Annotated in this window: 47 protein-coding genes and 5 pseudogenes (1 of these 52 cut by a window edge); 28 read left to right on the top strand and 24 right to left on the bottom strand. The window is 56.7% G+C overall.

What is annotated here, in order from left to right:
* Positions 1–344: 344 nt before the first annotated feature.
* Entirely contained in the window at positions 345–662 is a 318-nt protein-coding gene (locus tag WD430_RS20715; protein ID WP_339106013.1) for a hypothetical protein, read from the top strand.
* A gap of 147 nt (positions 663–809) precedes the next feature.
* On the opposite strand, the pseudogene WD430_RS20710 reads toward WD430_RS20715, so the two are convergent.
* Positions 810–1,183 (bottom strand): annotated as a pseudogene (locus tag WD430_RS20710) (NAD(P)/FAD-dependent oxidoreductase); the annotation flags it as partial.
* A 53-nt stretch (positions 1,184–1,236) separates the two neighbouring features.
* Between WD430_RS20710 and WD430_RS20705 the strand changes: the two are divergent.
* Positions 1,237–1,698 (top strand): helix-turn-helix domain-containing protein, encoded by a 462-nt coding sequence (locus tag WD430_RS20705; protein WP_339106012.1) that lies wholly within the window; start codon positions 1,237–1,239, stop codon positions 1,696–1,698.
* Positions 1,699–1,723: 25 nt separating this feature from the next.
* Here WD430_RS20705 and WD430_RS20700 read toward each other — a convergent pair whose 3' ends face one another.
* Together WD430_RS20700 and WD430_RS20690 are read right to left on the bottom strand one after the other, a co-directional pair.
* Entirely contained in the window at positions 1,724–2,545 is an 822-nt protein-coding gene (locus WD430_RS20700) for a DUF6159 family protein (RefSeq protein ID WP_339106011.1), read from the bottom strand.
* Positions 2,546–2,955: 410 nt separating this feature from the next.
* Positions 2,956–4,455: an MATE family efflux transporter gene (locus WD430_RS20690; RefSeq protein WP_339106010.1), complete on the bottom strand. Its 1,500-nt coding sequence runs from the start codon at positions 4,453–4,455 to the stop codon at positions 2,956–2,958.
* 300 nt (positions 4,456–4,755) lie between these two features.
* Here WD430_RS20690 and WD430_RS20685 point away from each other — a divergent pair, with 300 nt between their 5' ends.
* Together WD430_RS20685 and WD430_RS22595 are read left to right on the top strand one after the other, a co-directional pair.
* Positions 4,756–5,361 (top strand): TetR/AcrR family transcriptional regulator, encoded by a 606-nt coding sequence (locus WD430_RS20685; RefSeq protein WP_339106009.1) that lies wholly within the window; start codon positions 4,756–4,758, stop codon positions 5,359–5,361.
* Positions 5,362–5,436: 75 nt separating this feature from the next.
* A pseudogene (locus WD430_RS22595) lies at positions 5,437–5,523 on the top strand (transcription factor TFIIB); the annotation flags it as partial.
* A gap of 87 nt (positions 5,524–5,610) precedes the next feature.
* Here the strand turns inward: WD430_RS22595 and WD430_RS20680 are convergent.
* Complete coding sequence (locus tag WD430_RS20680) at positions 5,611–6,219, bottom strand: DUF4399 domain-containing protein (protein ID WP_339106008.1); 609 nt, start codon at positions 6,217–6,219, stop codon at positions 5,611–5,613.
* Positions 6,220–6,512: 293 nt separating this feature from the next.
* The gene (locus WD430_RS20675; RefSeq protein WP_339106006.1) at positions 6,513–6,815 is read right to left on the bottom strand and encodes a hypothetical protein; all 303 of its coding nucleotides are present in this window, start codon (positions 6,813–6,815) and stop codon (positions 6,513–6,515) included.
* A gap of 1,661 nt (positions 6,816–8,476) precedes the next feature.
* Between WD430_RS20675 and WD430_RS20670 the strand changes: the two genes are divergently transcribed.
* The 3 genes from WD430_RS20670 to WD430_RS20660 all read left to right on the top strand — a co-directional run bounded on the left by WD430_RS20670 (position 8,477) and on the right by WD430_RS20660 (position 10,693).
* Positions 8,477–8,824, top strand: a complete 348-nt coding sequence (locus WD430_RS20670; protein ID WP_339106005.1) for a hypothetical protein — start codon at positions 8,477–8,479, stop codon at positions 8,822–8,824.
* Positions 8,825–9,500: 676 nt separating this feature from the next.
* A complete protein-coding gene (locus tag WD430_RS20665) occupies positions 9,501–9,929 on the top strand; it encodes a universal stress protein (RefSeq protein ID WP_339105967.1) in 429 nt (142 codons plus the stop codon).
* A gap of 437 nt (positions 9,930–10,366) precedes the next feature.
* The gene (locus WD430_RS20660) at positions 10,367–10,693 is read left to right on the top strand and encodes a hypothetical protein (RefSeq protein ID WP_339106004.1); all 327 of its coding nucleotides are present in this window, start codon (positions 10,367–10,369) and stop codon (positions 10,691–10,693) included.
* A 489-nt stretch (positions 10,694–11,182) separates the two neighbouring features.
* Here the strand turns inward: WD430_RS20660 and WD430_RS22650 are convergent, their stop codons facing one another.
* Positions 11,183–11,551 carry a plastocyanin/azurin family copper-binding protein gene (locus WD430_RS22650; RefSeq protein ID WP_407067152.1) on the bottom strand — a complete coding sequence of 123 codons (369 nt, stop codon included), beginning with the start codon at positions 11,549–11,551 and terminating at the stop codon, positions 11,183–11,185.
* Positions 11,552–12,763: 1,212 nt separating this feature from the next.
* Entirely contained in the window at positions 12,764–14,176 is a 1,413-nt protein-coding gene (locus WD430_RS20655; protein WP_339106003.1) for a gluconate:H+ symporter, read from the bottom strand.
* Positions 14,177–14,607: 431 nt separating this feature from the next.
* Here WD430_RS20655 and WD430_RS20650 point away from each other — a divergent pair.
* The 3 genes and pseudogenes from WD430_RS20650 to WD430_RS20640 all read left to right on the top strand — a co-directional run.
* Positions 14,608–14,748, top strand: a pseudogene (locus WD430_RS20650) (universal stress protein); the annotation flags it as partial.
* A gap of 488 nt (positions 14,749–15,236) precedes the next feature.
* Positions 15,237–15,539 (top strand): hypothetical protein, encoded by a 303-nt coding sequence (locus WD430_RS20645; protein WP_092933786.1) that lies wholly within the window; start codon positions 15,237–15,239, stop codon positions 15,537–15,539.
* Complete coding sequence (locus WD430_RS20640; protein ID WP_339106002.1) at positions 15,540–16,052, top strand: hypothetical protein; 513 nt, start codon at positions 15,540–15,542, stop codon at positions 16,050–16,052.
* A gap of 255 nt (positions 16,053–16,307) precedes the next feature.
* On the opposite strand, the gene WD430_RS20635 is transcribed toward WD430_RS20640, so the two are convergent.
* From WD430_RS20635 to WD430_RS20625, 3 genes and pseudogenes are all read right to left on the bottom strand, one after another.
* A complete protein-coding gene (locus WD430_RS20635) occupies positions 16,308–16,571 on the bottom strand; it encodes a hypothetical protein (RefSeq protein WP_339106000.1) in 264 nt (87 codons plus the stop codon).
* A 225-nt stretch (positions 16,572–16,796) separates the two neighbouring features.
* Complete coding sequence (locus WD430_RS20630; RefSeq protein ID WP_339105999.1) at positions 16,797–17,219, bottom strand: response regulator; 423 nt, start codon at positions 17,217–17,219, stop codon at positions 16,797–16,799.
* 566 nt (positions 17,220–17,785) lie between these two features.
* Positions 17,786–17,878 (bottom strand): annotated as a pseudogene (locus WD430_RS20625) (IS5/IS1182 family transposase); the annotation flags it as partial.
* Here WD430_RS20625 and WD430_RS20620 point away from each other — a divergent pair.
* A pseudogene (locus WD430_RS20620) lies at positions 17,867–18,538 on the top strand (ATP-binding protein); the annotation flags it as partial. The pseudogenes WD430_RS20625 and WD430_RS20620 sit on opposite strands and share 12 nt — an antisense overlap.
* Positions 18,539–20,180: 1,642 nt before the next feature.
* Entirely contained in the window at positions 20,181–21,839 is a 1,659-nt protein-coding gene (locus WD430_RS20615) for an NAD-binding protein (RefSeq protein ID WP_339105998.1), read from the top strand.
* Positions 21,840–23,038: 1,199 nt separating this feature from the next.
* Here WD430_RS20615 and WD430_RS20610 read toward each other — a convergent pair.
* Positions 23,039–23,698, bottom strand: a complete 660-nt coding sequence (locus tag WD430_RS20610) for a bacterio-opsin activator domain-containing protein (RefSeq protein ID WP_339105997.1) — start codon at positions 23,696–23,698, stop codon at positions 23,039–23,041.
* Positions 23,699–24,111: 413 nt separating this feature from the next.
* Between WD430_RS20610 and WD430_RS20605 the strand changes: the two genes are divergently transcribed.
* The 4 genes from WD430_RS20605 (at position 24,112) to WD430_RS20590 (ending at position 27,911) form a co-directional block, all read left to right on the top strand.
* A complete protein-coding gene (locus WD430_RS20605; RefSeq protein WP_339105996.1) occupies positions 24,112–25,353 on the top strand; it encodes a divalent metal cation transporter in 1,242 nt (413 codons plus the stop codon).
* 450 nt (positions 25,354–25,803) lie between these two features.
* On the top strand, positions 25,804–26,715 hold the full coding sequence (locus WD430_RS20600) for a hypothetical protein (RefSeq protein WP_339105995.1): 912 nt from the start codon (positions 25,804–25,806) through the stop codon (positions 26,713–26,715).
* A 230-nt stretch (positions 26,716–26,945) separates the two neighbouring features.
* Positions 26,946–27,194, top strand: a complete 249-nt coding sequence (locus WD430_RS20595) for a hypothetical protein (RefSeq protein WP_339105994.1) — start codon at positions 26,946–26,948, stop codon at positions 27,192–27,194.
* Positions 27,195–27,455: 261 nt separating this feature from the next.
* A complete protein-coding gene (locus tag WD430_RS20590; protein ID WP_339105993.1) occupies positions 27,456–27,911 on the top strand; it encodes a response regulator in 456 nt (151 codons plus the stop codon).
* Positions 27,912–28,225: 314 nt separating this feature from the next.
* Here WD430_RS20590 and WD430_RS20585 read toward each other — a convergent pair whose 3' ends face one another.
* Positions 28,226–28,753 (bottom strand): hypothetical protein, encoded by a 528-nt coding sequence (locus WD430_RS20585; RefSeq protein ID WP_339105992.1) that lies wholly within the window; start codon positions 28,751–28,753, stop codon positions 28,226–28,228.
* 1,026 nt (positions 28,754–29,779) lie between these two features.
* Here WD430_RS20585 and WD430_RS20580 point away from each other — a divergent pair.
* Complete coding sequence (locus WD430_RS20580; protein ID WP_339105991.1) at positions 29,780–30,736, top strand: TIGR03557 family F420-dependent LLM class oxidoreductase; 957 nt, start codon at positions 29,780–29,782, stop codon at positions 30,734–30,736.
* Between the two features lie 132 nt (positions 30,737–30,868).
* Here the strand turns inward: WD430_RS20580 and WD430_RS20575 are convergent, their stop codons facing one another.
* The 8 genes from WD430_RS20575 to WD430_RS20540 form a co-directional block, all read right to left on the bottom strand.
* Positions 30,869–31,708 (bottom strand): hypothetical protein, encoded by an 840-nt coding sequence (locus WD430_RS20575; protein WP_339105990.1) that lies wholly within the window; start codon positions 31,706–31,708, stop codon positions 30,869–30,871.
* A 291-nt stretch (positions 31,709–31,999) separates the two neighbouring features.
* Entirely contained in the window at positions 32,000–34,012 is a 2,013-nt protein-coding gene (locus WD430_RS20570) for an ATP-binding protein (RefSeq protein WP_339105989.1), read from the bottom strand.
* Positions 34,013–34,144: 132 nt separating this feature from the next.
* Positions 34,145–34,489 carry a hypothetical protein gene (locus tag WD430_RS20565; RefSeq protein ID WP_339105988.1) on the bottom strand — a complete coding sequence of 115 codons (345 nt, stop codon included), beginning with the start codon at positions 34,487–34,489 and terminating at the stop codon, positions 34,145–34,147.
* A gap of 88 nt (positions 34,490–34,577) precedes the next feature.
* The gene (locus WD430_RS20560) at positions 34,578–35,096 is read right to left on the bottom strand and encodes a transcriptional regulator (protein WP_339105987.1); all 519 of its coding nucleotides are present in this window, start codon (positions 35,094–35,096) and stop codon (positions 34,578–34,580) included.
* A gap of 106 nt (positions 35,097–35,202) precedes the next feature.
* Entirely contained in the window at positions 35,203–35,631 is a 429-nt protein-coding gene (locus tag WD430_RS20555; protein ID WP_339105986.1) for a VOC family protein, read from the bottom strand.
* A 2-nt stretch (positions 35,632–35,633) separates the two neighbouring features.
* Positions 35,634–36,605, bottom strand: a complete 972-nt coding sequence (locus tag WD430_RS20550; protein WP_339105985.1) for an ABC transporter substrate-binding protein — start codon at positions 36,603–36,605, stop codon at positions 35,634–35,636.
* Positions 36,602–37,588, bottom strand: a complete 987-nt coding sequence (locus WD430_RS20545; RefSeq protein ID WP_339105984.1) for an ABC transporter substrate-binding protein — start codon at positions 37,586–37,588, stop codon at positions 36,602–36,604. Before WD430_RS20545 ends, WD430_RS20550 begins: the two co-directional genes overlap by 4 nt.
* 4 nt (positions 37,589–37,592) lie before the next feature.
* Positions 37,593–38,489: an ABC transporter substrate-binding protein gene (locus tag WD430_RS20540; RefSeq protein WP_339105983.1), complete on the bottom strand. Its 897-nt coding sequence runs from the start codon at positions 38,487–38,489 to the stop codon at positions 37,593–37,595.
* Between the two features lie 140 nt (positions 38,490–38,629).
* Here WD430_RS20540 and WD430_RS20535 point away from each other — a divergent pair, with 140 nt between their 5' ends.
* The 6 genes from WD430_RS20535 (at position 38,630) to WD430_RS20510 (ending at position 45,166) form a co-directional block, all read left to right on the top strand.
* A complete protein-coding gene (locus WD430_RS20535; protein WP_339105982.1) occupies positions 38,630–38,968 on the top strand; it encodes a cupin domain-containing protein in 339 nt (112 codons plus the stop codon).
* 92 nt (positions 38,969–39,060) lie between these two features.
* Entirely contained in the window at positions 39,061–40,521 is a 1,461-nt protein-coding gene (locus tag WD430_RS20530) for an aldehyde dehydrogenase family protein (protein WP_339105981.1), read from the top strand.
* A 1,513-nt stretch (positions 40,522–42,034) separates the two neighbouring features.
* Positions 42,035–42,442, top strand: a complete 408-nt coding sequence (locus WD430_RS20525) for a winged helix-turn-helix transcriptional regulator (protein ID WP_339105980.1) — start codon at positions 42,035–42,037, stop codon at positions 42,440–42,442.
* 172 nt (positions 42,443–42,614) lie between these two features.
* On the top strand, positions 42,615–43,865 hold the full coding sequence (locus WD430_RS20520; RefSeq protein ID WP_339105979.1) for a transposase: 1,251 nt from the start codon (positions 42,615–42,617) through the stop codon (positions 43,863–43,865).
* Between the two features lie 310 nt (positions 43,866–44,175).
* Positions 44,176–44,436 (top strand): hypothetical protein, encoded by a 261-nt coding sequence (locus WD430_RS20515; RefSeq protein ID WP_339105978.1) that lies wholly within the window; start codon positions 44,176–44,178, stop codon positions 44,434–44,436.
* A gap of 40 nt (positions 44,437–44,476) precedes the next feature.
* Positions 44,477–45,166, top strand: coding sequence for a transposase (locus WD430_RS20510; protein ID WP_339106172.1), 690 nt, complete (start codon positions 44,477–44,479; stop codon positions 45,164–45,166).
* 7 nt (positions 45,167–45,173) lie between these two features.
* Here WD430_RS20510 and WD430_RS20505 read toward each other — a convergent pair whose 3' ends face one another.
* Complete coding sequence (locus WD430_RS20505) at positions 45,174–45,950, bottom strand: formate/nitrite transporter family protein (RefSeq protein WP_339105977.1); 777 nt, start codon at positions 45,948–45,950, stop codon at positions 45,174–45,176.
* Positions 45,951–46,264: 314 nt separating this feature from the next.
* On the opposite strand from WD430_RS20505, the gene WD430_RS20500 reads away from it, so the two are divergent.
* Positions 46,265–46,444, top strand: a complete 180-nt coding sequence (locus tag WD430_RS20500) for a hypothetical protein (RefSeq protein WP_339105976.1) — start codon at positions 46,265–46,267, stop codon at positions 46,442–46,444.
* On the opposite strand, the gene WD430_RS20495 is transcribed toward WD430_RS20500, so the two are convergent.
* A complete protein-coding gene (locus WD430_RS20495) occupies positions 46,416–46,577 on the bottom strand; it encodes a hypothetical protein (protein WP_339105975.1) in 162 nt (53 codons plus the stop codon). The two genes, WD430_RS20500 and WD430_RS20495, sit on opposite strands and share 29 nt — an antisense overlap.
* 78 nt (positions 46,578–46,655) lie before the next feature.
* Between WD430_RS20495 and WD430_RS20490 the strand changes: the two genes are divergently transcribed.
* The 3 genes from WD430_RS20490 (at position 46,656) to WD430_RS20480 (ending at position 47,702) form a co-directional block, all read left to right on the top strand.
* Positions 46,656–46,796 carry a hypothetical protein gene (locus WD430_RS20490; protein WP_339105974.1) on the top strand — a complete coding sequence of 47 codons (141 nt, stop codon included), beginning with the start codon at positions 46,656–46,658 and terminating at the stop codon, positions 46,794–46,796.
* A gap of 170 nt (positions 46,797–46,966) precedes the next feature.
* Positions 46,967–47,320, top strand: coding sequence for a four-helix bundle copper-binding protein (locus tag WD430_RS20485; protein WP_339105973.1), 354 nt, complete (start codon positions 46,967–46,969; stop codon positions 47,318–47,320).
* Positions 47,321–47,327: 7 nt separating this feature from the next.
* Complete coding sequence (locus WD430_RS20480; RefSeq protein WP_339105972.1) at positions 47,328–47,702, top strand: SPW repeat protein; 375 nt, start codon at positions 47,328–47,330, stop codon at positions 47,700–47,702.
* Between the two features lie 739 nt (positions 47,703–48,441).
* On the opposite strand, the gene WD430_RS20475 is transcribed toward WD430_RS20480, so the two are convergent.
* Complete coding sequence (locus WD430_RS20475; RefSeq protein ID WP_339105971.1) at positions 48,442–48,717, bottom strand: PadR family transcriptional regulator; 276 nt, start codon at positions 48,715–48,717, stop codon at positions 48,442–48,444.
* Positions 48,718–50,068: 1,351 nt separating this feature from the next.
* Positions 50,069–51,895: an asparagine synthase-related protein gene (locus tag WD430_RS20470; protein ID WP_339105970.1), complete on the bottom strand. Its 1,827-nt coding sequence runs from the start codon at positions 51,893–51,895 to the stop codon at positions 50,069–50,071.
* Between the two features lie 733 nt (positions 51,896–52,628).
* Between WD430_RS20470 and WD430_RS20465 the strand changes: the two genes are divergently transcribed.
* Positions 52,629–53,049 carry the 5' portion of a formate/nitrite transporter family protein gene (locus tag WD430_RS20465; RefSeq protein WP_339105969.1) on the top strand. It continues 428 nt past the right edge of the window, so the window shows 421 of its 849 coding nt (coding positions 1–421); it begins with the start codon at positions 52,629–52,631; its stop codon lies beyond the right edge, outside the window.

Raw genomic sequence — 53,049 nt, 5'->3', positions numbered from 1 at the left:
AATACGATTTCTTTATTCAGGATCAAGTCAGAACTGAAACGTCCAGTTCGGTAACTACAGCTGCGAAATGAGCCCTATGGAAGACGGTGCTTTACTGGAAATAGTAGGGTGGGGGTGTTCCGTCATTCTCGACAGCAAAACCCTCCACAGTATGCTGATTCAAATTCTAGCCGAGTATACTGGAAATAGAAACGACAGTACACTGACTTCAGGGGTGTAGGTCAACACTATTTGGAACCAGGGTTATCGGATTCAGACCGCTATTTTAAGATGCGGGTTAGAACAGAACACCGCTCTCGAGCGCTCACTCCCCCAGTGCGGTCGCTCGAGACCCCCTTTCCTAAGTGAACTACGCGCAGCGAACCGTCGCGAAGGAGCCGCTACCGGAGAACGATGAACGTTGCGTGAACGGGTCATCTCCAGTCACTGTGGCCCGTCACTTAATTGCGTCTCTTGATCCGGATCAGCATGCCGAGGCTGATCAGAATAACAAGCGGAAGCACGATGAGCACGGTGGCATAGTACGGATTGGCCAGGTTCACGCTCTTGCTACTGGCCAGATGGGGAAAAAGAGAAAGCACAGAACCATGATCGACGAGAAAATCGTAATTTTGATTGATTTCTCTTTGGAAATGAGTTCGGAGCTCATCGGTGGTAATTAAGGGTGACAAACTAGTGTATTTTTCGGTGGCGAACCGCTACTGTGGGCGGGTTTCGTAGATATCGATGTCGGCGATGTTCGGGCCGTGGAACCAGATTTTTATCCCACTTCCCTCGTGTCCGTGCTGTCTGGCGATTCACCAGAGCCGATCGCTGTTATACCGAACACCAACAACATCGCCATCTTTGACGATTGGTTCACGGACGCGAGCGTCAAACGATACTTAGCATCCTTTTCACGGCCATCCTCAACGAGAAACTTCTTGAACGCCTCGAAGTCCAAGACGAAGTCCGGCTGGTCTTGGATGAAGTACTCATTCGGCGATTCAAGAACCACTGGCTCAGTCGCCTGGATGACCATGTCGTCGGGATGCCGAAGGAGATCATCATCGACGCAAACGTCCCACCGGTGGATTTGTTGCTCTGAGCCGGGGAACTCTACTTCTGCTTCAGTTTCCAGAACGACAACCTTGTAACCCGGCACCGACTGCGATCTTAAATTCGATGGAAACCTCGAACTGATTCTTCGTTATCAGTATTACTTTATTGCGAACTACGTATGTATAGATGCTAACAATGGGGCGACTTTTTTCACAGGATTCCGACGCAGCGGTCAAACGAAGCGAGACACCACGGGTCATCTGTCTCGATGATGAATACGCAGATGAAGTTCTCGGTGCTCTCCAGTCTGAAACCGCGCAGACGGCATTTCGTGCGCTGAACCAGGAACCGATGGCCGCAGCGGAACTCGCGGCCGAACTCGATGTGTCAGTCCAGACAGTCGGTTACCATCTCGAGAAGTTGCTTGACGCCAACCTGATCGAACACCACGAGACAGTCTACTCCGAAAAAGGACGCGAAATGCCCGTCTACGGCCCAGCTACTGAACCAACAATGCTGTTTTTCGGCACGTCAGACGAGCAGCAGGCGCTCGAATCAGCGTTCAGAGAGTACGCGTCGACGCTTGGGATCGGAGCCGTCATACTCGCGATTCGGGGCGCATTGTCACCACTTAAACCGCTCTTCGACTGGCTGTAGCGGACGGATGTCAGTCCCTCCCGGTTTACGATGGATCGGGATCCTCGGCGAGTGCAAGCTCATCGAACTCTCCAGGCATCGTTCCCAAGCGGGCGAAGACGTACAGCGCTGTTTTCGCGATCGCACCGAGCGTGTAGCCGGTGAGCATGCCGATGCCGACGAACAGCCCGCCGCCAAGGATGGCGATGAGGTGTGCTGATTCGCCGGGAACGGCGAGGTACAACACGACGCCGAGTACTAGCCCTGGAGCGAGCAACAGGGCGGTGACGAATCCGACACCGAACTCCGAACCGAGTGTCTCGCCCCAGGTGTCGTGGATGAGCCGTCCACTCTCTTGTACCATTGTGGTCGGGCTGGCGTCCTCGAGAACGACGACTGGAATGACGAAGTACGTCAGCGCGAGCCACCCGGTGTTGAGCAGTGCCGCGATGATGATGCCGACGATGTCGCTGGACTCCTCAAGGATTTGGAGCGCGAGGCCAACGAACGCACTCAGGAGCGACCACACCAGAAGGGCCCAGATATGGTCGGCAGCGACGCGAAATGCGTCACGCACTGACGGCGATCGGCCGGCAAACGTCTCTCTGCTCGCCCAGACGAGCGCGGCAATGCTAAACGAGACGAGAAACATCGATCCCGCATATGCGCCCACCAGCAGTGCAATCACGAAGGCGAGCGATTCCGATCCACCCAGTGTGACGAATCCGCCGAGGACAGTGACGAGGTACGCGACGGTTGCAACACCACCCACGAGTGGATAGACGGTTAACCCCGGGTTCGCACGAAGCACTGCGACGCTGCCACCCGCGAGTTGAAACCCGGTCCAGAGCCGGTCACGGAGACTCATCCGTCGATCACCGCCGGTGACGACAGCATTCGACCTGGTCTCGCCGCTGGTGTCTCCACTCGATACGGAGTCACACTCGCGTCTGTCCACACCGTCATCCACTGATATTCGACAGTCTCAGCCATACAAGTATCTGTAATGACCGAAAAGAAAAATCAGCCGGTGAGTTCGAATCGCTTCGAACATATACCTGCCCGCGGCACGTTGTTCGGGCTCTTCTTGTCGAGAGAGATCCTCGAAACACAGATCCAGTTCTGGTTCATTGAACTTGACGCACATCAGTGAGAACATGGACTACGGCGCGTTCATGAACCGCCGTCTACACGGCTGGGGATTTGCGAAGATGCACGCTCAGATTCGGTACAAGGCCGCCGAGAAAGTCAAGCGAACGCGTCCTCAAGTCGTTGGTCTCAGTCGTCTGACGACGAGGTATCCGTCCCGGGAGCGTCGGAACCGAGATTCCGCTCTGTGAGATCCGTCGACCGCCACGTCCCGCGCTTGAACCAGCAATACGCGACGATCGCGCCGATCGCGTTCGAGATCGGGAACGCGATCCAGAGCCCGGTGGATCCGATCGCCGACGAGCCGATCCAGGCGACGGGCAATCGGACGAGGCCGAGCGTCACGACCGAGACGACGGCGGCGATCATCGTGTGACCGGCACCGCGGAAGCCGCCGGTGTAGGCGCGCATGACGCCCATGAACCCGAACGTCAGGGCGGCGTACCGGAGGAACGTCGCACTCTCGGCGACGACCGCCGGGTCGTTCGTGAAGACGGAGGCGATCGGCCGCGCGGCCACCAGCGTGACGAGTCCGACGCCGGAGAGGATGACGAGCATGGCGCGGGCACCGAAGTGATTCGTCGCGGCGGCTCGGTCCTGTTTCCCCGCACCGATGTTCTGGCCGGTCATCGTCTCGATCCCCTGCGAGACCGCCAGCGCCGGGAGGAAGACGACCGAGAAGATCCGAGTCCCGATTCCGTAGGCGGCGCTGATCTCCGCCGGGAACGCGGCCAGCACGAACAGCAGCAGGTTGATCGACAGCGAGCGGGCGGTGCCCTCGATCGACGCCGGGAGTCCGATGTCGACGATCTTCCGACCGAACGTGAGATCTGGAGCCATCTGCGTCAGCCGGATCTTCACGCCCCGGTCGCCCCGGAACATGATTGCGAGGCCGACGGCGAACGCCAATGCACGCGAGAACACTGTCGCGATCGCAGCGCCCTCGATTCCCGACCCGGCGTAGCCCGTCAGTTCGAAGAGGGTGGCCTCGAGGCCGCCGGCTCCGAGGAGGCCGAACAGAGGGTTGTTCTCGAACCCGAAGATGAGGATCGGGTCGAGGACGACGTTGAGGGCGACCGACCCGGCCATCACGTACATCGGAGTGATCGTATCTCCGTACCCGCGCATGAGCGCCATGAAGACGGCGAAACCGAACACGCCCGCGAGGCCGATCGAGTAGACCCGCATGTAGTCGGCGACCAGCGGCGAGATTTCGGGGCCGGTCCCGAGGATCACGAGGAACTCGTCGACGAAGGCGTAGCCGACGACGCCGAGGACGATCGAGGCGACGACGGCGTAGGCCATCGTCTGCGAGGCGGCGTACTCGGCCTGGCGTTCGTTGCCGGCGCCGACGTGTTGAGCGACCAGTACGCTGCCGGCGACGGAGAGACCGAGGGCCAGCGAAATCATCAGGAAGACCATCGGGAACGCGAAGCTGATCGCCGACAGCGACGCCGTGCTGTGGCGGCCGAGCCAGAAGGTGTCCGCGAGGTTGTACGTGACCTGAAACAGGTTCTGGACGATGATCGGCAGGGAGAGGTAGAACAGCGGCTTGCCGATCCCGCCCGACGTGAGGTCGAACTCGTCGGAGTCCTTGAACAGCGAGTCGACGATCCGACGCACTCCCATCAGTTGGTCACCACAGCGGTCTCGACAGCGCTCTCTTGGCAGCGGAAATCGGCGGTGCCACGTCTGCGGGGTGGGCGACGTCTCACCGGAACCAATCCGATTATTGCAGTAGCGTTCATATCGTTCAGTACAGAGGTTACTGACTGGTCAGTCAAAAACGTTCGGGAACGGGATCGATTTGGAATCGACACTCAAACCTCAGAATTCATAGCAGAGGGCGCTTGTTGGTTTCTCCTCGATCGACTACTGACTAACGAGTAGGTCAAAACCGTTATCTACGGGCCACTCGAGTATCGGGTAATGGCTGATTCGCCGACCGAAACGGTCTCCGGCCCGAACGCGGAGATCATGCGGGCGACCTACCGCGCGCTTCGCGAGCACGGGTACGCCGATCTCACGATACAACGGATCGCCGACGAGTACGGGAAGTCGACCGCTGCGATCCACTACCACTACGACACCAAGGAGGACCTGCTCGCGGCGTTTCTCGACTACATCCTCGATCGATTCAAGGACACAGTCCACGAGGTCGAAACGACGGCTCCCGAACAGCGCCTCGAGTTGCTGCTCGACAAGCTGCTCGTCGATCCCCAGGATCATCAGGACCTGCTCGTTGCGATCCTGGAGATGCGGAGCCAGGCACCGTACAAAGAGCGATTCAGCGACCGGTTCCGACAAAACGACGAGTACGTTCGGTACCTGCTTCGCACGGTGATCGATCAGGGAATTGAGGAGGGCGTATTCGCCGATGTCGACTCCGATCACGTCTCGCGGGCACTCATGACGATCGTCGACGGTGCCCGGACTCGAGCGGTCGTACTCGACGCGGAGCAGTCACTCACGACGGCGCGACGAACTGCCGACGAGTACGTGCAGGCGGTACTGCAGCCTTCTTTCTCGAACTGAGACGGAGAGTTTTGACCGCACCTCAATGTGATGGAGCAGCGAATGCGGAAGATCGGCCCTACCATTCACGGACCTGAGTTGTACGATGTCGTACAGGTCACGTAATTGACTATCCGAAATCGATACTATGAACAGATCGAAGCGATGGGAATCCACGGCTAACTCGTTCATTCTGGTCTGTCTTTTTACCCGCGCTAGCAGCTGTCAACGGCTGTACCGCGGCCAGAAGAACGGGGCTAAAAAACGCGATTAGTCGTCGCTCGAGTTGCCGTCGGATTCGTTTCCGGCTCCGCTCTCGGAGTCCGTTTCGTTTCCGTCTCCGCTTTCGTTCCCGCTCTCGGTCGCGTTCCCTCCACCGTCGCCCTCGGTGACCGTGATCGAGATCTCGTCGGTCATGTCGTAGGCGTTGTGTATGTCGTCGCCCGCCTGCGCACAGAGGTCGTGCTCCCCCGGCTCGAGTTCGATTTCGATCTCGCGTCCGCCGTCTGAGAGGTGATAATAGCCGTCCTCCTGAGGGATCACGTATCCCGGCTCGACGCAGCCCTCGTCGACGAGCACGTGGAGGTGTCCAGTTCCGCTCTCGGGGACCGTGTCCTCGCCCGGCGGACGCAGTTCGAAGTTCTCGACCTCCATTTCGACCACGACGGGGTTCGATACCTCGGCCCCGTCTTCCGGTCTGACGAACGCGAGTTCACCGTTCGGGTTCGTGTAATCGATGTTTTCGACCCGTTCGTCGTCGGTTTCGTTCTCGTCGGGCTCGTCGGCCCCGTCGGAGTTATTGATACAGCCGGCGAAGGCGGCGATGCCGGTCACGGCGCTCGCGGTTAGATACTGTCGTCGCGTCGGGGTTCGTGTCATGTTCGGTCGGTAATACGGCGTGGGGTGGTCGGATCCGTGCGATCACCGACGTCCTCGGCGTCCGCTCGGCGGCCGACCGTCAGGCGGGGACGGCGATGGGCCACACGGAGACGGTGATCTGTATACCAGTTGACGCCCTCGCGGCGAAAAGTCCACGCCCTGCGTTCGCTACGGAGTCGCGCGTCCGACTCGAGACCGGCCGCTCCCGCTGCGGTCGCCACGTCCGCTGTCGAGAGCGGCGAAGCGCCGTTTCTGCGACTCTCCGAGACGGAACGAGACGCTACGGCAAGGCGCTATCCGTCGGTATCGTTCCCGCCCTCGGTGTCATTCCCGTCATTTGTCTCATTCTCGACGTCAGTCTCGTTTCCGTCGGTTTCGTTTCCATCAGTCTCGTTCCCACCGTCGGTCTCGTTCTCGCCGTCCTGGAAGGCGCCTTCGGTATCGTTGGCCTCGTCCTCCGGCGTCTCCGACTCCTCGTTTTCCGGCGCCTGCGGCCCCGGTCCCTCGTCGACGCTGTCGTCGCCACACCCTGCCAACGTCGCGAGGGCGACCGTCCCGCTCAGTGCGATCAACCGCCTGCGAGTGAGTCGTGTCATCGTGAGTCCTCACTCAAAGTGCGGAGGGCTGACTGCAAAGAGAATGCAGCACCTAGCCACACTGCAAGAGCGGCAATGATCGGTTACGGAGCCATCCACGACGAGGAATCGTCTCGAGCGCGCTCGAGTTGCCGATTCCGAACGCCTGCGAGCGACGGAATCGATTCGAGCGGCTGATGACGCTCCTCGTGCCGTCGGGTCGAAAAATGATCGAGTCAGCGATCAGATCGCTGTCAGAATCCTCAGTAAAAGAATCCAACACGAGTCCTTCTTCCCAGAAAGAGGTCACAGAATGATTGCTACAAGACCTCCCGTCAAAACTGAAAGAACGGCGATAGAGTCCGTGGTGAGAGATTCATTCCTGTGTGAATCTTCGTCCCGAAACACCATAACGATGATGGCACCTGCTCCGATGAGCAGGAGAAGGGGGTGAACGGGACTTTGATTGAGAAGAAGGGACTCTATAGCACCTAATGCTGTGAAGAGCGCGATACAAATCAGTCCTATATCTTTTTTATTCATTGTTGTATGTTGTTTCTGTTTTTGATTAGTAGGGTGGTTAGCTACGCTTTACATTCTATACGGTCTGAGCAGGGTATTCAGTAGCAGCGCGTGTCGAAACCTGATACATACGGGGAACACCTGCTTATGAGTTCACAGGCGGTATAGGTAAACCGTCAATCCTTATTTCTATCCCTATCTTCAAATTTTTTGGGATTTGATTGCAGTTAGAATCCATCTATGTGTTAAATTCAACACACGTTGTGCAGTCGTATCCAGTGACGCCACACGTCCCGACCAAACAGATGACACACGCCGGAGAAACTCCTCCGTATGCGAGATAACAGGCGGCACAGGTGCCAGACGACTTAAATCATGACATAACATCTTAATTTCGTGTCTGGACTGGACAGCAGGTCCGTGTCCAGCGCGACTGTCGCCGAGAACGCGCGCCGCAATGTGGCGCACGCCAGCGCAGGCGGCACCAAGCGCTGGAACGCGAAAGCCGGCGAGGGGCACAACCGACGGGATACCCGCTGGCGCCGAGACCAGATTCACTTTAGCCCGGAACGCGGTCGAGTGACGAAGGAACGAGACCGCGACAGCCGGGAAGGGTCGGTTACGAGCGACACGGAGGGCGGCAGCGGCGAGCGGGGCGGGCCGTTACGTACTACTGGTTATCCGGCTACAGCGCTCGGCGAAACAGCCACCGTCCTGGTGGACTCAGAGGGGGTGAGGCCGTCTCGGCCATCCCCCGACCCCGCAAGCACCCAGGGACGAGGAGCGCAGCGTGGGTCGCGGGACGTCGAGCGGCCGAGGGCTTTGAGAGACGGGCTCACTCCCACGGGAAGACCGTCCAAGACGCAATCGAACGCTACCTCACCTACAAGATCCAAGCGGAAGGGTCCCGAATGACGATGCGCTCGCCGCTGATGGGGTTCGCCGAGTTCTGCCAACGTGGCCTCGGCCTCGAGGACATTGGAGATCTCGAGCCAGCGTACATCCGGTGATACAGCGAGGACCTATATGACCGAACTAAGATTAACGAGGAGATCTCGGCGTCGACGGCACAGACATACTTCGCGTACGTTCGTGCTTTCCTGTCCTGGTGTGTTCGAGACCAACTCCTCGAGACGAACCCAGCGGACACGACCGAGGCGATGGATCCACTCCCCGAAGACGATGGGAAGTGGAAAACGCAGTACCGGTCAGAAGACAATCGCGAGCAACTCATCAATTACGTCACGAAGCGCGTCGATATGGCGCTCGAGGGAACGATCCGGATCGATCGAGAGACTGTGTTCCGCGATAGAGCGATCGTAGTTATGCTCGACATGGGCGCGCGTGGAGCGGAACTGTTCTCGGATCCAAGGGACGAGAAACGTGATGGCCTCCACTGGTCTGACGTCGACTTCGAAGAGCGGTCGATCGAGGTCTACGGGAAGTCACGAGACTATGAAACCGCACGTTCCCTGAGAGCGTTCACGATGTCCTCGAGCGATCTGTGACAGTCGGTTCGTGAGGCGACGACGACCCGCTCGGGGGCGGGCGACTGTACCGAATGCGCGAAGTGAAAAGTCCCAGCGGGCCGGGGCGGGTCCACGGTGGATGACGATAAGGTCGGGTGGGGAGATGGGATCGCTCTGTCGCGTGGGAAAGGTACGCGACAGTGGATATGTTCGGCGCAAGGGTTATCAACCCAGTCACGATTCTAACAGACTCGGAATCGACTCTTCACGCCCTGTCACTTGCGGCCTCGACACGGCTACCGATCTGTTGGAACCGTTAGCGAGCAAGTTCTCCGAACGGAACCGTTCGGCGAACGACGCTCGATCACGAGCGCGTCTCGTACAGGGCTCTATTCGACACTCGTTGCGGCCAGTTATCTGCCGATACCTCGCTCCGCTCGGCTTTCGGACGGAATTCTCTCGCTGAATTAGGCGGGGAACACTCCAGTGCCGACAACAGTATTACGCTACCCATCTTGATGCTCCAAGTAATGACAACCATTGGAGCTTTTACATCCTAATGGGGTGAGAAAAAAGCAGTTGTCAGGCGATAGCTCCCTCTCCGACTTCGATGGTCATCCGTCTTGACCGTCCGTAAAACACTACGCGCTACTTTCTGTCAATCATTTACAACCAAATCCGAATTTATTTGCCTTCCAAAAGCTAGTAGTATGATATGACGATTGTTGCTTCAGTCGATGACGAAGAGAGATCGAAAGCAGTAGTGAAGGAAGCGGCAACGTTAGCCGATCGCTTTGACGAACCGCTTCACATCGTGTCCGTGTATGAAGAGTCGGAGCACGATCATCTCCTCAACGAGAAAATTAACATCGATGAAAAGGCGACGGATGAGGACAGAAAAGAAATCGCTCGAACGGTCGCCGAACGGGCTTCCGAGGGGATTTCGCGGGAGCACGAAGTGATCGGACGAACGGGAAACCCCGCCGAAGAAATCCTGAACTATGCTACCGAAGTAGACTCCCGATATCTCGTGCTGGGAGGACGGAAGCGATCGCCAGTCGGCAAGGCGCTATTCGGAAGCGTCACCCAATCGATCCTTCTGGACGCGGACCGACCGGTAGTCGCGGTAATGGACAGCAATTGATTTGCTTTGCTGTGTGAGCTCCCCAGATTGTCTGTTAGCTCACCAGAAGGTGTTCGACGACTCGCGACCCCCTCTGAAATGCGAGTACCGGTAGTGTCGGACCGGTGAACGTATCGGCGACCGTTTTCGGATCATCCTCCGTTCGGAGGCGGAACGTCCCACGTGACTGATGAATCGGAGCGTGTGTGATGACAAGCAAGAAACCCCGACGAGGACCGCCGGCAGCAGCGCGGTTCTCAGGGAGGTCGTCAAGGAATCGTCTTCTGGCGAATTGGTATATTTATTGAAATTACCGCGAACGGAGAGGACCAGTCCCTCGAGTACCCGTCACTCGAGGCGCCTGGCTCTCTCGGCAGAGACCGACACTGCTGGAGAACGTTGGAACGACGGTCCGCGAACACACGCTGGGCAGTCTCACGATCGGCGGCCTCGTCTTCGTGACGTTCCTGGCGCTGTTCGTCTTCATGGCCTTCACGCTGATCCTCATTCCGGTGGCCATCCTCGGGCTCTTGATTGGACTCGTGATGATCGCTTACGGGGTCATTTCACTGGGGTACCTCCTTGGACAACAGATGGAATCGCTGCGGACTGGGCTGGCGACGGGCGCTGGAGTCGTCGTTGTCATGATCGTCTTGGAGGTGTCGAGCGTAATTCCGTTCGTGGGGGACCTCCTTGCGATCGGTCTCCTTCTGACCGGGTTCGGCGCGGTCGTACTGACGTACTTCGGACTTCGTCACTTCGAACCCGTAGCACTCCCGGAGTGAGATGCACGTAGCGTCGTATTCGCCGTTTACACTCGGCTGACCCTCAGCTCGGAAAATCGGCGCGACCTCAACTAGCCAGCGAGTTCGACGATCTGGGAAGCTTCCCGGTAATTAGCCGCTGCAAGCACTCCAACCCCGATCAACAGAACGAAGATGTCCTGTCGGGAGAGCCGCCAGTCGCGGGGAGAGCGAACACGTTCGAAGTCTTCGCGCCACCGGGGGCGACGATTGATGCCAAATCAAGCTCTCGACGGAAACACACCAGTCGAAGAGGTGCAGAAGTAGACAGAGCCGCCCTAATCCTTCGTGACAACGTTATTAGCTTGAAATAGTAGCACATCCTCGAACTTGTAGAAATCGTTGATAAAGAAAGAGCGGTACCTCTCTCAATCAGTTATCGTTAGTGGGCATCTTCGTGACCACCGTGGCCATCTTCGCCACTTTCGTGTCCACCATGCTCACTTTTGCCACCATTCCGGACCATCTCGTTCAGTTCGCGGATCTTCTCGTGAGTTTCGTCGGGCAGTTCAGACTATGGCTCAGCCATTCTGGCTGAGTATCAAGGGTGGGATCACCGACGACAACGCACCCGATCATTCCCGTGTTTTCGTGTGGACGACAGTAGTAATCATAGATACCTTTGGTTTCGAACGTGTGTTCAAAGGTTGCTCCTTGTTTATCAACCGTCCCACTATCCCATGCCTCAGCGTCATCAGGAATCCGCTGGGGCTTGTCGTTCGCCGATGCATAAACGGTCGCCGTATGAGAACCACTCTCGAGCGTCCACGTGACAGTCTCTCCGGGTTCGATTTGGACGACATGGGGTTCGAAGTGAGTTCCAGAATCATTCGTCAGCATTGTCACTTCGGCTGCACTCTCAGACGTACTGTTCGGTTCATCAGGGCTGCTCTCGTTTCCAGAGTTTGAATCCGTTTCATTGCTCTGATTGTCGGGCTCGTTGCTCGAGTTAGCAGCCCCCTCATCCGGGTTGGTATCGTTCTCCGATCGGTCGTCTCCGGTCAGACGACCGGCAAGTCCAGTTACAATTGCATCACTAGCTATCCCAAGTGCGTGCCGCCGAGATGGCTGATGCTCATTGTGACCGCTAAATTGACGATACGTCTCCCTGATTTCCTTATTCGGCGTATAATAGCAACAGTTATTCACCTCCCGTTAGGAACGCGTCTAATAATTGAGAATATGAGTACACAGAACACGAAAAGACGATACTCCGAGATTCGCGGGGCAACGAACGATCGAGGAGAATGACTCGGATAAGTTCTACCAGCGACTCGAGGGGGACCGGAAAGAGTACGTCGACGAGCTGACCGAGAGTCCGATTGAAGCGTCTAAGGCCGATCTACGGATGAACAAGAAACAATGGAAGCTATGGCTCGAACTCCGGACCTACGGCACTCCCGATTGACTCAGAGGAGAAGTACAGCACGATGGTTCCAATGAACCAGCCGTTCAGTAGCTCTGCGTGTCGATTGCGTCGAGAAACTCGACGAGTGTATCGGCGAGATCGGGAGTCGGTCGGTGGTTTGACGATTCGAGGATGGCGTACCGGATGACGATCGTGCTCTCCTCCGTCGTGTTCCGTGCCTGATCGACGCTGTGGACGTCTTGCCCGATCCCGGTGACTTTGACGGAGCCGTGCCGTTCATGCGTGTAGGTTTCGTCCTGCTTGATGATCTATTCGGACGCAGCGTCAAGAGACTCCCCAAGAGGAGACTCCACCGGAACGGTACGGTGATCCCGATGATCCGGTCGGCGGGATCCTCTTCTGGTCGCCCGATCCGTGGTCACTGACGGACCATACCGATGTCGATCCCTGGGCCAGACTGGCCGCACAGCTGATCGGCGCCGAACGACCGGATTGTAAGACGTTGATCGTTGTAAGACCACCAATCTGCCGACAATCGATCACCGCACCGAAAGGGACACCAGTATAAAACTACGGTTGCAAAGTGTTCGACGATGTCATGCCCTCAATAAGCTCACTATATGTCTTGCAGAGAATCCCACGTTCCCCCAGCTTGGAACTTTCCGAGCTGTACGGGAGATGAACTAGGTGAGCGGGAACAGTGACGAGACGAGTAGCGTCGTGATCAATCCTGAAACGGAGATAACCGTTGTCAGTACTGTCCAAGTCTGCAACGTCTCTTCCTGCGTAAGTCCGCCAATTTCCTTCACGAGCCAAAATCCAGAGTCGTTATACCAGGAGAAGATGTTGCCACCGGCTCCGATGACCATGACGAGATATGCTGGATTAACCGAAAGCTGACCGACGAGGGGAGCCATAATTCCAGCCGCAGTTAGCATTGCGGCAGTCGCTGATCCCTGTGCGATCCGGACGATTGCAGCAATCAGCCAGGCTGTAACTAGTAGTCCAACTCCAACCTCTTGGAGAGCATTTGCGAGGTAGTCGCCGACTCCAGATGCTGCAAGCATCGCACCGAACGCTCCGCCGGCAGCCGTAATCGCAGCGATATTACCACCGCTTTTCAATGCTTCTGTCAATTCTTCACTCCATTCGCTTTTTGTCATATCATTATGTCTATACAAGGTGTATGCAGCGACAACAGCGGCAAGCATCAACGCGACGTTTTGCTCGCCGAGAAAGACGACGACTGGCTCGATCAGTTCAAGTGAAGGATACACCTCTTGAAACGCATCTACGAAGGTGTACGAACCAATGAGACCGACGGCAACTATGATCGGAGCGAGCGATTCCACCATCCCAGGGAGCGTGCTAGTCGGCCGGTCGGCGATTTCTTGAAGTTCTTCGGTTGTCGTCGCCATTGTGTCTCGGAGCGGAATATCGAGATGGGCATTGATCCACCGACCATAGACGAGTCCAGCAAGAATCGCTGCTGGAATGGCTGTTATGATACCGATGAGAATTGTCACACCGAGATCGCTACCGACTTCTGATGCGACTGCGAGCGGTCCGGGTGTCGGCGGAACGAACACGTGAGCAGTCGCCGCCCCAGACCCGACGACGACCAAGAACAACGTGTAATCCCGTCCTACACGAGCACGCATTGACCGTGCGAGAGGAGCCATGAGGAATAACACGCTATCGAAGAACACTGGAATTGCGAGCACGGAACTGCTACCGAGTAGTGAGATATCGGAGTTTTCCTCGCCGAGGACGTTCTGAAATCCGCGAACGACTCGCTGAGCGGCACCGCTTTCCAGCATTGATTTGCCAATAACAGCCGCGGCAAGGATCGGAATACCGATTCCAGTCATATTGGACCCGAATGCCTCTGCGACTGCCGTAGCAGCTTCAGCCGGTGTGAAGTCGGCCACGAATATTGCGTTGATCACTCCGACACTGAACGCGGCGAGGATCAATCCGATGAACGCAGGAAAGTCGATCCAGACGAGCAATACGATGACGATGAACAGTCCCAGGAGAAACGTTACTAGAGGACTATGCGCAAAATCAACTACTTGGAACGGGAATGGTCCCATGTGCCACCTCCATTTCGTAGTCAAGAACGTATATGTTTTGATTAGCCTGTATTAGTGGATAGTTTGACCGTTAGTGGCAAGAGAAGGGCAGTATACTTTGCATGTACAGAGATTTTATATATGATATGGAGCGAGCACTGGTAGTAGTTGATCCGACGGAGGAAGCCAAGGAACTTGCACATGAGACAGGGTCACTTATCGAAGGCGTTGATGCAACTGCTGTGCTGATTCATGCGACGACCCACTGAGGAATACGCCGCGCGCAAGCGAGCGATGTCGACAATCGCTAGCTCAACGAGTGAGTATACGACCGATGACGCCCGCGAAGGAGCGGCACAGTTCGCACAAGATATCGCGGACGAGGTCCTTTCTGAGTTCGAAATCCAGTACGAAACCGCCGGCTATGTCGGTAAAAAGGCAATGTCGTTCTTCAAGCTGCTGAAGAATACGACTGTGATCATATCCTCCTTCCAGGCCGCAAACGCTCACCCACTGGAAAGGCCTTGTTTGGGGATGCAACACAGAAGGTTCTTTTAGACTATGATGACCCAGTTACAGTCGTTACAAACTGAGAGACTTTAAAATATTTTAACTTAATTGATGTCTCGGTTGCTCCGTTCATCGTAGAGATAAGACGGCATATAACATTTGTATGATGAAAATTCGCTTACCCCCGCTAAACATCATCGGAATAATTTTTCGTTCAGCCTTTCGCAAATATTCCGAGAACGTCACATATGTGACCTCGAGTTCTCCTTCCACCAGATCGGTACGGCGACCCCGACGATCCGATAGGGAGTGTACTGTTCTGGCCACCAGATCCAGTGCGATTACTCGATCATCCCAGAGTCGGTCTATGGCTACAGCTGGCAGCGGCGCTCACAGCAACAGACTCCACCGAGAACAACCGAGCCGTACAGATGGGCCCATCGCTTAAGCAGCAAGCGCTTCATCGTGTCTCTGGCCGCCCGTCGGGCGGGAGTCCATCGACACGAGCCGGGAGAGGCTCACAGCGTACACACGACAAGGGCTAAGTAGTCTAGCTCACATTGTACACATAATGAGTAGCGACAAGAAGCGTGTCCAGTTCCGAGCACCGCACCGGCTCATCGATCGCACCGATGCCCTCGCGGACGTGCTCGGAGAGGACCGGACAGATATCCTCGTAACTGCACTCCGCGAATACCTTCAAGAGGCCGCTCACGACGATGCTCTCACCCAAGAGATCGCGGCCGCCTACTACGACGACGAGATTTCCTTCGAGCAACTCAAAGCACTCGTCGGTGCCGAAGAAGCGGCGAATCTCCGGGTGTTGAAACAACAGCTGGACGAGGACTTTATCGACGAGGTCGCTGACGCATAGATGTCGCGGCTTGTCGCAGACTCCTCCGCCCTCGTCAGTCTCGGGAACGTTGCAGCCAGCGATCCCGATCCACTCTCAATCTGTCTGGCCCAATACGAGGTCGTCGTCCCAACGGCGGTCATTGAGGAACTCCGGGAGATCGCTTCGTACGATGACGCGCACGGTCGTGCCGCAACCGCCGTGCTCGACCGAACTGAGACGCTCGAGACACGGTCGATCGACCTCGACGCCGAATTTCCGCTCGATGACGGCGAGAACGCTGCTGTCACCCTCGCGAATGAACTCGATGCCACACTGTTTCTCTGTGACGAGTTCAACCAACTCGGCTTGATCCACGCGTCACTCGCTGATACTCGTCTCGTAACGACGCCGACGCTGCTCTCGGTCCTCGTTCAAACCGAGCAGCTGTCAGCTGCCGATGCTCGGATGCTCCTTGACGGGATCAGTGATGTCCGCAGTTGGGACGCAAACAGCTACGTACAACGGGCCCGCTCGCTGCTCGAGGAGTCTTGACACCGACGCTGTCGCCCTCCGGTTCTCAGTCATCTCCTCTTCTACCCATCTGTCTGTACTGAGGGAGTCAGAGACCGATCCGCATAACCTTCTTTTCACCTACTCTGGAGCGAACCATCCGTTCACTACACCTGCGGACATACCGTTGGGGAACCGTCCAGTTTCAGATGATTGGTGTGGGGTTGCAGTAATTAAAATTGGGGGCATTGTGTCGAAAGCATATTTTCTAGATAGTTATCATAGTGGAACAACTCACTACAGGGATACACCAAATATAGCTAATATACCCGTTATGAGGAAGTACAGGAGAGAACCCCCGAATAATACCGATACTGTTATCATTAAGACCATCTGGAGAACTGAATGTCCAGAATCCGCCGAATCTTCCTCCCTCCGATCCGTTCCGGTTCCATCATCTATGTATCCCATTGACTGGAGGATTGAAGTTCCAGAATCTCCGTCCGCATTCTCCATTCTAGCTTCAATATCCCCATTTAGGCTCCCTTCATCTTCGTCCATAATCATTTTAATATAATTTATACTAATAAACTTTTTTCCTAGCGTTTATCTATGACTTCTCGAATGAACAGTAGAAACATTCTGAATTCAGTACTCCGTATTCAGCGCACAATTATTGACATATATCAGAGATGGTAGCAGCCCCTCCAGTAACGCCTCCGCCTGTACTGACCGATCACCCATTCGCAACTCAAGAGGTGATGGAGATATCGGTAGCAGTGATAATTATTCAAGGGCTTGATCCAAAGAAAACTCTTGAACAATTCTGATAAGATCGTCCGGTTCAAGTGGTTTCAAGACATAGCCATCTGCTCCGAGATCATCCGATTGTAGATCATGTAGCTCTGGTCCTGTCCCCGTCAGAACAATTACTGGGATTTGTTTTAGACTTTCGTCATCATTTAGCTTTGTTAGTATCTCTTCCCCGCTCTTCCGAGGAAAATGCCAATCAAGAAATATAATGTCCGGGTGAGGTGCATCAACATAGCTGTCACGCTGATAGAGGAAGTCTAATGCCTCGACACCATCAGTAGCAACATAATAGGTGCCATAAAATCCGGCTTCCTTAAACATCTCCTTTGTGAGACGCACATCTCCTGGACTATTCTCAATTAAAAGAATTTCGCCCACATACTTAGGCTCGGCCACTCTTATGTCACAGACTTAGCGACTAATAAATATTCGGCCTTCCAGTGTCCTTGGCATTGTACTTTATAATAATATTACTTAACAAATTGGCGAGTTGAATTCTTAGTTCGCAGCAAGCACTTTGCGCTTGACACCCTCTCGCGCCTGACCAGTCGATGGTAGCACGATTCCTTCCTTGAGAAATCTATCTGAAACGGCTCTGTTGAAATCCTACTGATCCGACACACTTGTAGTCGAAACAACCGTAGATGGAGATGCAGACCTTCCAGGAAAAAACCTATACTGTCGCCCATATAACAGCTATCTATGCCCATCTTCCCGCTCAAACAAACGGAACTACAGATACTTCGCATACTCTTTGTGATATCCGTCTTCATTGGTATCGCAGGCCTGGCACTATCTGGTGGATCTCTACTTGAATCAGTGGTTGGCGGTGGAGTACTTGGTGGGTTATCTTTTCTTCCATTGGCACTCATTTATTTCATCTACCTGTTCGGCAAGCGTCGCTCAGTGACACCAGCCTAACTCACATATGACAAGTGAGATACGTTCTCTGTGCCAGGCAGTCAGAGTGTCTGGTCAAGGTTGTGAGTCAGACAACCGAGTGCTAGTTCTCGGAATTGTTTCCACCAGTGCCGAGAACGGACGAACGCACCGTACATGCTGCCTCTCACGACCTCCAGGAACCGCTGCGGATGGTCTCGTCCTATCTCCAGCTCATTGAAGACCGGTATGCGGATACCCTCGACGAGGATGGAGCGGAGTTCATCGAGTTCGCCGTGGACGGCGCCGACCGCATGCGTGCAATGATCGACGGGCTCCTCCAGTATTCCCGTGTCGACACTCGCGGAGATTCCCTCGATCCGGTTGATCTCGACGCCGTATTCGCGGATGTCCACCAGGATCTCCATGTAAAAATCGAGGAGCACGATGCCGAGATTACTACTGAAGGGGTCCCCCACGTCATGGGCGACGCCGGGCAACTCCGCCAACTCTTCCAGAATCTACTGGACAACGCGATCGAGTATAGCGGCGATGACCCGCCGCGAGTGCACGTCTCCGCTGAGCAGGCCAACAACGGCGACGAGTGGGTGATTTCGGTCAGTGATGAGGGGATCGGCATTGATCCGGAGCAGGCTGACCGGGTGTTCGAAGTGTTCCGAAGCCTCCACAGCCAAGACGAGTACGATGGAACTGGCATCGGCCTCGCACTGTGCGAGCGAATCATTGAGCGCCACGGCGGTGACATCTGGGTCGAGTCTGAACACGGCGAGGGCGCGACCTTCTCATTTACGCTTCCAGCCGTAAGCAGTCCATGAACTCCTTGTACTGATTAGCGTGATCTTCCCATCTTGGGAAGATCACAAAAATTAGCCATCTGTTCACTACAGGTGCGAACTGACCGCTCTCTGCTCACCCACTGTACACTTGATTTTCCGAACAAGTCTCGAGATGGTCGTGTAGATTATATTGTTCTAAACCAATGTTCATATGGGATGGAAGGGGTTAAATGTCCGAATTGTAAGGAGAATAGTGGTCGAGAAACCGCTGGAGAGCTGCTCGGGCCAGATATTAAAAGAAAATTTGAATGTAAGAACTGTGAGCACACGTGGGAGAAGGTCATCTGACGAGGCTATTCTTGATAGAGTATTAAGCGATGAATGCTTCACCTGTACTGACCGATCACCTATTCACAACTCAAGCCGAATTTCATGCCACATCCGCGCTGTGAGTTCAGAGAGGGAATCGACGCACTTGATGGGCCGCCTGCGAACCTTCGGGGCGCTCGAAACATCGATGGACTTTCCGAGGCCGCTCTCAACGACCCCGAGACCCTCCGTACACCGCTCGCCGAGTAGGGCGAGACGCTCGAGGAGCTGACGACTAAGTTCGCTCGAGCTACCGACGACGACACGTCCGCACTCGGCGCCGAGCTCATACGCTCAAGTCACGGTCTCGCGGGCTCTATCATACCCTTGTTGGCAGCGTTAACGCTCTACGAGAATTGAGATGGGGATGGTGCAATGACAGTGTTTGGAACAGGGAATATCGATAGTCTGAACGAGGGTTCTATCGGTTCCTACCTAGGGTAGCGTGTGGGAAACGGGGTTCCACGATACCAGTTAGACTCTCACGCCGGGTTCTGTAGATATCAGATCAAGATGTACCCGTCCTCAGTTTCCATGATGAGTCCCCTCGCAATGACGATCGAGAGATTCAGATTGACGACAGACAGTCCGTGGACGGTACTGCTTGTAATCGAATCGATGGCGATCAGTTACCGGTCTGGGGCAGAAACCAAGTCAGTGACCTCCGTATCGCGACGTGCTCGGTCGGCACACTCCTGACAGAGGTACGCCAACACGGTGGCATTCTTGTAATGGATCAGCATTCGCTCGGCCTTGCTCTCGTTGCATTGTGGGCACTTCATACGGGTAGTACGGTGCGCCACACGATAACATGATGGGGAGACCAATCAGACATTCGATCGGCCAACGAAATGTGATGGGACAAAGATTCCATTGTTCCTAACGGTAAACAGTCTACAAGCGATATTGCACATCCAGTCGAAACCGTCGCTATCGACGAACGGTGCTCGATCCTACGAGAATAGTCTGTTCCAACACGACGTCCCACCCCTTTTTACATCCCGATCAGTTCACTCAGCGCCAGCGAGGTCGTCGCTTACTGCAGCTAACAACGGCTCGAGAGGAGACCGGCGAGTGCGATCGCGGTAAAGAGGATGCCGACGTCGACAAGCGCTGTTTCAGTCGCCACTAGTGCTCACCTCGAACATGAACATTCGTCGTGATCACTCTTCGAATCCGGCTCCGAGCAGTTCCTCGAACTGGGCACAGTCCTCGCGATCACCGCCGATACAGGGTGACGAGAGTACGCTCTAGCAAAGTCGGCACTTAACTAATCAGAGGTCCTAACGACGGTCTGACTGGTGGCCACTAAATGCGCGAACTTGTAGACATTGAAGGATTGCATCCGCGTGATCTCACACAACGTCAACGGCTGTTATTGATTTTCCTGGTTAGTCTTGTTTTAGTCGTCCTCTTCTACACTGTCGTCTACAACTGGGGAATGCGAGCGCTCGAAAACCGCCCTCAGTCTATCTTCCGGTCGTTCCAGACGGTAGTCGAGACGATGACAACGACCGGATTCGGAGCGGATTCGCCCTGGGCGACGCCGGCGATGAACGTCCTGATGGTGTCGATCCAGGTGACGGGAGTCATCATCGGATTCGTCACGCTGCGTGTTCTGGTAATCCCACTATTTGAACGAACGCCGCTGAACCTCGCTGACCGCCTCACGTCTAAGAACAACCACGTGGTTATCGCGGAGTACCAGCGTGACACCGATATGCTCCTTGACGAACTCGAAGAACTCGATATCGACTACGTTCTCATCGAATCCGATGAGGAGGAAGCGAAGCGCCTCTCTGATGACGGCTATCAGGCTATCAAGGGCGACCCTGAGGAGCGAACTGACCTCGACCGTGCTACGATCGAACGAGCATCGCTACTCATCACTGACGCTGGCGACAAAACTGCGAATATCGTTCTGACCGCTCTGGAAGCCAATGAGGACCTACGGGTGGTCAGTTTCACGGAGTCGACACGCCACGAGACGGCACTCACGGAAATCGGTGTCAACCGCAGCGTCGCCCCTCACGCGCTGATTGGCCAGCGACTGGCGGAGAAAGCGACGATGCCCGTCACGGTTGCAGACCAGTCCGACGGGGACGAGGTCGACGTCCGCGAGATACTCGTCCGGCGGAATAGCCCCCTCCACGATGTTCGGGTGCGGAACTCACCGATCGCGAACCACCCGAACCTGACATTAGTCGCCGGTTGGTTCGACGGCGAATTGCGCCTGCCGCCATCGCCTGACGACAAACTCACGCCTAATACCGTTCTGGTTATCGCTGGACCAGAGAGTGAGATCGATGAGATAACGAACGAGATAGGAGGTGTCCAGACGCGGCGCATCGGGACACCCTCACATCTTATCGTCGCCGGCTTCGGTGAGGGTGGAACAGCAGCCCTCGAGGCGCTCCCAGCGGATGTTTCAGTGACGACTATCGACGAATCGGCGGAACGTAATCCCGATGTCGTTGGCGATATTACTGAACCAGAAACACTCCATGAAGCCGGCATCGACAGTGCTTCGGCGCTGATTGTCACCGTCGACAATGACTCGACCGCATTGATGACCATCGCCATAGCTCGCTCGCTTTCCAGCGAAGTGGAAATTCTTGCACGTGTGACAGATGGTGATAAGACGAGGGCAGCGTTCAGAGCGGGCGCCGATTACGTTCTCTCTATTCAACAAGTGTCGACTCGACTTGTCGCGGCAGAGGTCCACGGAGAACGAGTCATGGCTCCAACGAGCCAGATTCGCCTAATTCGGGCCGACGCGGCCCCGTTTGCCGGCGAGTCACTGGCGGACGCCCGTCACAACACTGAACACGGGTGGACCGTGGTTGGCGTCTCGCGCGCCGACACTGTCCACACTGACGAACGTACCACCATCAAGGCCGACGACGAAGTGATCGTCGCGGGGAGTGATGACGCGATCCAGAAGTTCGAGCGAACGGTCACCTCCTCGTGAGCTCGGGACGCGCTGTCACCTAGGTAGGAGAAGTGAAACGACAGTAACTCGACAGGCATCAACCCAGCGTGACGGAAGAGAGACGCTATCCTGTCGACGTCCTCGAGTAGTAGGATTGACTAGGTAACGGGGTAGTAGTTCAGAGTAGTTTTATATGGATAGATATGGTATCTTCTCCCACACTCGCGGCACACTGATAGGAATGAGCTCCTGTAGTGCAACGCGCCACCCCCAGCGTTGCACCTTGATCTGCGACAGCGCCGCGAGTGTCACCACTCGCCTCATTCTCAAAAACCCCCAATACTGTTTCTACTCCGTGAACGGCAGTAAGAAGTCCCAAATAAGCCATAGACGTGGTTTCTGCAAAAGATCCGACCCGGTCGTTCTTTAAGTAGTTCTAGTCACAAGGTGGGGCTATGACGGGAAGTCGTTCTCTCCAGTATTCTCCCGCAAGAGCGCTGACACCGAATCCATAGTCCTGACTCCGCTTGAGGTATTGCTGCTGTCGGGAAGGTCTGGTTCGTCTGAAAGAGATTCGGACGATTGAGGAACTGTCTGAGGACGCTCTCGAACCCTCATTGACATGGGGAGCGAAACGCTGCTGGCTACCGGGACTGCAATCTTGGGGCGGCCACCGCCGTTCTCTCGGCGTACAATGCCTACGCTAACAACAAGGCTGACGCGCCCGAGCATACCCGCGCTCGTGCCTAAATTCCTGTTAGAAGATCACTCGGCCTCTGTTATGCGTTTTAACGACAGTTCAGAATGTTCGCACTCCTTAGTGGCGAAGGATGTAACGAGACGGGTTGTTGACCACCTAGTCCATACCAAGAGCGCTTGGTGAACACAGCAACTGAATTCAAACGATAACCCCGGATATTTCGCGTGGAGAAAACAAAACCATGCACTCAGCGCCCCTATGTGTGGAATACGCGACACTGGTCATTGATGTCTGCCTCTTAGAGAGTGGGAGTACTCGTCTCTTTCATGACTCGGAACTGCGTTGATCCACATTGACAGCCACCCCTCCCAATCGGTTGAATTGTCCCGTCACTCCATTTTCGAGCCGCATAGACGGACCCACAGGAGAGACACGCAGCGACTGTTCGTTCGATCTTCCCATCGGGCATAGTATACCTACTGTCAACGGCCAGCAGCGTGAGAGTGACTTGGTGCTATACAACACCCTTTTTCAGTGCCTATCGATGTAGCTGTCCAGTCTCGGAAAGTGTACTCCCGAGAATGCGCTTGATTCCACGCCGGAGACGAGACGCGACAGCCTGCTGGGAAATGCCGAGTTCGTCGCCGATCTCTTCCATCGTCACCTCGCGTGGGGATTCGAAGTACCCGCGCTGGTAGGCGAGTACCAGCGCCTCTTGCTGGGTTTCGGTGAGTGCTTCCTCAGTGACCGTCTCGACTGGTGTCAGTGCGTGTATCTCCGTGAGCGTGATCGGGATCTCCCGCTCTTGGCAGCGCTCCTGAAAGTCCGCGAGGTCGCTTCGAGAATCGCCGCGTACATCGAACGTCCATTGCTGGTTCGTGCCAATCGCTTTGATGAGTGGGATCTCCGTCTCTACCAGTGTACTTAGCACACCGGAATACTCTAGCGCCCACTCGACACGTAACAGGTACTCGTCTGCGACCGAATCGACGAGGCGAATGTCTTCCACGCCGGGATGGCTGGTAAACGCGTCCTCGACGTCGTCAATCACAGTTCCTCGCACCCAGAAGTACGGTATTACGACGTCCTGAGCCGGGATGATCCGTTCCAGTTCGACAGTCACGTCCGGCAACTGTTCGAAGATCGTTCCTAAGGGGAACTGATCGGACGGAACCGTAAAGGTGGCCTCAGTAGCCATCATCCGAATTGTCACGTTCTGGCGGTAAATAGCCACCATAGAGGAACCGAGATCGAAATCCTTCGAGAGGCCAGTTTCGATGCCGCTCGTACTCTAGATAGGCAAATAAGTAACTAGGCCGGTAATGATTTCTATAACTCGTCTTTCAAGCACGGCCCTCTCTCCCATGGATCTGCATCGTTAAAGCGAATCGTCACGGTCACTAACACCGATTTGTCGTTCCCATCAATAATTATTTTATTATATATTGAACCAAAACGAGACCCTAAACGAGCCTCTCAATTGCAAGTGATTTACCCAGCAGTTGCTCACGCAAGCCTAATCCATTCGCGTACCTTGGCTGTGAATCCCTATCATGGAGAGACCTTCTCTCCGATGGGCGATGCATCGAGAGGACTGCGAGGTGGTCCGCAATGGCAAGTGAAAACTACCAGATCGGCCGAGTCCAGTCTGGAGTCGCTGATTTCCTCGAGTCATACGGTCTCGGTGTTCTATTCGCTGCAAATGTGTTCGGTGCTGGCTCAGTGTATATCCTTGCCGACACTGGCGCAAACTTCGCGTTTGCACTCTTGTGGGTGCTCCCACTGGCATTTCTCGTTGATATTGCGCTCCACGATATGTCGGCACGGCTCGCAGTCGAGCGAGAACCGCTCACCAATTACATCGTCGATTTGCTCCCCGGACCGAGTGGATCAGTGCTGGTGATTCTGATGGCATTGATGAGCGGCTTGTGGTCAGTGTCTAACTACGCAATCGCAGGCGCGGCACTGGCATGGCTCGTGCCGGGCTTAGACAACGTGATCATCGGTATCCTGCTGTCCGCCGGTGTCGGCGTGGCGCTCGTCGAGTTGCGAGTCTACGAGCGCATCGAGGGCGTAATCGCCACAATGGTGATCGTCATCTTCGGCTCGTACAGCCTCCTGCTGATCGGGCTCGACGTTCCTATCCAAGATGTCGCCGCGGGCCTCGTCCCGATGATTCGAGGCGAGATTGGCTATCTGACTGCAATCATCGCGCTGTTGGGAACAACTGTCTACTGGCCGAACTTCTTCATTCAGTCGAGCATGGGGCCGACGAAAGAGTGGAACGACGTCAACACCTACCGACGCGACAACGCTGCGGGGATCACGACGACGCTCACGATCGGCGCCTTCGTGATGGTCGTCTCCGCGATCACGCTCACTGAGGGCCAGATGACGCTGACGGGGCCAGGCGAACCACTCGCCGCAATCTTGGGCAATGCCGCGCTCTATGTCTTCCTTATCGCGGCGCTGTTAGCGAGTTTCTCGTCGGCGACCGGTACTCTGTTCGGTGCCGGATACATGGTCCCACAGGCGATGGGCCGACATACAGTGTTCGGTGACAAACTGTTCCGAGCAACAGTCGTCGGACTAATCGGCCTCTCAGCGGTAACGGCGCTCTGGCTCCTCGCGAACACCGGCTTTACGCCGGTCAGGATGGCAATCATCATGCCAGCCGTCAATGGGTTAATCGCGCTTCCAATCACGATCTTCGCGCTGATCGGCGCGGTGAACTACCATACCGATGTCAGCCGGAAAGAGAATGTTGCGTTCGCGCTCGTCGCACTCGTGATGCTCCTTGGAAGCGTCCTGACGGCGGAATCGCTGGCAACCACCATTTCCGGGTGGCTATGAGCCGTCATGAACTGCTATGTACTGGTCGCGATGGGGCGGTCCACCGAGTCTGATACTGCTCTGGAGTACCCGCTTGAGAAATCGAGAATTCTCTCAGGTCGAGATGACGTTGAAGTAACGACAGCCATCGGTCTGCTTTGTGGTTGGGCCAGTGAAACAGCCGATGTCTGCCATTCTATGAGAGTGGCTGAAGACGGTTATGCAGAGGTCTTGTATACACCACCACCCCATACTGCTATCAAATTTTGATTACTACAGTCGGTATTGAGCGATATATAGGCACACTCTGCAACCCCGAGTCTCTGATTCACTTGTTACTAACCGAATATCACGGTCAGTATAGGGGGCACAAAGATCGTTCGTAATCGGAGGATGAAATCCTGATACAGAGAGAAGGTGAAGAGAGGCACCACACCTTTTCCGGCTGACCGGCGAAGTACCAATCAACGAATGGACGACCGAGTCAGTCGATGGTTGCTCCTCTCAGGGGATCGGTTCAGTGTCGCCACTGGGATACTCTTCACCATGGCTGTGGTGGTGCTTATCCCTCTCTTCTCACAGTTCGCCATCCGCAATCTCACGCCGTTGATCTATATCGCGAGCGCATTGATCGGGGGGAATATCACGCTCATCACCCTTGTGGTCGCGATCAACCAAGTGATTCTCTCCCAGGAACTAGAGTCACCGGGGTCGCTCCGAGACGAGATCGACCAATCGGACGATTATCGGCAGGCAGCACTTGACCAGCCGGCACCACCGACGGATCCAGCCGACTTCCTGCAACAGCTCCTTCAGCAGACCCGAGAACGGACCGATTCGCTCGCGGAATTTCTCCCGAACTCGAGCGGTGACCCGGATACCCACCTTATCGATGAGCTACCGGAGGAGTGCGATCAGATTAGCGAGGAACTCGGGACGGGGCCGGATAAGCTTTCTTCAGTGATCGTTCCCCTCCTCGGTATCGAATACGCGACCCACATTCACGAATGTCATCAGCTTGAGTCGGCTTACGAGGGGGATGAGCACGAACAACTGCTGTCCACGCTCGATGCCTTGAGCGCGGATTTGAAGAATCTCGACATCGCTCGACAGTACTTTACGACCGCGTTCATGAAGGAGGAACTCGCACAGCTCTCTCGCTCACTCCTGTATGTCGGTGTGCTGGCGATTTCGCTCCCAGTCGCGTTACTCGTCCAGCTCGCTACCTTTCCCACGGCGGCTGCCCCTATGCCAATGCTATTCGTTTTCGCTCTCCTGACGGCTGTGGTTGGTCTCATCCCTCTTGCGCTCCTGATAGCGTTTATTCTCCGGGTGGCAACAGTGGCCCAGCATATCGCGTCAATCACCCCATTCATGACGTAGCAACAACCGTGACTGGAATCGATTTCGTCGCCGCACGGGAGGACGAGGTAATTGTATCACGCTTACTAAGAGAGAAGATCTCAGTTGGGTAATATCACGGATTTCGATCAGTAAGCACACGCAGTTACTATTAGGTTGGGTAGATAGTGATGGTCACTACTTCTGAGAGTAGGACAAGACCATCTCTCGCAGACATGAGAGAAAACAGATCTGGGGCAGTACCACACTTAATGAACAACAACGAACAGTGTCCTGATTCAGTCTCTGACCGGGTTATTGAGGATAGTGAAAGATACCACTATGCCGAACATGGACAGATCACAGTCACAGGAATCTGGCACCAAACCAGGCGCCTCGATACGACGCGCAATGTCGATGATCAAGACATGATTGTCGTCCGCTACATTCCTGGCGAAGATGGAAACGGGCTCGACGAACTCGCCGAACCGTTGGACGACTTTTTTGATGAGACCGACTGACTCCGAGCAGTCAGTATGCACACCTATTGAGCATTCATAGAGGAGCAGCCACTGCTATCTGATCGGCTAGTACGGTGGTACGTCGCCTTCCTACTTTCTCCAACACAGTAGGGAGATCAGTACAGGCGAAGTACATACTGTTCAGTACAGGATGCACAACTACCAGTCAGCCTGGCGAAGCGAAGAAGCAATACACCAAATTTTTGGGGGATAGAAATTATCGCCCTGTAGAGTTCCTTTACCTGATAATGGCACTTAGAGATGGTTGAGGAATCTTCACGGGAAGGTGAAGGATATAACATCCTCCTTATTGAATCAGACCCCGATAGTGTCTCACCTTTCATCGACTCGTTCGAGACGACTGAAGTCACTAATAGAGTAACAACTGTCTCCAGTGGCGACGAAGCGTTCAATTTCATCAACCAACGCGACGACTACGAGGACGCTTCACGACCCGATCTTGTTTTTCTGGATCTCCATCTCCCCAGCACTGACGGCCTCAAGATCCTTGCCGAGATAAAGAATCACACCGAGTTAAAACGGATACCTGTGATTGTACTGACGAGGTCAGACGAAGCGGAAGAGGTTGCTCAAACGTACGATCTCCACGCGAACGCTTACGTCCAAAAACCAGAGTCACCGGAACGTTTTGAGCGACTCGCACAAGCGATTGAAGATTTCTGGCTCGATCACGTTGTACTCCCTTCGAAAAAATAGAATCACGTAGTTGTCGTCCCTACTGGAGCGCGTTACTTGTGGGCGAACTTGCCAAGGGTATCGTGGCGCTCACTGATGGACATGAATGCAGAGTCGACGACCTCAGGTGTTCGGATGTCTGGATCGGTCTCCTGGTTACTAGTGATGATCTGCTCGTGCATGACAGGATTAGCTAATGTAGACGGCGTCCCGGCTGAATCCCACTCCGAACGGCCGTCTGCACATCACTCGTTCCGACCCACTCATTATCCACTAAGAATGGTCGCGATCTCGGGCCACCACCTCTGCCCAGTTAATGATCAGCAGCGATTGCGCTATCGACTATTCTGTTCACTGTAAGTTAATGTGGTAGACACAGCGTCATTAAGCTCGGTCGCTGACCGGAAGTTGGAGAACGTCGTCACAACTGTCGCCAGAATGATCAGGGTAGTGATGAGCACAACGAGCGGCAGATCAGGAATCAGCAGACCGCCCACAGAGGCGAGCAGCAGACTCGCGCTCGCCCCGATAGCTGCTCCGTAATAGTCGCTGGTGATACGCGCACTGAGAGAGTCGGGATCGGATTCCGAGCGCTCGCCGTCACTCGAGTTCGCTGCCTCTAGATAGGGCTGGAAGAGGTCCAATCGATCGCCCGGGCGTACGATTCCGCGGGGCTTGTTGTAGTCAATGACTCCTTTCTCGTCGAGTTTCGGGAGGTGTGTCTGATAGAGTGGGATGTAGACGCGCTGGCGCTGGGTAGAGGTCAGTTGTGCAACGGTCGTTTCATGCTCTTTCGCTGCGATGACCTCGGCGAGATGTCCCATCTTGACGGGACCCTCTTCGGCCAGTAGATAGTCGATCACATCTCTTCGACGGTTGGTCTGGAGGATATGGAAGATCTCATCTAGGGACAGTTCCGATGGGGCGTCGGAGGGAGAGTCACTGGAGGGAGAGTCCGACGCGCGACAGAGGTGGTCTGTATCGGTTGTCATAATCTATATTCTGACAAGCAAACTATCCCGTCATAAGCTTTCCCATGGGACAAAATAAATATTATTCTGAATGAGTTTGATTGAAATTGGAAGCTCAGCGATTTATGCGGGAGAGATTTGCGAGTCGTCGGCGGGCCAGCGTCGAAAAAGAAGTACTGCTGCTTTCGTGATCCGTTCTGTAGCGTTAGTTTCCGTGGTCAGAGAAGGAGACTCGAGGATAATAAGCAGTGTACCAACAGAGTTTGGTGTGTGGGAAGATCTCGATTAGACAACATGGCTTAGATTATGTTATTACATACCACTAATTTTGGATAGATGCATATCCAAGAAGTATGCCGGGATAGAGTAGTACTTAAAGTAGGCGATAATCAACTGTGTGGTTCAGGAGATCCTCGGTAAATGTACTCCCTGTACTGAGTGATCATTAACTTCGCAAATCAAGCTGAATCTCGTGCTACATTCAAGGTGCGGAACGACTGTTACCGGCACGAAGCGATCGAATATCAATCAGTGCTGTTCGCCAGAGGAGGAGCACGGATCTGGGAGTGTGGACGGCGCTACATTCGGCCTTGTTCCTGATGTTCTCCACGTTATTCTTGTTTCTGGGTACGGTCGTGATGTGGGACGAGTCACATCCCGGTTTGGAGCTGATCGTTTTGATGTCCTGGTCGGCGTCCTCATACTCGGTATAGGTATTATCCTGGTTGTGGCGGCATTGGCTGCGTTGTTCATGAATGAACTGTCGACATTCACTCATTTCTTGTAGTGGATTGCGTACAAAGCAGCCGCAAGTATGGGATCTAAGTAACTGATTGTGGCCGCCTCTCCTATACGAACGACCGATAGTCTCGTCCGGGTCGTTCCAGCAGTAGAACCCTGATTCACATCTCCCACACCATGACCGAAATTGGCCACAAACTCATCTGCGAGGAACACGGTCCGAACGATCTCGTTGAGTACGCGACCCTCGCCGATCAGTCAGCATTCGAGTACGCGATGATCTCCGATCACTACCACCCCTGGACCTCAACACAAGGCGAAAGCCCGTTCGTCTGGAATGTGATTGGAGCGATTGCACAGGCAACCGACGATCTGCGTCTTGGAACCGCCATTACGTGCCCGATCATTCGGTATCATCCGGCGCTTATCGCGCAAGCAGCTGCAACTGCTGGCGTCCAGTTACCGGGAAGATTCTTCCTCGGTGTCGGTACCGGTGAGAAGCTGAGCGAACACATCCTCGGCGATCGGTGGCCAGAACACGAGGTTCGACTTGACATGCTTCGAGAGGCAGTCGATATCATCCGGACGCTCTGGACGGGTGACACCACGAGCTATCACGGTGAGTATTATACTGTCGAGAACGCGCAGATATACACGCTTCCGGACGAACTGCCACCGATTCGGGTTGCCGCGGACGGTCCGAAAGCGGCGCGGACTGCGGGAGAGATCGGGGATGGACTCGTTGGGGTTGCTCCTGACGAGGAACTGATCGAGACATTCGAAGCGGGAGGTGGCGAAGACGAACCTCGGTATGCCGAACTTGATATCTGTTACGCCGAAGACAAACAGGAAGCGATTGAGACCGCTTATGAGATCTGGCCGCAGGCAGCACTCCCCGGGGAACTCATGTGGATACTTCCAACACCCGCGCATTTCGAACAGGCGACTGCAGCGGTGTCCAAGGATGATATCGCGGAGCTGGTTGTCTGCGGCTCCGATCCTGACGAGCACATCGAAGCCATTCAGGAGTACATTGATGCCGGGTTCGATCATGTGACGATTCATCAGATCGGGCCGAACCAGGCCGAGTTTATGGAGTTCTATGAAGATGAGGTATTGCCCGCGATTGACTGAGGGGGACTGTCTCCGCAAGGATATCGCGCAGCCTCTGAATCGTCGGTCTACGCTAGAAGTGCTTAACTAGACGGTGTTAAGAGACCGCTGGTGAAGTTACTCGAGACGATCGTGAATGTTGAGCTGTGTCGCTCAGCCATCACTCTCGCTGTCGACGAATCGCAGCCGATCCCAGTCAACGCCTTGTGAGGACCGAAAGCCAATACTCATTTCGTCCGCGATGCCATCCGTCACACTTGTGCTAACGGTGCCGAGTACGGTACCGTCAGGGTCTTTGATCCGGAATCCAACTCCTTTAGAACTGTCAGCAACAAATTGACATGTAACAGTTCTATCGACCAGATTGGGAAGTCTCGTGTTCTTGTCAAGAATTTCAACACCATTCTCTGTCTCTCGAGCAATCCGAATTCCACCGTTCGGGTCAACAATAAGCCGCCACCCTATGGTTTCTGTGGCCCACACGTTGTCCTCCATTCCGAGAAGGATCCAGGGCTGGGAGGTGCTCGAGTCAGGACGCATAAGTACCGAAACCACGCGGCCGTCTTCGGGATAGTTCGGTAGCCCCTGACCAGGGAAGGAACGGATATTCGAGTCGCCGTTTTGCCGAATACCCTGACTCGAGTCCTCGTGTAAGGCCGCGCTCGAGGAGACGCCAACAGTGCCGGTTCCGTCAAGTGTCCATGGACCCAGCTGACCGCCGCTATCGTAGTCCTCGAAGTCGTCGATTATCAGCGTAGCCGGATTGACGGATTCATCACTCTCGTTGCCGGAGTCGTCATCATCGAAGTCGCTCGGTTCGCTGGCCGGTTCAGTTTCGTTTTCAGTGTCGTCCTCGTTGTTCTTGTCAGTCGTATTGTTTTGTTCGGGGCTCTCTTCGCTTTCGTCGTCCATTGGTTCGATAAGGTCTCCGCACCCAGCTAGCGTAACTGAGAGCACCGTTCCGGCACCCTCAAGTATCGCGCGTCGTCGCATAGGTGGGTATTATCTAAGGTCCGAATAATAGTACCGAATATCGGAGTGTATGGAGAGAAGATTGGTTACGAAATCGCACTTGGGACAGCACTTCTTATTACCACCCAACCGCGCCTGAAGACGTGGGAATCCCAAGCGTTGGGGGACGGCCGTCTGCACATCACTTCGTTCCGACCCACCCATTATCCACTAAGATTGGTCGCGATCTCGGGCCACCACCCCTGCCCAACTTGAGTGAGCCGGACGTCATCCGGATTGTCTTCTACGAGGAGAATGTTCGCATCATTCTCACTATTGGCTACTACTCGCAGGGAGGAGAAAGGAGAATGTCGACCCCTCACCGGGTTCGGACTCGACCCAGATGTCACCCCCGTGACGCTCGATAATCCGCTCACAGAGCGCAAGACCGATTCCCGTACCGTTGCCCTCACTGCGGCTGTGGCCTCGCTGGAACACCTCAAAGATCTGCTCCTGTTGTTCCGGGTTAATTCCGATTCCCTCGTCCTCGACGGAGACGATCCAGTCCGTGCCGTTCCGCTCTGCGGTTACGTGAACCGTCGGCTGGACGTCGCTGTACTCGATGGCATTATCGAGCAGGTTCTGGAAGACCTGCCGCAATTGATCGGGGTCTCCCTGAACACGTGGAAGCGGCTCTGTCTCGATCGTTGCATTATTCTCCTCGATTGTTACCTGTAGGTTATCACGGACATCGTCAAGAATACATTCCAGGTCGACCGGCTCTAAGGGGTCTCCTTGTGTTTCGACGCGGGAGTACTGGAGAAGCCCGTCGATCATCGACCGCATCCGCTCGGCCCCATCCACGGCGAACTCGAGGAACTCTTCCCCCTCCTCGTTGAGGTCATAGCGGCTATCGATGAGTTGGAGGTACGACGAGACCATCCGCAGCGGCTCTTGCAGATCGTGTGAGGCTGCATACGCGAACTGCTCTAACCGTTCGTTCGATTCTTCGAGCTCAGCGACCAGTTGTTCTAACTGTTGCTCTCGCTCCTTCCGTTCGGTGATATCAGCAACCGTTCCATGCATCCGGATTGGGTTGCCAGAAACATCGTATTCGACCTCTCCCCGTATCTCTACCCAGGTGATGGCACCATCTTTGAGCCGGAACTCGGTCTTGAGTTCACCTGTCTCCTCAATAGCTCGTTTGATTTCACTCTTCGTTTCCTCTGCCTCGTCTTCATGGATTTGATCGTAGAAGGCTTCTATCGGAGCACCTTCTGTGACAATTACTGGATTCATTTCGTATAGTTCCGCGAGGTATTCATCACCAGTTACGACGTTTTTCTGAATATCCCATGTCCAAATCCCAATCGACGCGGCTTCGGTCGCCATATCCAGCTGCGCCTGCCGTTCCCGCAACTGCTGTTCCTTTCCTGCCCGCTCGATCGCGTCCGCGAGGATGTTGGCGACGCTCTGGACAAAGTTGACGTCCTCTTCGGTGAACTCTTGCCGGTCGGTATCGTGTGTCCCTAGAATTCCCCACGGCTCGTCGAACGGCCCGATAATAGTGCTGATGCCGCTGCGAACATCATGGCTTCGAAGGAGATCAGGTCCACTAAACCGTGTCTCCGTCTCGAGGTCTTCGACAACGATCGGGTGATTATTAGCCAAGGTATACGCTGCCTGTGAGTCCGCTTCAATAGACGAGACAGTTGCCTCTCCAGCGATTCCCTTCTTCCATCCAACACCCTGGCGGAGCAGTAGTTCCTCGTTCTCGGAGTCGAGGTCGAGCACTTTGCAGTAGTCGTTGTCGAGTGCATCGGCGACCTCTCGGGCTGACTCATACATAAGGTCGTCAAGGTCGTCAGTCTCGAGTGCGAACTGACCGAGATAGGCCACAGCCTCTTGCTGATTAGCTCGTTGCTTGAGTTGCCGAGTTTGCGTCTTGGCTTGGCTGTCATAGACACCGACGCCGAGCCCTCCGACGCTACCCAGTGCCGTGAGAATCGGTATCCCGGTCAGTGGTTCAGAAAAACCACCTTCGGGCTGGAGATGAAACAAGATGAGTAGACCCGCCATTGTCCCGAATCCGACGAGACACCAGCCAGCGATGTCAGCGTGGAACTTGGTGTTGATATCGCTCTGAGGGAGCCAGTATGCGCCATAAAGGAGGAGGAACCCAGAAACGGCGATTACCAGGGTTATAAGGAAGATTCTACTGGTCGATGCACCGATATTAAACCCAATAAATGCTCGAAGAACGGAAAGTGCGACGTAAAGCGCCCCAAGAGCGCCAATAATACGTCTCGCACCGATTGTGGACACGGGACGTCGCCAGTGAACCATTGTTAACAGTGTTTGGGGCGATAATATATAGTTGATGGCACAGTATCTGCCCTTGCACCTGAAGTTACCGCACAGAAGTAACAGTCGCACTTCTCGAACGGATCTCCTCAACACGTTCGGCAATGCTTTCGCCTACTGCTGCTCCCATAGCATCTCGATGCGCTCCTCGATGTGATCAAGGACGAGGCGGCTCATATCGCGGTGGTCGTCCGGCCACTGAGCGTTCTCCGCGTCGGTGCGGCTAGCGGCCGGCGGTGGATGGAAGTGATCCCGTGAGTTGTGTGCGTTTGGGTGCCGATCACATCGACACTTCCACACCCCGTCCCGTCGCTCCTCCTGGTAGTGAAAGTTGAAGTCGTCGTTGCGATACCAGCGAATCTCAAAGCGAGCAGACGCCTCGTTCGGATAGTAGTCGCCCGACAGCTCGACGCGGAGGTGCAGCTTCCCCTCCTTGACAATCTCCGCTGACTCGAACATGCGACGGCCACCGAATCGGGAACCCATTCGCTCCAATATCGACCGGTCTATCGATGCGGGACTCGCACCGTCATCCGCCGGCACCATCTCAGCTATGCGACGGGGCCGTCGAGCCGGCGGCCTTTCTCCTGGCGCGTTCGTGGAGGCGACGTTCCTCGATATTGGTGGCCCAATTACCGAGTTCCACGTACACGTCGTCAATCCGCTCCGCGTCGAACTCGAGGACATCGACCTCGGCGGGCGAGTCGACCCCATATTCGCCGCGGTACTCCTCGATCCGGTCGGTCAACTCCGATACGCGGGCCTGCAACTCGTCGACAGTGTTCTCTCGCGCCAGCTCGTTGACCCGACGCCACTCGAAATAGTCGTCGTTGCGCTCGTACCTGACCGGCCGGCCCTCATGCCGAATGACGATGCCGAGGTCGGCGTAGAAGGACAGGTGTGTCCGTGCCGACTCCTCCGAGCAGTCTGCCCGCTCGGCAATCTCGGCGGCCGTCATCGGCTCTCGGGCGTGTAACACCGCACCGTACACGCGCTGCTTCGTGTCCTCGCCTTCGAACGGTCTATCGAACGGGGGCGGGCCGTCGTGGCGGATATCGTCTGTCATACTCCTACCAACGGGATTAGCACACATATTTCTTCCTCTGGGCAAAATATATCGCCCAAAGTCATAGTCACGCTGGACACCTTCGGCTCCCGACTCGATCTCGTCCCTACTCGACGTCGTCGTGCGTGAGCAGCGACCGCTCTTGTTCGCCCGTCGGGGGCTCGTAGGTGATTACCTCGAGCAGATTGCCGCTCGGATCGAGGAAGTAGAACCCCTCGAACTCGTCCCAGTCGTAGGGCCCCTGATTCGGGAACTGGTCGTCGAGCTCGTCCATCAGCGACTCGTACTCGTCCCGGTCGGTCTCGAAGGCGAGGTGCGCCTTGTCGAGCGGGTGATCGAGACCGCGCTCGTCCCACCGCTCGCCGCGACCGGTTTCGACCAGTGTGACGACGGTTTCGCCTGCCCGGAACATCGCGTGTTCGCCCTGGAAATCGTCGGGATCGCGTACCACCTCGAGCCCGAGCGCGTCACGGTAGAACGCGTAGCAGGACTCGAGGTCGTCGACGTTGACATTGATATGATCGACGGTCTCCATCCTCAGGCACCCACTCGATCCACGTAGTTTCGGACGACGTCCGCGTCGGTGTCGACGAACTCATTGGTCCAGACCGCGTCCGGATCGATCTCTCCCTCGAGCAGATCCGTCTCGGCGAGGGTCTCTCCGAGCGTCCGCCACCGGTCGCCGTCGTGGAGCCCCCAGCCGGACCGGCGGACCCGATCGGTAAACTGGAGTTCAGTCGCGGCGGTCCGGAACTTCCGCTCCTCGACGGGCCGGTTCCGCTCGAGCGTGGCGTTGCGCTCGACGAGGCGGTCGACCGCCTCCTCCGGGTCGGCCGTCGCCGCTTCCCAGCCGCGGGCCGTCGCGCGCAGGAACGCGCGGACCGTCTCCGGCTCGGCACGAGCGAAGTCGGGATCGCTCACGATCGTCATCCCGTAGACATCGAGGTGGTTTCCGATCGGGAGTTCGTCGGCCGTCCGGTCGTGTTCACGTTCGAGTTCGTAGCCGTTCGTAACGACACCCACGGCGGCGTCGACCGCGCCGTCGAGCACCTTGTGCTGGACGCGGTGATGGGTGTGGTCGTCGACCTCGAGCAACTCGACATCGTCCCGGATCCCCTCGTTCTCGAGCAGTTGGGCCGTCAGGATGCGCGTCTTCGTCGCCGAGGGGGCGATCGTCCGGCCGACGAGTTGACCCGGACGCTCGAGGGGCTCGCCGAAGACGTCCTGCAGCGTGTAGATCGCCGCCGGCGTCTTCCCCGTGACGGCGGCGACGGCGAGCGGCTCGAGGCCGCGGCTCTGGACCGAGAGGACGGCGCTCGCACCCGCCAGCGCGAACTCCGCGCGTCCCTTCGCGGCCTGCTCCGCGGCGAACGGCGAGCCGTGTCCCTCGACGAAGCGTACGTCGAGCCCCTCCTCGTCGTAGAACCCCCGTTCGCGGGCGAAGAAGTACGGTGCCTGGAACCCGTTTGGCTCCCAGTTGAGCTGAAAGTCGATGGTCGTGGTTGTCATTGTGGCTGGGGCACCTCCAGTTGGAACAGGTCATCCGGAATGCGGTCGACACCGAGCGCGTCCGGACCCGCGACCTCGAGGAGGTGGTCGAACAGTTGCTCCATTGCCGCAGTCGTCTCCGCGTCCCAGTCGGCGACGACCATCTCTCGCCATCCGTCGCGGACGACCGCGGGATCGTCCTCATACATCATCCGCTCGCCGAGTTCGTCCCACAATTCGTCGTCGGTCCGGAGCCGCTCGACCGCGTCGGCGTACGCTCGCTTGAAGCCGCGAACGGCCTCGGGAGTCTCGGAGAGGTACGACTCGCTCGTGAGGAACGTCGAGATCGGCAGCGTTTGATCGGCGCCGGAGAGCCGCTGGACCAGATCCGCCATCGGAATCACCTCGCGGTACGGCCCGGTCTCGACGATCTCGGGAACGATCTGCCAGAACTGCAGTGCAGCGTCGACGTCGCCGTCGCGCAGCATCCGCGTGAGTTCGACCTTCGATCCGGACTCGACCGATGTCGCCTCTGCCTCGGGGTCGAAGCCGTGATACTCGAGACAGGCGGCCCGCGTGAGGATCCAGTTCTTGTCCAGCCGTCGGACGACGCCGACGCGGCAGTCGCGGAGGTCGGACAGCCCCTCGATCGACGACGCCTCGGGAACGACGAGACCGCCGACGGTCCGCCCGTAGGGGTGAAACGCGACGATCGGCGCGCCGTCGACCCGCTCGCGAGCCGCCGAGATGAAGTCGATGTCGATCAGATCCGCGTCACCCTCGTGGAGCTTTGCCTCGACCGTCTCGATTCCGCCCTCGAGTTCGTCCGAAACGAGTTCCACGTCGAGGTGGAAGCCGTGGTCGCGGTCGAAGCCGAACCGCTTGATCGTGTACAGCATGTACCGCGGGCTGCCATTGTGCTCGAACCGGGCGCGCATTACGGGCAATTCCCCGGGATCGGCGTGCAGTTCGTCTAGTGCCGACTGCTGAGTGTCGATATCCATGGCTCTAGCGGACGGGTGCGACGATCGTGTCGATCTCCGCGTCCTCGTCGATCAGCTCTCGCTCTTTCATCCAGTCGAGGTGCCCCTCGAGGTCCCCGGAGTCGACGGGTTCGGGAACTTCGTACTCCGGAACGGTCACCGAATCGCGGATCGCCAACACGTCGACGTCCTCGAAGAGGTCGGGTGCGACCTCGCGGTCCTTCTCGAGCATCTCGAGGTACTGCTGACGGAACGCGGACGGCTCCTCGTTGATCTCCTCGACGGCGCGGCCGTAGGCATCCATGAACGCCTCGAACGCCGTGCCGTCGAGGCCGTCGGTTCCAACGATTCCGACGTGATTTTCGAATTCGAAGATTCGCTGTAGTCCGAGCCCATCCGCGAGCGCGCTGTGGGGATCGAGCAGCGTCACGGCCTCGACCGTACCGTCCCGGAGGGCTCGGAGCCGGTTGGTCGGCATTCCGTGGTGTTCGAGTTCGATTTCGTCCGGCTCGAGGTGCTCCTCAAGCGCCCGGATCGCCGTGTACTCCTGTCCGGTCCGCCGATTGACCGCGACGGGGACGTTTGCCAGGTCGGCCGGTCCGTCGATATCCGTCTCCGGTCGCGTGTGAAACGTGTACGGAAGGTCTGCGAACGCGCCGTGAGCGACGATCCGACCGTCCTCGAGCGACCACGTCCGGCGGAGGCTCTCCCACTTGCAGACCGGGTACAGATCCACGTCTTGGTCTCCGGTCAGGGTTCCGTCCCCAGGGACGTACTTCCAGTCGACGCGTCGCCGATCGCGCTCGATCAGTTCGACATCGAGTCCGTGCTCCGCGAAGTACCCCCGCTCGGCCGCGACTCGCTGCGGCAACATGAACGAGAAGGGGAGGTGAAACACGCGAAGTGTGTCATTGTCTGGCATGCAGTGTTCCCGACGATAACTGGTGGTATAAAACGTTTCTAGGAAATGTTTATACGGTCGATCGGGAACACTGTCATCGTTATGTGCAATAAGATTGACGTACCGGATCAGTGTCGCATCTTACTGTGAGGGACATCACCATGGACCACATCGAAACGGCCGACGTCGATCTCGAGGAAGTTGCACCGGGGGTGTATCTCGGCGACCTCTCGACGGGCGAGCAAGCGAGCATGAAGTACTGGCGGGTCGAACCGGGCGCGACGCTGCCGGTCCACCGGCACGAACACGAGCAGATCGGATACGTACTGCGGGGACAGCTGACGGCGATCGTCGACGGAACGGAGGTCCCCCTCGAGGAAGGGGACGCCTACAGGTTCCCGAGCCAAGAGCGACACGGGGCGGAAAACCGAAGCGAGGCGCCCGCGGTTGGTCTCGGCGTCCTCGCACCACCGCGGACAGACCCCGACTGGCGACAGTAGTGCGAATCCATCGTTACGACTGCCGGTGGGCGTCACCGGTCCGAATGGTCGGATGCCAAGGTTCTTTGTTCAGTGGGATGGGTTGACAACCCATGCAAGAGGAGCAATCCGATCACTATGGAATGTTTATCGACGGGAAATTTCGAGACGGTGCCGAGACATTCGACGTCGAGAATCCGGCGACCGGCTCACCGATTGCGACCGTCGCCGAGGCCAGCGAAGGAGGCGTCGACGATGCTATCACGTCCGCAAAACGTGCTCAACCAGAGTGGGCGGCGATGGACCCAGCCGAACGGGGCCAGCACCTGTCGGCGTTCGCCGAGACGATTCGGGAACGTGTCGACGAGATCAGCAAGACCGTCACGCTGGAGACCGGTCGGCCGATCGGGCAGTCGGTAGGACTCGTCGGTAGCGCTGCCGACTACATCGAGTACTACGCGGGCATGACGACGAAAATTCAAGGAGAGACAATTCCTGTCCCCGGCGACCAACAGGCGTTCACACGAAAGGAACCAGTCGGGGTAAGTGCCCAGGTCATTCCGTGGAACGCTCCGATCCTACTTTGCTGTCGTGGGATTGGACCTGCGCTCGCAGCCGGAAACGCAGTCGTCGTCAAACCTGCACCGGAAGCCCCGCTTGGGCTGTTGGAGATCGGCGAACTCGCCACCGAAGCGGGAATCCCCGACGGCGTTCTCAACGTGGTCACCGGCGACGGCGAGACGACCGGTGCCGCGCTCACTACCGATCCGCGAATCGACGAGATCACGTTCACTGGTTCGGTGGCGACCGGCCAGATCGTCGGTAAGGCCGCAATCGACAACGTGGTTCCGACGGCCCTCGAGCTCGGTGGCAAGAGTCCGGCAGTCGTCTTCGAGGATGCTAATCTCGAAGACGCCGTCGAGGGGGCGATGAAGGCGCTGACGCTGATGAGTGGGCAGGTCTGTTTCGCGACGACGCGGATCTTCGTCCATCAGGGCTGCTATGACGAATTCCGCGAAGCACTCCGCGAAGCCGTCGAATCGATTTCGATCGGGCCGGGAATTGAAGATCCCGATCTCGGCCCCCTCGTCTCCGACGACGGTCTCGAAAAGGTACGAGGGTACGTCGACGACGCCCTCGAGAACGGTGCGAGCGCACTGACCGGTGGAGCGGTACCTGACCGTGAAGGGTACTTCTACGAGCCGACGGTAATCGAAGGGGCCGACGACGACGCACCAATCTCTTGTGAGGAGGTATTCGGTCCGGTCATCGCCCTCTACGAGTTTTCGGACGAACGGGAGGCGATTCGGCGGGCCAACGACACTGAGTTTGGCCTCTACGCGACGGTCTGGACGAACGATCTCGGACGTGGCCACCGCGTTGCGAACGAAATCGAGGCCGGTAGCGTAATGGTCAATCAGTACTCCGGCTCGTACCCGCAGACACCCTTCGGCGGCTACAAGAAGAGCGGGCTCGGCCGCGAGAAGGGAATGCAGGCAATCGATCACTATACCCAGCTCAAAACCGTCAACATCGACTACGGCGACGGATCCGACGGCACATCCGACGAGTAACTGGATACTCAGTCACTGGTCGGTATCTCGTGCCGGAGCTCCCGCCGACGGTCGGCAAATTCCTTGTAGTACTCCGTCGGCTCGGAAAGTTTCTTGCGCGGTGAAGGATCCGAACAACGGCAGCGAATCCAGCCGTTGCCGGGTGGCTGGTACGAGTCGAACCGTTCTCCTTCACCATCCTCCAAGAGAATCGTCACCATCGTCAGATCTCTGGGACGACCCCTGCGCCGTGGTACATCAACCGCTGATCACGACACTCCGAGCAGGCGTACAAGATACCATCGGTATCCCCGAACACACGAATGTACCGATCTGAAGGATGTGCGCCGCAATTCCGGCAGTTGCTACTCATCGCGCACCTCTTCAGGAACATACGTTGCACGCGCTCGAGCGATCTCGAATGTCTCGAGTTCGATCTGCTCGCGTTCGCCGTCGGTAACTCGCGGGCGCATCAGTGATCCTCTCCGAACCGGCAGCCCTCTTTCACTCGGGGCATCCGTTCGCGTCGGTGCGTTTCCGTCGATCTCCGATCCTGGCTAAACCCAGGGGACTCGAATTCGATCGTCGCTGTCGATCCAGAGAGCGGAGAAGACAAGTGACGGAATCAAATTTTACCCCACGATCTGTGGGACTACGACGTGTATACGACTCCCCTCCCTGATCGACGTGACGGTCGGCGGCGAGGACCGCCGCGCCGTTCTGCAAAGCGCTAAGGAGGAAGAGAAGGTACGCGAGCAGACCATAGTTGGATGGACTGATATCCATCTTGTTCGCGTCATCTGTTAGCCTCTGAATCGGGTCTTCGCTTCGGTGGAGTCGTCTCTCCCGGATAGGAGTTCAATGGCCGGCGCTGGAAGGCGGTCTGCTATTCTTGGTTCATATGTATGCATTATCTATGCGACGGAGACAATCAAGAGGGGAGACTGAGGACGAGTCGGGCGGGTTATTGGATCGAGTGCGCGGCGGCTCAACGGAGCCACCGACGGACGATTCAGGGAGTCGGACGGATCGAGTAAGAGGCGGTTCAACGGAACCGATAACGGACGGTTCGGGGAGTTGGTTCGACCAGGCGAAAGCGAAGTACGGGCTCGGAACGCTGCTCGTCGCCGCTGGGATCGTTCTCTTCCTGTTCCCGGAACCGATTACCTCGACCGCAGGGCTGCTCTTAATCGGAGCGGGAGTCCTGATCTGGATCGTCAGTTGGCTGCAGTAGACGAGCCAGTGGGTTGCTTCGCGATTCGATCCTCAACTCTCTGGTTTCGAAGCGGCGGCGATCAAGGTCGGTTGCGGCCAGGGGAGTCCGTCGATTGCAAGTGTGGGACGGACCTCATGTGAATATACCACGAGAGATGATACTCTACGCTATTTAGCATTTAATAGATATATATGGTCTGGTATCATAGATTCTGGCCTGAGAGGCGAGATCGGGAAAAGATGTGCACTGGCCGCGTATTAGCGGATGGTGCAAACACATGTATCGACCGGAAACCGAGTCTCAGGAAGGACATATCACATGTTCAGAACAGATATCGTTTTCGAGAGGTTTGGAACAGGCGACGTTACAGTATCTTTCGCGTGGATCGCGGATGATCTTATACCAGTACTTGGGATCGGCGTTCTCATGGTTCTCGGCGTTCTTTTCGTGAGGGATCGATTCGGGCTCAGGGAGACCAGTACTATCGAGTCAGCACATCGCCAGACAGAGATAGTCTCTGATCAGAAGCGGGTCTACAGACTGCTGCAGGAGAACGGGGGACAGATGAAACAGTCCGAAATCGTCGATACAGTTGACTGGTCAAAAGCCAAGGTCAGTCGCCTGCTGTCGGACCTGGAAGACGACGGAGAGATAACGAAGATCTCTGTGGGTCGGGAGAATCTCATCTGCCTTCCCGGTCACGAACCCACTGAAACCACATCGTAGGACCAGGATTCAGGCGGGTCTTGCTTCTCACAGCAGTACAGCGCGGAAGCCCACCCCTTTAGGGGTGGGAGGAAGCGCGTAAACTCTATGCCATAGTCCGCCGATACCAGCAAATCCGACTCCTGAAATAATCGTTGCTAATTTAAATAACCAGTCTCAATGTGAGTCTGTCATGGAGGTGCAACGTACCGTTCGGGTCAAACTCGACGTGCCCGACGAGCGACGAGCCCACCTCCACCAGACCATTGAGCAATTCAATACTGCCGTCAATTACAGCATCGAGAACGGTCGCAACGACGACGGCTACCTCATCACTGCGAAGACGAACATCCACGATCAAGTCTACCACGACCTCCGTGACGTGACCGACCTGCCCGCGAACCTCTGTGTTCGCGCCTACTCGAAGGCGGTTGAAATGATGAAGTCAACGGTCGCAGACTGGAAAGAGGGCAACAGTCGCCCCGTTCCGACGTTCGACCAGCCAACTGTCGTCTACGACAAACGCACGCTGACCATCAACGAGAGGAGCGCGACCCTCTCGACCGTGGATTCTCGGGTCGAAGTCGAATTCGACCTCGGCAAATACCAAGCCGATTACCTCGATGACGACGACTACGAGAAACGAATGGGGACGCTCCACTACGACGAACAGGAGAGTGACTTCTACCTCCACATCGTCGTGCAGAAAGAGGTCGAGGAGCGTGAGGGTGACCGTGTTCTCGGTGTTGACCTGAATCTGAAGAACGTCGCCGTGACCAGCACGGGGTCGTTCTACGACAGTGGTGAATTACTGTGGGGGCAGAACCACTACTTCCGCGTGCGCCGGAGCCTCCAAGACAAAGGCACTCGCTCCGCGAAGCAGGTGTTAGCGCGACTGTCGGGGCGAGAAAACCGCTTCGTCTTGGACCGCCTGCATACTATTTCTCGACGCATTGTGGAAGAAGCCCGCCACTATGACTGCTCGTACATCGCCGTCGAAGACTTGACCCATATCCGCGAGCGGATGGACGCCTCCGACGACCAACTGAAACGCCAGATGCACCAGTGGGCGTTCCGCGAGTTACAGGAGATGATTCAGTGGAAAGCCACCGAGTACGGGATTCGCGTCGAGAGCGTGAATCCCGCGTTCTCCTCGCAGACCTGCTCGAAGTGCGGCCATCAATCAAGCACGAACCGGAATTCGGATGGGTGGTTCGAGTGCAACGAGTGCGGATACGAGGGAGACGGCGACTACAACGCTTCCAAGAACATCGGGAAGCGACTACTCTCTTTACCCGAGGGCAAACGCCCCTCGGGGTTGGGCGACGGTCATCTTGCCCTCAAGAGCGGGACAGTGACCCTGAACGGCGATTACACCGCCTACGACACCGTGTCGGCAGAAGGGGAGTCCCACGCTCAAGCCCACGGCTTTAGCCGTGGGTAGATGACCGATGACTATTGAGGAGGGAAAACAGCGAGCAGCAGCAGTGTGTGACAACTGTGGCAGTATTCATCCAGCACGTATCAGGAGTGATGGGGAGATACGATTAATCGGTTCAGCCAAGAAATCAGGTTGCAGATGCGAAGATCCCAATTTTCGCATTCTCAGTAACGATGCGAGTGCTCTGGAAAAGAGAGAGCAGAAGAAATTATAACCCATCTGAAATAAATATCGTGTAAAGCACTCTATGGGAAGATCATACCTTGCTAATACTGCCGTCCCTCTCATTATCGTTCAAATGATAGGATTAAGCATGGTTGGAGTCAACAAGGTAGAGACAGAAGAGGACTATATCCACGTCCGATTTAGAGATCCGGACCAATTCGACGAAATTCGGACGCCTGATTGGGCAGAGGATCCTGCCCACTCGGTTTCAGAGGGGAGTGAAGTGCGAATGGGACAGGAAGATGATAGTGATGACTGGAAGGTGGAGTCCGTTCTCATCAAGAAAAGCGTCGGCGAAGACAAGGCCGAAGAGGAGGCTCGAGATATCGTCGACAAGATCGAGTCGTAGGGACGCCCCGGCTTACATCGTCAGCGTGTCGCGCTAGCCAATCACGACTGCCTGTGACGTCAAGCGGCTGGTACCGTTTTCTCTTCGATCCAGAGTACCCTCATATCACAAACGCCGCGCGTTCGAGAAACGCCGCGCCAGCCTCCAGCAAACCGGCACGCGGAGCGCCCACTTAACCTACCACCGCATCGGGGACAGATTCGGGCAGTGGAGTCGAGACTACCTCCATCAGTGTTCTAAGACTATCGTAGAAGAAGCCCGCCGACACGGGTGTACACACATCGCGTTCGAGAACTTGGAGCGGATTCGAGAGCGTATCAACGACGGGAAGAAGTTCCAGCAGTGGGCGTTCAACGCTCTTCAGACAATGGTCGAGTACAAGGCAGAAGAGTGTGGTCTCGTCGTGGAGACTGTGAACCCGCAGTACACGAGCCAGCAGTGTTCGAAGTGCGGGTGTACGCTGGAGGAGAACCGCGACGACCAACACTTCGAGTGCCTCGACTGTGAGTATACGGCAAATGCGGACTACAACGCCGCGAAGAACGTGGCGCGGAAGCTAGCGTTGAAACTCCAGCGGGGGCAGAAGTCTCCTGCTGGAGGGGCGTTCTGTCAGTACGCCCTGAAGTCAGGGACGATGACCGTGAACGCTACTGAAGTGGCGTCCGATACGTTTGTATCGGCAGAACGCGAGTCCACTGGCAAGCCCACCGTTTCAGCGGTGGGTAGCTGACTCGAGACTATCGCTCCCCCGAGACCTGAGCGATGTGGCTGACCGTAACCAACCCGAGCCCTCCCACGACGTTCCCGGCCGTCACGACGGCGGTCGTCGTCCCCAGCGCACCGACACCGATATTCGCACCGAACTGCATCCCGAAGAAGACGTGGAGAACAGTGACGATGACGTGATCGAAGGGGCCGAGTGCCAGCAGGATACCGACGATGTACGCCATTGCGATCCGGCCGCCGACACCGTCGACGGCCTCGAGGAGGTGAGAGAGTAGTGCCACGAGCGCACCGCCCGCGATAGCGTCCGCGAACACCCCCGTCGGCTCCCGGTGGACGATCTCCTCGGCGACCGTCACTAGCGCATGGTCCGTTCCGGAGGGGAGCGCGCCGGGAACCGACAGCACGAGCACCATGAGGGCACCGCCGACGAGGTTGAACGCGAACGTGACGGACCACAGGCGGAGCAGCGGGCCGATCAGCCACGAGTCGTCTCGTTCGATCGCCGTCGCGACCGGATCGAAGAAGTTCTCGTTGAACAGCTCCGACCGTCCGACGACAAGCATTACGAGGGCGAGACCGAACGCGAGCGATCCCGGGAGTTTCGCGACGTCACCGGCCCGCGGTGCGACGACCGAGTGGACGATGCCGAGCGCCGCGAGGCCGAAGACGATCGTGAACCCGGCGATGAAGCTGGTCGAAATCAACTCGAGCCACGACTGATCGAGGCGTCGTTCTCCCTCGTCGGCCGCACGATCGAAGATCTCCGGGGGATCGGGAGCGACAGACATGTGCTGACAATCGTTTCACCTGACAGGCGAAATAGGGCCTGCCTGCGTCTCCGGAGATCGGTCGCATCTCGAGTACGTTCGGACGCCGTGGCGGTCGGAGCCGCGTCTCGAGTCGCGATCGCCACAGGTCTCGAGATCGAGACGTCCGCACCAACATTTTCCGGGATTCCCTCGTGCTCTTGACGGGTACCCCGTCATCGACACGACCACTGTATCGATCCCGAACGGTGATCCGGGAGCTGGAACACTCGAAACTCGGACAGTACGTCGAGCCGGTAGAACCACTAACTACCCGCGCCACGTATCTCCAGTCGATGGTCAACGCCTTCTGGCTCGACCGCGACCTCGAGCGGGCCGCGGCGTGGCTCGTCGACCGGCACGTCACCAGCAGCGTCTTCGAGTGTTCGATGGTGCTGACGACTGCGGTCCAGTTGAACGGCTACCCGGAGTCCGACGCGCTCTATTTCACCGGACGAAGCGGCGACCGTCCGTAAAGAGGCCGACCTCGAGGTCGCCGGCGTTCACGTCGGAATCGACGTGCTCGAGGACGACCCCGGCAGAGCGGCTGAGACCTGCGTGGCTCTCGACTGCGATCGGATCGTCGTCCGGTATCTCAACGACAGCCATTTCGAGAACACGGCGGTCGTTCGGGAGACGGCGACTCGGCTTTCGGCACTCGCCGACTGACTTGCGGACCGCGGACTCGTGCTTGGCTATCACAACCACGACCACGAGTTCGTCGACCTCGAGGGTGACGAGCGAAGCGCCTTCGAGTTCCTGATCGACAAGACAGACGACGCCTTGTCGATCGAACTCGACGTGGGCTGGGCGAACGCGGCGCGGTGACAGTGATCCACCGGCAAATCCATCGTTAGGCCCGCGGTAATGATCCGTGAACCGCGCCTCACCGATCGGCCATTCCGCGGTTCCGGTCGCGAGTATCGCCCCTCACCGTTCGGTCGGTTCCTCGTGGCCGGTGGATAACAAAGCCAATCGCCGACGACCGTTCGATCGCAATGGCACTGACTCAGATCGACCACATCAGCGAGAACGAGGAGATGCAGGACTGTATCGACAACTGCTTCGAAGCCGCTCAGGCGTGCGAGTGGTGTGCCGACGAGTGCGCCGGCGAGGGCGAGGAGATGGCCAAGTGTCTCCGGCTCTGTCGCGACGTCGCCGACTTGACAACGATGCACGCGCGGTTCATGGCTCGCAACTCGAACTACAGCGCGCAACTCGCCGAAGCCTGCGCCGGCGCCTGCGAGGAGTGCGCCGAGGAATGTGAACGCCACGACGCCGAACACTGTCAGGTCTGTGCGGACGTCCTCCAGGACTGCGCGGAGACTTGTCGTAACATGGCGTCGGCCTAAACGGCGAATGGACGCGACGACGAGGATCGCCGCCGGCGGAAACTGCCTGCTCGGCTGCTGGCTGATCGCCGCCCCCTTCGTCTTCGCCGTAACGGGAGTCGCCCGCTGGAACGACATCTTGGTCGGCACCGCGGTCGCCCTCGTCGCCGGCTACAACTACGCCAGCGTTCGCAGCCGGCGGTCCGCGAGCGCGACCGGTGCAGGACTCGTCGCAATTCTCGGCTGTTGGCTCGTCGTTGCTCCCTTCACTCTCGGCCTGGAGGGACCGGCACTGTGGAGCGACATCGTCGCGGGGACTGTGATGACGAGCTTCGGTGGCTACAACGTGTACAGTCTGACCGCTGCCGACCGTTCGCCATCCGTCCGGTCGACTGCTGAATAGGATCGCGACGGAACGAACCGACGACTACCGGCGTTCGGACGCGAACCGACGCGGACATCACTTTCTTTCATTCCGAACCGCCTGAGTCACGACGCTGTTTTCCCGGATCTATCGTTCGGTCGCTGGTTGTCGGAGATGTCGGCAGCCTGCGATGGATTTCTATAGATTGATAATCCCTCAAAATAAAGTAAAAGCTAGTCTCGGATGTCAGAGGCAGTTGTTCCGAGACACACCCACCACCTGCCGTAGCAGGGATTCAACGAATTCCTGCCTTTTGAACGGACGGAATGCAAGATCGCTCAGTACCGCCCGTAGAGTGTGTGTTTCCACTCACGCTGACCTCCTCCCATAAACTCCGCGAGTCCAGTCTGTGGCTGCCGTCGCCATTGCCACTCGGGATAGCGGATCTCCACATCCCGGCCCAGACCGTCTCCCAAAAGTGGACCCTGTACGGCTTGATCGCCTGCCAGCAATGACCGCGACAAGCCCTTCCTCAACTCGACGGCGCTCCTCACGTTCCCAGCCGTCTCGACGGATCATTGACTGGAAGCGCTCAGCAGCGTCACACGATACCGCAAATCCCCTCAGTTGGGCGAGAACCAGATTCGGATCTAGCTGACGATGACGATAGTTGGAGGAGTATGGAATCCCGTGACGATGGAGAGTGCAGTTGCGAGAATCTCAGTTCTACCGAAGTCTGTACTATTGCGCCTTCTTGTACTATTGCGCCTTCTGGTGATCAGAGGTCGACGTACTGATCTTCCCACTCTCGACGAGCCTCAAATTCCCGCTGGCCGCGTCTGGTGATACTGTATACGTTTGTTCTCTGATCCTTCTCACCTTTCTCAACCAATCCTTTGTCAACGAGGGTATCCAGATTCGGATACAGTCGGCCGTGGTGAATCTCTTTCTCGTAGTAATTCTCCAGTTCTTCTTTGATGGCAAGGCCATGAGGCTTGTCAAACCCAGCGACAGCGTACAGCAGGTCTCGCTGGAATCCAGTTAAATCGTACATGATATCTATTCTATTAAGATCCTTATCCAATAATAGCTCCGGTATTACTATCGATCTGTTATTCTGAAAAACCGAGAACTGCGATTGTAGTCCTGTCGAAAGTTCGGATACGCCGTTACCACGACCGCTTTCCCATCCTAGACAGTGCCTGGCTAACTGACGGCTGAGAACGTGTAGCTGTGCAGCGGCTGACCCGCTATCCTCCTCCGAATATTGTCGCTCAAAGAGGATTTCAACAGAGTCGTTTATTTGGCTTTGGGGTCGCTGTCACGTGAAAATGCTGACCTGGTCAGTCATACTCTTCGAGGACGCGAGCGGCATGCAACAGCATTCCTGTCCTGGTGAAGCCATGCCATTGACGAGTCTCATTTAGTTGTTCGTATTGGCTCGAACTGTCTTCCGTTGGGTTCTCGAGTTCGCGTTGGGTGTGCATAAGTAGTCTACGCCACGTGAGCCCATTCTTGTCCTTACGATCGTCGAGACGTTCGTATTGGTCGTGAGGCAACTCTACTGAGACGTACCGAGTCTTCTCGGCCCCCGGGACCTCAATATTGATCGACTTGAGGTCGTCTTCGTCGTCAGTACTCACATCGACCACCTATCACCCCATGGGGCAGACCAATGATAGAGAGTTAGTAGGTGATCGTTGGAGATCTTCGGCTACGTTCGCCACTGCTCGAGACGACGTCGCGGCGTCCTCGCCGTCCTCCGTCACGAGTCAGTGCTCAATCTCGACGTGATCTAGGACAGGCCTCGTCGATCCTCGTGGGTCTCAAGGCGGGCAGCAACCGCCACGACGATACGGTCTGGGACCTCGGATCTCGATCGTTTCGGCGACTGTCGTATTCTCGATCTCGTCCATCATGGCTACGTGGGTCATAGACATCGCCGATTACATCGATTGCTCCTATGAGACTGCGTACAAGAAGCTCCGATCACTCGAGGACGACGGCAGCGTGTCTCGAGTCGGAAGGCTCTCGTCGAGGCCGGCCCGGTGTGGATGTGGTGCCGGACGATCCCGACGCTGTCGAGGATCCCGAGTCGGTCAGCGTGTCCGCACGACAATCGGACAGGGAAATCAGCAGCTATCCAGTGGATCAGAGCCGGAGAGGAACGTGAGGATCGGCCGCAGACGTTCGAAGAGCTAAATGGACGGGTTAGCGACTGATACTCGAACGGACAGGATCGTGGCGAACGTCCAGCACCGCACCGCGGCCGCTGTTGCTGGCGAACGGTGGACAGTCACCCTAGATCATCCGAGGAACAGCGGTTGGGTTCGATGATTCACCCAGCACAGCGTGAGTGACGACGGGTCGAGACGGCGGGAGGCGTCGTGTTAATGAGTCGCTTCTTATCTCTCTTGGACCCGGGATACGAGAGGCATCTCGAGGAAGGTGACGAGCGAGTAGAGTGGCCCCAGCTGGCTCTCGCCGGCGAGGTGGGCCTCGTAGCAGTCGTTCACTCCCTCCCAGCTCAGGAACGGGAGCGATCGGATCGTCTCCTTGTGTCTCTCGAGTGTTTTGGGGATGAACTCGTGTGTGCGGATAAGCTCGTGGTGGTCGGGCCAGGGTCCACGTCCCCAGTGTGATTTCTCGGGGTCACTCAGGAGGTATTTCTGCATGAACTCAGTTGCGAGTTCCCCTGCTCGCTGGGCTGCTAACGGATATCGGATCGGGACGACGCCGCTCCCGTGTGGATAGTCGGCCAGGTCCGGCGCCAGACGACGGATCGCCTCGTTGATCAGGTCACCCCTGAGCAGGTGACGAACGGGGATGGTGAGGAAGAGGTCGAACAGCCGGTTGTCGAGGAACGGCGTCCCCGACGGCATCATCTGGCTGGTCCCATGATAGAAGAACTGCGAGGTACCGTTCGTGAGTGGACAGCGACTGGCGAGCGTCGCCTCCCGGAGCGAGGGGTATGAGACGCCGTGATCGATGACCTCCTCACCCTCCTGTCGGACGTCGTCACGGTATATCTCCCGTACGCTCCGTGGTAGCTGGAGATACGCGGGGGTGTTCACATCGGCCCGGTAGTCGACAAACTCCTCGACCGTCTCTATCGGCTGTTCGCGTGGCAGGTCGAACGACCCGAGCGGGCCAAGGTCGACCGATGACTTGCGGAGGTGGTCACCCTTGAACAACATATCTCCGTAGTGACCCGTGAGGAGGACGTCGACGCTCGAGGAGAGCGTCTCAGCGAATTCGTTCGCGTGTGCCTGGTTGAAGTAGCCGACGAAGTTAGACATCACCGGGTTACTGGCGAGTGAACGGGCCAGATAATCCTCGTCACGGATGAGCAGTGTGAGGGGAGCGCCGGCCGCCGCAGCTACCTTCGCGGCGGTCTTCGCCTCCCGGTTGTGCCATTCGGCCAGATGGAACGTCTGTACCTGCCTATCGAGTGCGGTGAGCGCAGCCAGGACGAGTCGAGAATCGCTCCCACCGCTCAACAGGAGTCCGTACTCGCCTGCTCGATCGGTGCGGTCAGCAACGACGTCGCGGAACGTCCTGGCGAGGCGGTCGGCGAAGTACTCCCGCGATCGCTCGCGTGGCGTATAGACCGGCCGCCAGTACCGGTGTCTCTCGTAACTGCCGTCGGGATCCAGCGTCATCACCGAGCCGGGCTGTGTTTTCTTTACGCCGGTCAGTGGTGTCCGGACGCCGAACGGTCGGTGGAGGGCGAAGTACTCGGCGAGATACGCCTCGTCGAACTCCGTCTCGACGCCCGGGTGGAGGGGGAGCGACTGAATGTTAGTCGAGAAGACGATCCCGTCGTCGGTCACGGAATAGTACAACGGACGGGTCCCAAACCGATCAGTGAAGAGGGAAAGCTGTCCGGTCTCGCTGTCGTGGATCGCACCGGCGAAGTTGCCGTTCAGTCCCGAGACGAACTCCATCCCGTGGCGTTCGTATCTGGTAGCACACTGCTCTGCCCCGGTCTCTCTGAACCGTTCGTATCCGTCCGGGCCATCGAACCCCCACACCGATCCCCAGAGCCAGATCCGGTCACCGCCCTCGGTCTCCGCGTAGCCGAGGTCGGCCTCGAAGGGGTGAGTGACCGACGCCACCGCTACATCTCCCTCTTCACCCTCCAGCGAGCGTTCGTCACCAGTCCAGTGAAGGTCCTCGACAAGAGGATCGATACCAGAGATATCGCTGACCGCTCCGCAGAGTCCGACCATATCTGACCACCAGGTTTGAGCGACTCTATTATACATACCCTAACTACGCCACACATAGTCGTGGATATTCTCGATATTCGTAATGAAGGCGTTCGGGCGAATCGCGATGTTCCCTTGGTCAGGATTGTCGTTGGTGTCGAGCGCTCGCGGAATCCAGCTCACGTTGGTCTGTACAGGTAGTACACTGTTCAACAGAGGTTCTTGACAAGATGGAAGAAAACCTATAACTGAACAGAACGTACAATCATGACCTCCAACGAAACAGTCGACGAACCCCCTATCTTGGAAATCCATTATCGCTGAGGGTGTCAAGCCTGTCATCAGTTGAGGATTTCAACAGAGCCGCTGTTTTCAGTCGTTTGTACATCTCTGGTAGCCCCTGAGGGCTGCATGTGGTGATAGTCCCTTGTTGCTGTTCGAGTTCGGTGATTCGTGGTCACGAGGTCTGACAGTCCCCCTATCGCGTATTGACCGACGCACACGGCGCCGTATCGCTCGTGGAGAGTCCCACTGAACTGAAGCTCGCAATTGACAGTCCCCTACTGCTGTCGAGTTCAACCATGAACTCGAGTTCAGTGATACGCTGGAACACGGGCTGTCATAGAAGAGTTTCCATACTCTCTCTGTGACTGGCACCGCGCTCCATCGTGCTGGTCGGCACAGCCATGGTTGAATGCAGGGACAGGGGTTCATGCCACTACCACGCAAACCAAGATGACGGTGATCGAATACTATGGCATCCAAAGAAGAGACGGGGACCCCTGAACCGACCCTAGGAGTCCGCCAGATATTACAACGAGAACTCGTCATCGCACTCAAACAGATCAGACGGCCAGCAAGCGGATTGTTCATCGCTGGCGTCGCTGCTGGCATCAACGTGAGCGTAGGGGCCCTTCTCATGGGTATGGCAGTGACCTTTTCGGGAGGGTTCTCGTCGCCGCTCATCCAACGATTCGTTCTGGCAAACGTCGCGACGGTCGGCTTCATCGTCGTTATCATCGGCCAGACGGAGCTGTTCACTGCTCATGTTATGTTAGGGGTGCTTCCGGTCATCGACCGCCGTGCTTCGCTGGGTGATCTCGGTCGGCTGTGGGGGATAGTGTATGTCGCTAATTTGCTTGGATGTACGGGGTTTGCTGGATTTATCGCTATTG

Origin of the sequence: Haloterrigena sp. KLK7, assembly GCF_037914945.1 — an archaeon.
Taxonomy (GTDB): Archaea; Halobacteriota; Halobacteria; order Halobacteriales; family Natrialbaceae; genus Haloterrigena; species Haloterrigena salinisoli.
Note: the sequence above shows the minus strand (reverse complement) of the source record. Positions and strands in the feature narration are given on the sequence as shown.

What these genes read in the sequence shown, in the direction of transcription:
- WD430_RS20480 (WP_339105972.1), top strand. Translation starts at nt 47,328, where the DNA reads ATGGACGCGACGACGAGGATCGCCGCCGGCGGAAACTGCCTGCTCGGC.
- WD430_RS20655 (WP_339106003.1), bottom strand. Translation starts at nt 14,176, where the DNA reads ATGGGACCATTCCCGTTCCAAGTAGTTGATTTTGCGCATAGTCCTCTA.
- WD430_RS20485 (WP_339105973.1), top strand. Translation starts at nt 46,967, where the DNA reads ATGGCACTGACTCAGATCGACCACATCAGCGAGAACGAGGAGATGCAG.
- WD430_RS20550 (WP_339105985.1), bottom strand. Translation starts at nt 36,605, where the DNA reads ATGACAACCACGACCATCGACTTTCAGCTCAACTGGGAGCCAAACGGG.
- WD430_RS20700 (WP_339106011.1), bottom strand. Translation starts at nt 2,545, where the DNA reads ATGAGTCTCCGTGACCGGCTCTGGACCGGGTTTCAACTCGCGGGTGGC.
- WD430_RS20530 (WP_339105981.1), top strand. Translation starts at nt 39,061, where the DNA reads ATGCAAGAGGAGCAATCCGATCACTATGGAATGTTTATCGACGGGAAA.
- WD430_RS20685 (WP_339106009.1), top strand. Translation starts at nt 4,756, where the DNA reads ATGGCTGATTCGCCGACCGAAACGGTCTCCGGCCCGAACGCGGAGATC.
- WD430_RS20690 (WP_339106010.1), bottom strand. Translation starts at nt 4,455, where the DNA reads ATGGGAGTGCGTCGGATCGTCGACTCGCTGTTCAAGGACTCCGACGAG.
- WD430_RS20500 (WP_339105976.1), top strand. Translation starts at nt 46,265, where the DNA reads ATGGTCAACGCCTTCTGGCTCGACCGCGACCTCGAGCGGGCCGCGGCG.
- WD430_RS20540 (WP_339105983.1), bottom strand. Translation starts at nt 38,489, where the DNA reads ATGCCAGACAATGACACACTTCGCGTGTTTCACCTCCCCTTCTCGTTC.
- WD430_RS20580 (WP_339105991.1), top strand. Translation starts at nt 29,780, where the DNA reads ATGACCGAAATTGGCCACAAACTCATCTGCGAGGAACACGGTCCGAAC.
- WD430_RS20640 (WP_339106002.1), top strand. Translation starts at nt 15,540, where the DNA reads ATGTCGCGGCTTGTCGCAGACTCCTCCGCCCTCGTCAGTCTCGGGAAC.
- WD430_RS20515 (WP_339105978.1), top strand. Translation starts at nt 44,176, where the DNA reads ATGGTTGGAGTCAACAAGGTAGAGACAGAAGAGGACTATATCCACGTC.
- WD430_RS20565 (WP_339105988.1), bottom strand. Translation starts at nt 34,489, where the DNA reads ATGTTCGAGTCAGCGGAGATTGTCAAGGAGGGGAAGCTGCACCTCCGC.
- WD430_RS20470 (WP_339105970.1), bottom strand. Translation starts at nt 51,895, where the DNA reads ATGGTCGGACTCTGCGGAGCGGTCAGCGATATCTCTGGTATCGATCCT.
- WD430_RS20645 (WP_092933786.1), top strand. Translation starts at nt 15,237, where the DNA reads ATGAGTAGCGACAAGAAGCGTGTCCAGTTCCGAGCACCGCACCGGCTC.
- WD430_RS20570 (WP_339105989.1), bottom strand. Translation starts at nt 34,012, where the DNA reads ATGGTTCACTGGCGACGTCCCGTGTCCACAATCGGTGCGAGACGTATT.
- WD430_RS20475 (WP_339105971.1), bottom strand. Translation starts at nt 48,717, where the DNA reads ATGTACGATTTAACTGGATTCCAGCGAGACCTGCTGTACGCTGTCGCT.
- WD430_RS20560 (WP_339105987.1), bottom strand. Translation starts at nt 35,096, where the DNA reads ATGACAGACGATATCCGCCACGACGGCCCGCCCCCGTTCGATAGACCG.
- WD430_RS20505 (WP_339105977.1), bottom strand. Translation starts at nt 45,950, where the DNA reads ATGTCTGTCGCTCCCGATCCCCCGGAGATCTTCGATCGTGCGGCCGAC.
- WD430_RS20615 (WP_339105998.1), top strand. Translation starts at nt 20,181, where the DNA reads ATGCGCGAACTTGTAGACATTGAAGGATTGCATCCGCGTGATCTCACA.
- WD430_RS20705 (WP_339106012.1), top strand. Translation starts at nt 1,237, where the DNA reads ATGGGGCGACTTTTTTCACAGGATTCCGACGCAGCGGTCAAACGAAGC.
- WD430_RS20525 (WP_339105980.1), top strand. Translation starts at nt 42,035, where the DNA reads ATGTTCAGAACAGATATCGTTTTCGAGAGGTTTGGAACAGGCGACGTT.
- WD430_RS22650 (WP_407067152.1), bottom strand. Translation starts at nt 11,551, where the DNA reads ATGCTGACGAATGATTCTGGAACTCACTTCGAACCCCATGTCGTCCAA.
- WD430_RS20590 (WP_339105993.1), top strand. Translation starts at nt 27,456, where the DNA reads ATGGTTGAGGAATCTTCACGGGAAGGTGAAGGATATAACATCCTCCTT.
- WD430_RS20520 (WP_339105979.1), top strand. Translation starts at nt 42,615, where the DNA reads ATGGAGGTGCAACGTACCGTTCGGGTCAAACTCGACGTGCCCGACGAG.
- WD430_RS20635 (WP_339106000.1), bottom strand. Translation starts at nt 16,571, where the DNA reads ATGGACGAAGATGAAGGGAGCCTAAATGGGGATATTGAAGCTAGAATG.
- WD430_RS20595 (WP_339105994.1), top strand. Translation starts at nt 26,946, where the DNA reads ATGAACAACAACGAACAGTGTCCTGATTCAGTCTCTGACCGGGTTATT.
- WD430_RS20665 (WP_339105967.1), top strand. Translation starts at nt 9,501, where the DNA reads ATGACGATTGTTGCTTCAGTCGATGACGAAGAGAGATCGAAAGCAGTA.
- WD430_RS20675 (WP_339106006.1), bottom strand. Translation starts at nt 6,815, where the DNA reads ATGACACGACTCACTCGCAGGCGGTTGATCGCACTGAGCGGGACGGTC.
- WD430_RS20555 (WP_339105986.1), bottom strand. Translation starts at nt 35,631, where the DNA reads ATGGAGACCGTCGATCATATCAATGTCAACGTCGACGACCTCGAGTCC.
- WD430_RS20535 (WP_339105982.1), top strand. Translation starts at nt 38,630, where the DNA reads ATGGACCACATCGAAACGGCCGACGTCGATCTCGAGGAAGTTGCACCG.
- WD430_RS20670 (WP_339106005.1), top strand. Translation starts at nt 8,477, where the DNA reads ATGGATCCACTCCCCGAAGACGATGGGAAGTGGAAAACGCAGTACCGG.
- WD430_RS20575 (WP_339105990.1), bottom strand. Translation starts at nt 31,708, where the DNA reads ATGCGACGACGCGCGATACTTGAGGGTGCCGGAACGGTGCTCTCAGTT.
- WD430_RS20600 (WP_339105995.1), top strand. Translation starts at nt 25,804, where the DNA reads ATGGACGACCGAGTCAGTCGATGGTTGCTCCTCTCAGGGGATCGGTTC.
- WD430_RS20545 (WP_339105984.1), bottom strand. Translation starts at nt 37,588, where the DNA reads ATGGATATCGACACTCAGCAGTCGGCACTAGACGAACTGCACGCCGAT.
- WD430_RS20605 (WP_339105996.1), top strand. Translation starts at nt 24,112, where the DNA reads ATGGCAAGTGAAAACTACCAGATCGGCCGAGTCCAGTCTGGAGTCGCT.
- WD430_RS20610 (WP_339105997.1), bottom strand. Translation starts at nt 23,698, where the DNA reads ATGGCTACTGAGGCCACCTTTACGGTTCCGTCCGATCAGTTCCCCTTA.
- WD430_RS20680 (WP_339106008.1), bottom strand. Translation starts at nt 6,219, where the DNA reads ATGACACGAACCCCGACGCGACGACAGTATCTAACCGCGAGCGCCGTG.
- WD430_RS20495 (WP_339105975.1), bottom strand. Translation starts at nt 46,577, where the DNA reads ATGGCTGTCGTTGAGATACCGGACGACGATCCGATCGCAGTCGAGAGC.